Source organism: Paenibacillus sp. P22 (genome assembly GCF_000469945.2).
Taxonomy (GTDB): Bacteria; Bacillota; Bacilli; order Paenibacillales; family Paenibacillaceae; genus Paenibacillus_O; species Paenibacillus_O humicus.
Window position 1 is genome coordinate 1 of record NZ_CBRA020000029.1, and the last position, 43,269, is coordinate 43,269.

Sequence of the window (43,269 nt, forward strand, 5' to 3'; positions counted from 1 at the left end):
CCGCCGGCTTCCGCAGCGGCCTCGCCTTGCTTCGCGTCGGTTCCGTCGGCTTGATCGCTGCCGCGCTTGCCGGAGGAGCGGTCGCCGCGGCCGCGCCGATCGGCTGCCGGCGGACGGCTGTAGCTGTCCTCTTCGAATCGGCGCACGCCAGGCACGATCACAATGTCGTCCGGACCCGGCTCCTCCGGAGGGGCATCCGGATCGGCGCTGAGCGGCTCCTTCAGCTCCATGATGAAGTAAGCGCACCCGAAATTGCAATATTCATTGACATATTCCATGATAGCGGAAAAAGCCGTATCCCGGTTCGCTTTGGGGCTATCGTCCCGATAGAAGCCCTTGAGCCTGAGCTGGCTGTAGCCCCAGTCGCCGAGAATATAATCGTAGCGCTCCAGGATGTCGCTGTAGCGATCGCGGAACACCTCCGCATTCCAGGCGGCTTTGTGCTCATGGATAAGCTCGTACTTTCTCGTGCCGACGAATATCAAGTCCGTACCCTCCTCGCGGGCAGGCAGCTGCTGCTTAGACGCCTGCAGCCGCTCCAGTTGCGGATTTCACCTGTTCATGCGCATGGTAGGAGCTGCGCACCATAGGACCGGATTCCACGTGGCTGAAGCCGCGCGCCATTCCTTCTTCCTTGAGCTGCTTGAACTCGTCCGGATGGACGTAGCGCTCGACAGCCAAATGGTTCGGGGACGGCTGCAGATACTGGCCCAGTGTCAGAATATTGCAGTCCACGGCGCGCAGATCGTCCATTGAAGCCAGAATTTCTTCGTATTTCTCTCCGACGCCCAGCATGATGCTGGATTTGGTCGGAATGTCGGGATTCATTTCCTTGGCGCGCTTCAGAAGCTCCAGCGAGCGGGCATATTTGGCGCGGGCCCGGACTCGGTCGGACATGCGCTCGACCGTTTCGATGTTGTGGTTGAGGATGTCCGGCTTGGCGTCCATGACAATCTGCAGCGATTCCCGCTTCCCGAGAAAATCGGGAATGAGAACTTCGACGCTGCACAGCGGAAGCCGCTTGCGGATGGCTTTGATCGTCTCGGCGAAAATCATCGCGCCGCCGTCGGAGAGGTCGTCGCGTGCAACGGAGGTGACGACGCAGTGGCGCAGTCCCATCTGCTCCGCAGCTTCGGCCACGCGCTCGGGCTCCTGGAGATCGAGCTCCGTCGGCAGGCCCGTCTTGACCGCGCAGAAGCGGCAGGCCCGCGTGCAGATATCGCCCAGAATCATGAAGGTTGCCGTGCGGTTGGCCCAGCATTCGTAAATATTGGGGCAGCGAGCTTCCTCGCATACCGTATGCAGCGTCTTGGAACGCATCATATCTTTAAGCTCGGCATAGTTGCCGTCCGTCGACAGCTTGATCTTCAGCCATTCCGGCTTCGGGAGCTTCGGCTTGGGAGCTCTCGTGCTCATGAAATCCCCTGCTTTCCTGTAAATCGCTCATAAATCGCGTATAAGGTACGATAGCGTCAAACTGTCATCTATTATAACATGTTTCGGATAAAAACCAATCGCCATGCAGAACCTAGGGCAAAGCTTCATTTTGCCGTGGAGGTGGAATACCGTGTTGAAAAGAATGATGTTCGCGGCGGCCTCGATTTTGCTGCTGTCCGCAGGCTGCGGAGCCGCATCCGCCGCGGCCGTGCCGGAATCCGCCGGACAGGAGCAGGCTCTGGAAGCGTCGTCCAAGGAAGAGCGCAAGCCGGTATACGCCCGGATGGCGCTTCTTACCGGGCTGTCCTGGGAGCAGGTCGCCGCCCTCGACCAATACGAGCGGACCCTCGGCAAAGCCCGTCCCAAATCAAGGCCGAAACTCGGGAAATGGGCTGGCTTATATGTGACCCCGGAACAATGGACCGGCGCTCTCAACCCCGATGCCGACGACCGCAATCCCGATTCCATCCTCGTCTTCGGCGGGATAGGCAAGGACGGCGACGGTGACGGGAAGGCCGATCCGGCCAGCGACCTCGATCTGCTGTACTCCCAATCGGCCGCGGTCGCCAAATATGGAACGGCGCCGGACGATTTCGTCATCGGCGTGTGGGAATACTACCATAATATCCGGGCCGTCCAGCGGGTGAGCCAATTCGCCCAGCTGTACAAGACCTACGGACGGGTCGATCTGTCCGGAAGCGCGTTCCCCGTCCCCGTTGGAACCAACTACTCCTATCGCAGCACCTGGGGCACCGCGCGCGGCTGGGGAGGCCATCGGACGCACGAGGGAACGGATATTTTCGCGGACTACGGCCTTCCTGTGCGGAGCACCTGCTACGGCATCGTCGAGAACATGGGCTGGAACAACTACGGAGGGTGGAGAATCGGAATTCGCGACGCCGAGAACCGCTACCACTATTACGCCCATCTGTCCGGCTTCGACAAATCGCTGAAAACCGGACAAGCCGTCACGCCCGGCCAGACGCTCGGCTGGGTCGGCAGCTCCGGATACGGCAAGCCCGGCACATCGGGAAAATTCCCGCCCCATTTGCATTACGGCATTTATCGCGACCGGGGCATGGTGGAGTGGGCATTCGATCCTTATCCGCTGCTGAAGCAGTGGGAGCGGCAGGAGCTCAAAGCCAAGAAGGCGAAAGGGAAATGATTCCGCAAATAAAGCAGGCGGAAGGCTCGCGGCCTTCGCCTGCTTTATTGCTTGTCTGTTGATAAATCAAGGCTCGCCGCTCGCCTGAACCAGCGCATCGGAGTTATCCTGGAGGCTGTGTCCCCTCTCTCTCAATGCTGCCCGGAGCCGCCGCCGGCCGTTTCCGGAGTCGTCGGGACGGGAGGCAGGGCGAGAGCAGGCGCGCTGGCTTTCGCGTCGCCGACCGGATTGCCTTTGCCATCGTAATAATAGCTCGGAACATCGCCGACCACCATCAGATAAGAGACCGGTATTTCCGTCTCCAGCGACTGGGAGCTGGAATCGAAAGGAATGATGACGGCCAGCTCGGTTTTGATCCGGATATAGACCTCAACCAGAACCATGTTGATGCCGGCATCGCTTTTGCGCGTGCCCAGCTCCACCTGAGCGTCTCCGAGCGGCTCGAAGCGGACCGGAATGCGGGGACCGAAGGAAGACAGCAGCGCGCTTCCGAAAGCCTGGCCGATCGGAATGCCCTCCTTGAACTTGTCGCTGTCCTTCAGCGTGCTTTGCACCGTCTGGACCGTTTGCGCGGTTATTTTCATATGCTCGTTGTAATTCATCATGAAAGCGGCTATCTTGCCGTTGTCGCCTGTCTTCCAATCGATCAGGTTCTGCAGATCCGTCCCGGAAGCCACCTGTTCCGTAATCGCCTTGTTGATCGCTTCGGTCATGATCTGCTTCACCTTGATCTGCGCCACCCTCATCAAAGGGGGCTGAAGCTTTCTTTCGACGAACACGTATGCGTTCACCGTGCCGGCCAGAACGAGAAGGGCCAGAAACAGCAGCCACCACCGCTTGCGGATTTTCCGCGGGCGCGGAACGGATGGAGGCGTCCGCCCTTGAACTCGAACAGCGCTCATTCTTCGCGAGGCCGTTCGGGCCGACGGCCTCCACTGCGCGGGCGGCTTGGAAGCTCCGGGCCTCCAGCCTCCGGAAGCACGCGGCTTGGCCATGCGCATTCGTTTGGCCGGAGCAACCGGCAGCTTCCATCTGACTCGCCTTCCCCATCGGGCCACTGGCCATCCCTCCCGGCTTCAATCGCTTTTGCTACAGCCTATGCGTACAAGGCCGCAATCAGAAGGACAATGCCGGGATTTCAGCTATGACCCGCTCCTGCGAAAAAGCCCCTGCCTGCAAGCTGCAGACAGGGGCTTGCCGGAATCATCGCCGCCCGCGTGAGCAGTTGGCGTGCCATTTGCGGCTGCCGTACTCATTCATAGACAGCGAAGCGATGCACGGGACCCCCGTTAGCCGGGCTGGAAGCCGCATTTTCGTCGACGCCGGAAAGACGGGCTGCAAGCTCCTTGAACCAGTCCTCGTCCTTGGTCATCAGCGCCAGCTCGATCAGGCTTCTCAGTTCCGCATCGGCGGCAGGCTTATGGACATCCAGCTTGCGCACCTTCGATGTTCTCGCTCCGACCTTTTTGCCTACGATGCGTTCGCGGTCGCTCTGGGTAACGTGGATCCGGCAGGTGTCGGAGTCGACCGAATCGATAAAACCGATGAAGCGTTCATCCATGACTGTAGTCCCGCTGACCCAGTCCCCCATGCCGATAAGGTAATCTACTGAACTCATTTTCCCATGCCTCCCCAGAATCTATATTCAAAAAAGTGACAGTTAGCTCGTAAAACGTCTCCGCACCAACGCTCGGCAGCCTATCCGAGCGCTGCGGTCCGGGCGGACTTGATGCGCTCCAGCACGTCGCGGATCGTCATGCTTTCCAGATGCTGAAGCAGCTTCTCCTCGGTTTCCATGAAGATGACATCCATGACGTTCGCCATATTGCAGGCGACAAGACAATCTCCCTCTTCGGTACCGGAGCACCACGAAGGCTTCATCGTTCCGATGGAGGTCGCTCGGTAAATCTCGGCCAGCGTCACGCTCTCCGGGCTGCAATGAAGAATATAGCCCCCGCCCAGCCCTTCCTTGGTCACAACGTAATTCCGCTTTTTCAAGCAGCTCATCACTTTGCGGACTCGAGAGGGATGCGTATTCACGTTGTTCGCAATCGCTTCGCTCGTCGCCATCCGATCAGGGCGGTATGCCAAATAGACGAGGCTATGCACGGCAATCGTGAATTCACTGTTCATGATATCCTCTCCCCTCTGCAAGCTTACTGTTATTCTATCGGTAACAGTTGTCGAAGTCAACTGAACCTGGAATGACGATTGAACGGCCTACTCGCCACTGCCGGCGCTCACCGGAGCGTGCAAGCCGCGCCGTCATCCAATGCCTAACCGGCACAATGGAAGGAGTATGGGTGCCAGCACTCATTTACTCGAATATAGGCGGCTTTAAATTCTTTTAAATTAAACAAAATTAAATTGTTGCAAAAGTTTTATTCGAATCCTATACTATTGTTGAATTATGGAAACGCATTCATTTATTCTGAAGGAGGTGACCGTCGCTTATCGAATCGCCTTGAGGCGCAGTCGCCGGCTTCCTATGGAAAGCAGCTGCTGCCGATTTTGCTCCAAGCAGCATGAGTCGGCACCAAGGTAAGGCTTGGCCCATCAACCTTCAGGAGGTTTTGTAACGTGTCCATTTCCCGCCCCGCCTGGCTGTGCGCTATTGCGCTGATTCTGGTCTCGATTGCGCTCGGAGCCGTCCACTCCCCTTCCGCCGAGGCCGCAACGGTCAACCTGGCGCTAGGCAAGCCGGTAACGGTCTCCTCGGTCCAAAGCTCCGAATATGGCGGCTCCAACGCCGTCGACGGCAATACATCCACCCGCTGGTCGTCCAATACGAGCGATCAGCAGTATATCATCGTCGATCTGGGCGCAGCCCGCTCCATCTCCAGCGTTGTGCTGCGCTGGGAGGCCGCTTATGCCAAAGGCTTCCAGATTCAAACGTCGAACGACAATTCGACCTGGACAACCGTCTATTCCAATTACAGCGGCACAGGCGGCACCAACACGATCACCTTCACCGCCAGCGCCCGCTATGTGAAAATGTATGCCTTCACGCGCGCGACCGCCTACGGCTACTCCCTTTACGAATTCGAAATTTACGGCGACGATGGCGGCAGCTCTTCTACCGGAAATCTGGCTCTCGGCAAGCCTGTCACCGTCTCCTCCACCGAGGATTCCACGACTCCGGCATCTAATGCGGTCGACGGCAATGGTTCCACTCGCTGGAGCTCATCCTATGCCGACCAGCAGTTCATCTATGTCGATCTCGGGTCCCCGCAAAGCATCGCCAAGGTCGTGCTGAAATGGGAAGCGGCCTACGCCAAGCAGTTCCAGGTGCAGACCTCGACCGACAACAGCACCTGGACGACCGTTTATTCCAATTACAGCGGCACCGGCGGCACCACAACGATCACCTTCTCTCCCGCGTCAGCACGCTATGTCAAGGTATATCTGATCCAGCGCGCTACGAGCTACGGCTTCTCTCTCTATGAATTCGAGGTCTACAACAGCGCCGGGGGCGGAAGCGGCACCGGCGTCGCGGCCGTCAAGCAGCGCGTTCTGGATTACCTGAACGGAATTTCCGGCAACCATACGATCGTCGGCATCGAGAACAAAAACGCCGGTACGCCGACAAGCGACAGCAACACTGTCGCCTCCATCGCCGGACGCACGCCCTCCTTGTGGGGCGGCGACTTCGGCTTCGGCAGCGGAGCTGTCGACAAGCGCCAGACGATGATCAACGAAGCCAAAAACCAGTTCAACAAAGGCGCGCTCGTCACGCTGATGTATCATGCCTGCGCTCCGAACCGGGATGAATACTGCAGCTGGGACGATATCGGCGGAGCCAATCCGGCCAAGCTGACCGATGCCCAATTCACCCAGCTCACGACGCCGGGAACGAGCCTGTACAACGCTTGGATCGGCCGCCTCGACACGCTGTCGACGTATTTGCAGGACCTGGAGAACAACAATGTCGTCGTCCTGTTCCGCCCCTTCCACGAGATGAACCAATGCGTCTTCTGGTGGTCCTGCCACAAAGGGTCGAACGGAACCGCCAAGCTGTACCAGATCACGCATGATTATTTGACGAATGCAAAAGGACTGGAGAACATCATTTGGGTCTGGAACATCCAGGACTTCTCCAATCTCAGTACGGAAATCGACGCCTACAATCCGGGTGCTTCCTACTTCGATATCGCTTCGCTGGACGTCTATAACACGGGATACACCACGACGAATTACAATACGATGCAACGAGTGTCGGGCGGGAAGCCGATTGCGATCGGCGAATGCCAGTTCATGCCTTCCTCCTCGCTGCTCGCCAGCCAGAACAAATGGATTTACGCGATGCTTTGGCCGGACTTCATCGAGGACAATCGAAGCGCGCTCCCGGGCATTTACGCTGCCGCCAACGTGTTGACGCTCGATGAAATGCCGGGCTGGAAATAGTCAGGAGCATCGCCTTTCCAGCCATGGATCGACAAAAAACGTCCGGCACAGACTTCTCCTCGCCTTCAGGTCCGCATGATGCGGGCCTGTTCGGCTTGAACTTCATGTTCGCGTCAGCTTGACCCTGGCATGGTCCCGCTATATGGTTTAGTTATGAAAGAATGGATCGCAACGAAATCGCAGGAGGAATGCCCAATGTCAAAAGCAGCAGCCATTACCGGAGCCTCGTCCGGAATCGGCCTCGCATCGGCTCTGAAGCTTGCCTCGGAAGGCGTCCGGGTTTATGCCGGCACGCGTAATCTGGAGCGTGATTCCATGCGTCATGCCGGAACGGCCAATCTTACTTTTCTGGAAATGGAGGTTACCGATCCCGCTTCTCTGGAGCGCGCCTTTCGGACGATTGAAGAAGAGCAGGGCCGGCTCGATCTGCTGTTCTGCAACGCCGGATTCGGCTGCTTGCGAGCGCTCGGACAAGCGGAGATGGCCGATATCGAGCGTGTATTCGATACCAATGTGTATGGGGTGATGAATACGATCCGGGCCGCTCTTCCGCTGCTTCGGCGTTCCGGGCAAGGATATATCATGACGACTTCAAGCGTCGGCGGACTCGTCGGGCAGCCTTTCAATGAAATTTACTGCGCAAGCAAGTTCGCGGTGGAGGGACTGATGGAAAGTCTCGCTACCTATTACAAGCCTGCCTTCAACATCGATATCACGCTGCTGGAGCCGGGTGCGATCGCGACCGAATTCACCGGTACGGTCATGAATCATCTGCAGCAGACCGGCGGGATTCTGGAAGACGAGTACAAGCCGATCCTCACCCGGTATATGGACAATTTCGCTGCCCGCACCTCGGTGCCGCAAACCTCCGAATCCGTGGCCGAAGTCGTCTGGAGTCTCGTGCAGGCGGCGGACAAGCCGCTTCGCATCCGCACTTCGGAGGCAGCGGAAGCCTTTGCCCGATTCAAGACGGAGCAGGATCCGACCGGTCTTATCGGTCTGAAGAATACGCGCAGGCTTCATTTGAACATAGACGAGGAACAATAGAACATTCCCATCATACCAACTCCAAACAACCCGCGGCCAAGGGAACGCTGACGTTCACTTAACCGCGGGTTGTTTGTCTTGTTCGCGGGCTTTATTCCTTTATGACCCCGGTACCGGCGATAAAATCATGAATAGAGCGCTTGTCCTCTCGAACGCCGACCCTAATTGCGCTCGCAATGGCTCCAACGCCAAGTGTGATGGCGTAGACAAGGCCCGCTACCAACGTACGCAGCAGCATGGTGCCGACACCTGGCGGCTGTCCGTCGCTGACCTTCACGATTCGTATGCCGCATATCCGTTTCCCAACGGTGTACCCGTACCAAAAGACAGGCACAAGCAAGGAATACAGAAACATCAATAAATTCGAAATAAAATCATCCCCAAAATCCCTTCCGGTGAAAAGCATGAAGAGAAGGGAAATCGGCAGTGCAACAATAAGAGAGTCAAGAAGGCTCGCGCCCAGCCGAATCCAAAAGCCGGCATTTTCATTTCCGTTCGTTTCTGTCCCTCTTTCCGGTTGATCCTTTATGATATGGCTGTATATGTACTCAATACAAACCGAAGCTACAAACCATCCTCCACACGTCCAAACCCTTGCCGCTGGAGCCAAAGCCCGCAGACGGCGTGCCAGTTCGCGACATGGGGATCCTCATCCGCGAGGCCCATGCCGTGCCTTCCCTTCTCATAGACATGCAGGTCGAACGGTACGCCGGCGCGGCTGAGAGCGGCTGCAAGCATCAGGCTGTTCTCTACCGGGACGGCGCCGTCGTCCGATGTATGCCAGAGAAACACGGGCGGAGTGTCTGCGTTTACGTGAAGATTCGGACTCAGCCGTTCCACCAGCGCCGGATCGGGATCAAGGCCGAGCAGATTGATGCGGGACCCTTCATGGGTATAGGCGAGGTCCATCGAGATGACCGGGTAGCAGAGGATGGCCGCGTTCGGCCGGCTCGATATCCGGTCCTCCGGATCCTGGGCATCCGGCCGGCCGTCATCGTACAGCGTCGCCGCAGTCGCGGCGAGATGCCCGCCTGCAGAGAAGCCGAGCACGCCGATTCGATCCGGATCGAGGCCCCATTCCAGCGCATGATAGCGAACATGGCGTATGGCGCGCTGCACATCGTCCTGCGGGGACGGATACGTATAAGGCGCGACTCTATAACGCAGCACAAAAGCAGAAATTCCGAGGCCGTTCAACCACAGCGCGACCGGTTCTCCTTCATGCTCGGCCCGCATCCCATAACCGCCGCCAGGGCATACGACGACGGCGCTTACGGCGCCTTCAACCAGGTAAGCCTCCAGCGCCGGACGGTCCTCCTCTCCGTCGCCCGCTGCCAGAGGTGCGCCGGAAGGCCATAATTCGATCATTTGGCGATTGTCGCTCATGACATGCCATCTCCTTTTTCCATTTCGTTCCCCTGCAAGCCATGTCTCTGCTTAAGCGGAGACAATTGAAACCCGATCTTGCCTGAAGCTATTGCTTCGCGAATCCATCCCGCTACGCAAACCAACCCGGAAACTTCCGCTGCAAATAGGCCAGCTTGGCCTCGGTCTGCCTCGACCCGCCGCCCTCGTGGCCATTGAACGGATAAATGTTCATCTCCTTCTCCGTCCGGATCCGGTTATAGGTCGCGAAATACATCTGCGGCGGACAGACCTCATCCTTGAGGGCGACCGAAGCGAGCACCGGACAATGGATGCGGTCGGCCATGTTCATCGTGTCGAAGTAGCTCAGATTGTCCAAAACGAGATCCGTCTGCTCCGGATGCCGCTTCAAATATTCCGTGACGCCGCCGAAAGCGCCGTGGCAGCCCTCGACGCGGGCCTCGAGATTGCTGTTGCTCGGCACGTCGACCAGGACGGCGGCGGGACGGTCGTCCAGAGCCGAAACTGCCATCCCGAGCGCCCCGCCCTGGCTGACGCCTTCGATGACGATGCGGGTCGGATCGATCTCCGCCTGGGCGCAGGCGAAGTCGATCGCCTTGAGACAGTCCATATAGGCATACCGATAATAGTACTCCATCTTGTCATGAACGCCTTTGACGGCGACGTTCCCGACAAAGCCATGCGTGTAGGAAGCGCTGTTCCCGGTCGGTCCGCCCTGGTCGCGGCAGTCGACGGAGAGCACGGCAAGGCCCATCATCGCCCAATGCATATGATCCGACGGCTCGCCTCTGCTTCCCGAGAAGCCATGATAATGGATGAGGCAGGGATAGCTTTCCTTCTTCAAAAAATGCGGAACGATCAGCCATCCCCGGATGGAGGTCTCGTCCATTCCGTTATAAGCGATATCGTAGACGCCGACATGCCGGCTCGGATAGTCGATCTCCGTCCGCTGCGGCTGCAGAGGCACCTTCTTGGCCTGATTCAAAGTAAGCTCCCAAAAGGCCTCAAAATCCTCCTTTTTAGTCAGCCCGGGCAAATAACCGTAGAGATCCTTCGTTGCCTTCTCGATATATCCCATTCCCGCTTGATGCTCCCTTCTGATCGACTCGAAAAACCAATCCATGCTTTCAACATTCGACTATAACGCCTGTAGTCCTCCCTTGAGGCAATCTCCTTTTGCTTTCGGTCCGCTGTGCACGGCATTGTGCGCTCGTACAAAAAATCGCCTTCCCGGCCTCGTCTCGAGGGGAAAGGCGATTCTGGATTTCAAGCAAGCCGTCAAGCCAAATGACAGGCCACATAATGCTCTCCGCCCATATGGCGGAACTCTGGAACCTCCAGCCTGCAGCGCTCCACGGCCAGCGGGCAGCGCGTATGGAACTTGCAGCCGGATGGCGGGTTGGCGGGATTCGGGATATCCCCCCGCAGCACGATCCGCTCCCGCTTCAGCTTCGGAATCGGCACCGGCACCGCCGACAGCAGCGCCTTCGTATACGGATGGAGCGGCGTGAGGAACAGCTCGTCCCGCGTGCCCGTCTCCATCATGGACCCGAGGTACATGACCCCGATCCGGTTGCACAGATGCTCCACCACGCTGAGATCGTGAGAGATGAACAGATAGGAAAGATTCCGGGTCTCCTGCAGATTGCGGAACAGGTTGATGATCTGCGCCTGGATGGAAACGTCGAGCGCCGACACCGGCTCGTCCGCGATGATCAGATCCGGATTCAGCGCAAGCGCGCGGGCGATGCCGATCCGCTGGCGCTGTCCGCCGCTGAATTCATGGGGCAGACGGTCGATATGGTAAGCCGACAGCCCGCAGGAAGCCAGAACCTCCTGCACCCGCTCCCGGATCTCTTCCTTCGGTACCAGCCCGTGGTCCAGGAGCGCCTCGCCGATGGCATCGCCGATCCGCACGCGGGGATTGAGAGAGCTGTAAGGATCCTGGAAGATCAGCTGCAGCTCGGGACGCAGCTTGCGCAGTTCTTCGGAAGGAAGATGATACAGATCCTTTCCTTTGAAGCGGACTTCGCCTTCCGTTTTTTCCGTCAGCCGCACGATCGTTTTGCCGACGGTGCTCTTGCCGCTGCCGGACTCGCCGACAAGCCCGAACGTTTCGCCCGGACGAATCGTCAGGCTGATGTCGTCTACCGCTTTGACATGTCCGACGGTGCGGTTCAGCACCCCGGCCTTGATCGGAAAGTATTTCTTCAGATGCCGCACTTCCAGCAAAGCCTCAGACATGGGCCAGCGCCTCCTCTTCATACAGCCAGCAAGCCGTTTTCTGGCCTTGCCCGACATCCTTCAGCTTCGGCTCCCGGGTCCGGCAGATCTCCATGCAATGCTGACAGCGATCGTGGAAGTAGCAGGATTCCGTCAGCTCAAGCGGATTCGGCACTTGTCCGGGAATGGAATACAGCGTGTCCTTGCGCTGGTTGATGATCGGCTTGGACTTCAGCAGCCCTTGCGTATACGGATGCTTCGGATTGTTGAACAGCTCCACGACTTCGCCTTCCTCGACGACCTTGCCGGAATACATGACCACGACGTAGTCGGCCATCTCCGCGACGACGCCGAGATCATGCGTGATGAGCAGGATCGACATCCCGCCTTCATCCTTGAGGCTGCGCAGCAGGTCCAGAATCTGAGCCTGGATCGTGACGTCGAGAGCGGTCGTCGGCTCGTCGGCGATGAGCAGCTTCGGATTGCAGGACACCGCGATCGCGATCATGACGCGCTGCAGCATGCCGCCGCTCAGCTCATGCGGATACGAGTCCATGATCTGCTCCGGCCGCGAGATTCCGACGAGAGTAATCAGGTCGATCGCCCGCGCCCGCGCCTCCTTCCGGCTCAGCTTGCGATGCTCCATCAGCGGCTCGACGATCTGCTCGCCGATCTTGAGCACCGGATTCAGCGACGACATCGGCTCCTGAAAGATCATGGCAATGTCGTTGCCGCGCACGGTCCGCAGCTCGTTCGCCTTCATGGCAAGCAGATCGCGGCCGTCGAACTCGATGGCGCCTCCGACGACTTTGCCGGACGGGCCTTCCACCAGCCCCATGACCGACATCGCCGTAATGCTTTTGCCGCAGCCGGATTCCCCGACGATGCACACCGTTTCGCCGGCCCGCACATGCAGGCTCACTCCGTCGACGGCCCGCACCGTGCCGGCTTCCGTGCTGAAATGCGTTTTCAGTTGCTCAATATGCAGCAAGTCTTTCACGACCCGCACCTACCTTCCCTTTTTCGGGTCCAGAACGTCCCTCAGACCGTCGCCGAAAATATTGATGGCGACTACCGTCACGAAGATGGAGAGACCCGGCGGAATCCACAGCCAAGGACGCTTCTCGAAATCGATCATGTTGTTGGCCGCGTCGATCATGTTGCCCCAGGTCGGAGTCGGCGGCGTGACGCCGAGGCCGAAGAAGCTGAGTACGGACTCGCTGAGAATCGCGCCGCCGATATTCAGCGTGGCGATGACGATCAGCAGCGGCACCAGATTGGGAAACAGATGGTTGAACAGCTTGCGGCGGCTGCGCAGGCCGAGCACCGTCGTCGCCTGCATGAACTCGCGTTCCCGGAGGCTGAGAATCTGGCCCCGGACCATGCGGGCCAGTCCCGGCCAGCCGACGATCGCCAGCATGATCATGACGATGTACATCCGGTAGTCGGGAGGAACCTTCCATTCCGAGAGGAGCGCGCCTGCGATGAAGAGCAGGGGAAGGCTGGGAATGGTCAGCAGCAGATCCGCCACTCGCATGATGATCTGATCGGCTACGCCGCGGTAATAGCCGGCGATGATGCCGAGCAGGCCGCCCAGCAAGACGGACAGCACCATGGATGCCAGTCCTACCGTGAGCGAGATGCGGCCCGCCTGGAGCACGCGGGTCAGCACATCCCTGCCGAGCGCATCGTTGCCCAGCCAGTGCTTGGCGCTTGGGGCTTTGTTCATCAGCGCCATATTGATCTTGTTGTCCGCGTACGGAGAGAACAGGGGGCCGAGGAAGCAGACCGCAAACATGAAGACGACGACGGCAAAGCCGAATACGGCCAGCTTGTTCTTCAGCAGCCTGCGGAGAGAATCGCTCCAGAGCGAGGACTTCGCCGCCGCTTTCGCTTTCGCGCCGGCCTTGCCCGGTCCGGCGAGCTCGCCTTTTGCTAGTGACATGAATGACAGCCTCCTTCCTAGAGTTTGACGCGCGGATCCGCCACGCGGTACAGAATGTCGGACAGCAGCGTGCCGATGACGGTCAGAACGGCCAGGAACATTGTGAAGCCCATGAGCAGCGGATAATCGCGCAAGCCGAACGACTTCATGTACAGCTGGCCGATGCCCGGCCAGTTGAAGATGCTCTCGATGATAAGCGAGCCTCCGAACAGAGCCGGCAGCTCAAAGCCGACGAGCGTAATCGCCGGCAGCAGGGCGTTGCGCAGCGCGTGGGTGAACAGCACCTTGCGCTCGGTCAGCCCTTTGGCCCGCGCCGTGCGGATATAGTCCTGCTTGAGGACATCGATCATATTGCTGCGGAAGTATCTCGTCAGAGAGCCGAGGCCGAGCAGCGTCATGACGGCGACCGGCAGCGTCATATGGCGGATGACTTCAAGAGCATAAGCCCAGCCGGTCGCATTGCTGCCTGTCGTCGTCATGCCTCCCGGTGGAAGCCAGTGGAGATCGACCGCGAAAATCTTGATCAGGAACAGGCCGATGAAGAAAGAAGGAATCGACATCGCTCCGAATATGACCAGCATGACGATCGTATCGAACCAGGAATACTGCTTGTACGCCGCGATGACGCCGATGACGACGGCGATGAACCAGGTGAGGAAGGTAGACACGACGGCGAGCAGGAATGAATTCCAGATGTACTCGTTGAAAATCGTCAGCACCGGCTTCTGCTGCGCGAGCGAGTAGCCGAAGTCGCCGTGCAGGGCGTTGCCCATCCAGGTGAGGTACCGTTCCATCAGCGGCTTGCTGAGGCCGTAAATCTCGCGCAGCTCTGCCTTCCGCTCCGGCGTCAGCTTGATGTTCCCGCTGATGAAGTCGCCCGGCGTCAAGGCATACAGCGAGAAGATCAGGAAGGAGGCTGCCAGCAGGATCAGAATCATATAGCTCAGGCGGCGGATCAAATATGTGCTCATATCGGCTCCTTAACAGGTCATCCCCTGCCGCGCTCAGCCCGGCAGGGGATGGATTCTTTTATCGCAGCGAAACGATTACTGGACGTCCTTGAGCGACCATTGCGGCAGGCTCGCCGCCAGGCCGTAGAACGGGCTCACAGCCAGATTCTCGATCCTGGCGTTGTACGCGTACACGCTCTTCTTGTAGCTTGTGAAGATGACCGGAAGCTCGTCGTTCAGCAGCTGGTAGATTTCCTTGTAGATCGCTTTGCGCTGCTCGATGTCGGTCGTCTCCAGACCTTTTTTGTACAGCTCGGTGAATTTCGGGTTGCTGTAGCCTTTGACCTCTCCATCCACGAACTGCATCAGGCCGTCCGAAGGATCCGTAAGCATCGGAGTCGAGAAGGAGACGAGATCGTAATCCCCGCCTTCCACCTTGGAGACGAGAGAGTTGAAGTCGGCAAAGATTTCCGGCTGGAATTCCACGCCCAGCGCCTGATAGTTCTCTTTGGCTACGGCGATGAAGATATCCGTGTTCTTGCTCTTGGAGCCGAGATAGTGGATCGTCAGCTTCTTGCCGTCCTTCTCGCGGATGCCGCCAGCGCCTTCTTTCCAGCCGGCTTCGTCCAGCAGCGACTTCGCTTTGTCCAGGTCGTACTTGTACGGGTTGATGCCTTCTTCCGTGTACGCCCACGAGATCGGGGACGAAGGAATGTTGGCGATGCTGCCCGCTCCCTGCGCCGCATCCACGTAGATGCTTTGACGGTCGAGGCCGTAGGTCAGCGCCTGGCGCACCTTTTTGTCCTTGAGCGCTTCATGCTCCAGGTTCACCTGCAGGTAACCGTATGTGCTCGGCGTATACGGAACGATATTCACGAATCCGAGAGACTTCAGCTTGTCGATGTTTTCCTGGGTGGCGCTGAAGGAGGCGTAGTCGACCTCTCCGGTCTCCAGGTACTGCCAAGTGTCGCCTTCGGATGTTTTGTAGATGAAATTCGGCGTTTTCGGCTTGTCGCCATAATAGTTCTCGTTGGCTGCGAAGCGCACTTCCTGCCCAGGCGTGAACTTGACCAGCTTATAAGGCCCGGTGCCGACCGGAGTGGTGCTCAGCGACTTCATGTATCCCGTGTCGCCTTGTTTGTAGTCCTTGCCGTAGTACGCCTTGGACAGCACATCGCCGCCGAGCGTCGTCAGCGCGGCTGCATTGGCCTTCTCCAGCGTCACGCTGATCGTCTGCGGATCCGCGATCTTGATGCCTTCGATGGAAGCGGCCTTGCCTTCTTTATAAGCGTCGGAGCCTTTGATGCCGAGAGTGTTCACCTGCGAGTCGCCGTCATAGGACTTGTCGTTCAGAATCGTCCAGGTGAAGGCGACATCCTCGGCCGTAAGCGGCGAGCCGTCGCTGAACTTCAGTCCCTGGCGCAGATGGAACGTGTACGTCCGTCCATCCTCGGAGGCTTCCCATTTCTCGGCCAGACCCGGGATCGGCTCCGCCTTGTCGTTCACGAGAACGAGCGGGGTGTACAGAAGGGAGGATACGTTGCCGTCATAACCGCTTTGCTGGAAGTAAGGCGTAAAGGCGCCGCTCGGATCCGTCAGGCCGACGATGATCGTGTCGGTGCGCTGCTTGGCTGCCGCCGGAAGCTTGGATAGGTCGGCTGCCTGGATCGCTCCCGCAGCTCCGTCCGTCGAGGCGCCGCCTGCATTGTCCGCGCCTGCGTTCACGGCTGTGTTCGTGGATCCCGTTGCTCCGCCCGAATTGGCGGCGCTGTTTCCGTTGCCGCTGTTGTCCGAGCATGCGGACAGCAGCAGCGTTCCTGCCAGCAAGATGGAAATGGATGCAGAGACTGTCGTTCTTTTTTTCATAAGACCCTCCCGCTCAATCGAATAGTAGTGTATAATTCCGATTGATTAAGTATGAATTACTGAATTATCCCCATTATAGGAGCCTTGTTCGGTTCTGTAAAGAGAGAACTTTAAATATTTTCTCCTTACAAAGAATCTACGAGGCCACAAAAAGAACCATTCCAGTCGATCGTGACATCGAATCTAAAATGGTTGGGTTCGGCTCAGCCTTCGATATAGGCTTTCAAAGCCGCCTGCATCCTCTCCAGAGTCCCTTGCCGCAGGCTGTACACGGTCAGCGTCTCCCCTTCGAAATGGGCGTGGATGAGCCCGGCGCTCCGCAGCTTGCCGACATGGTCATGCGTAATCCCCTTGGACAGCTGCAGATGTCTGACGATCTCGATGAAGCTGCGCGGTCCTCCATGCAGGTAACGGAGAATTTTGAGCCGGCTCTTCTCGCCGAGGGTTCGGATGACGCGGAAATCATGGGCGGAGAGGAAGTCCTCCTCGCTCATATCGATTCTGGCGGAATAGTAGCAGATCGTAAGCCGGCGGAAATGGCTGATGATATTGACCGGCTGGAAATGCATCTGGGGGATAAGCACCAGATCCTCCAGTCCCGGCACCGTCTCGAACACGAGACCGTTGGTCGTCTCATCGACGAAAGCCTTCTCCTCCGACCGGGGCAGGACCGCGTTCCGCTCCTTCTCTACTTGCCTCAGCCTTTCCAGGACCGCCGGATCGGCCGAGTGGAAATATTGCTCCTGCCAGCGGGAGAAGACGGAAGCCGTCAGCTCCCTGAACGCCGCCATATCCTCCGGGAACTGGCTGCTGTAGGGCGCCATCATTTCGTACATGTCTCCTGCGCTCAGCCCGCGGAGCCAAGCGACGAAGCCCGCGGCGTCATCCGCGGGACACAGGTGGATCAGCAAAAAGGTGAACTTCCAGTTGGCGTCGATCGCCAGCTCGTCCAGCAGCGCGGCAAAATCCGGCGTGAGCCGATCTCTGACCTCCGCCGCCCATGAGGACGGAAGATCGAGCTTTTTATGGGACTTGCGGCATATATAAGCGTGCAGACTGCTCATCGCTTCATGCAGCGGCTTGAACATGATGTGGACTTGATAGGTCATAATGGCACGCCCTTTTTGCGCTATCCTTAAAGATACCAGTTTGGGCGTATTCTACACGAAAAACCGTTTGTTCTGCAAGCCAAAAATCAAGCCTCAGGCCAAGTAGCTTTCTTTGACCTGCTCATCGGCGATGAGCGAGGACGCCTTGCCCTGCATCGTAATTTCCCCGGTCTGGATGACATAGCCCCGATCCGCGATTTGCAGCGCGTGGTAGGCGTTCTGCTCCACGAGCAAAATCGTCATGCCGGACGCGTTGAGCTCCTGGATGATTTCGAAAATCTGATCGACAAGCACAGGCGCCAGCCCCATCGACGGCTCGTCGAGCAGCAGGATATCCGGCTTCATCATCAGTCCGCGGGCGATCGCCAGCATCTGCTGCTCCCCTCCGCTCATCGTGCCGCCCGCCTGCCGGTATCTTTCCTTGAGCCTGGGGAAATAAGCGAATGCCTGCTCGATTCTTTCCTTGACGAGAGCTTTGTCCTTGACGGAAAAAGCCCCCACCTCCAGATTCTCCTTGACCGTAAGCTTTGGAAAAATCCTTCTGCCTTCCGGGACGTGGGCGATGCCGGAGGCCGCGATCTGATGGGGCAGCCAGGAGGAGATCGCCTCCCCTTTGAAGCGGATTTCTCCCGAGGTTTTGACCTGTCCGCATATCGACTTGAGCGTGGTGGACTTGCCGGCTCCGTTGGATCCGATCAAGGTGACGATCTCGCCTTCGCCGACGGTCAGCGATATTCCCTTCAGCGCTTCGATTCCTCCGTAATAAGCCTGCACCCGGTTCAGCTCCAGCAAGCTCATGCCATCACCCCCTCTTCCACGGCGTTTTTGCCCAAATAGGCTTCAATGACCTTCGGATTGTTGCGGATGGCGGCCGGGCCTCCTTCCGCGATCTTCTCCCCATGATCGAGCACGAGGATATGCTCGGCCAGCTGCATGACCAGCTTCATGTCGTGCTCGATCAGGATGATCGTCAGCTCGAGCTCCCGCTGCATCCTGCGGATCAGCGCAGTCAGCTCGGCCGTCTCGCGCGGATTCATCCCCGCCGCCGGCTCGTCCAGCAGCAGCACCTTCGGCTGGACGGCAAGAGCCCGGGCGACCTCCAGCTTCCTTTGCGCGCCGTAGGGCAAGCTGGACGCCTCCTCGTTGAAGTGCCTTTCAAGGCCTACATACTGGAGCAGCCGGTAAGCCTCCCGCCTCGCTTCCTGCTCCTCGTGGCGCACTTTGCCCCATCCAAGAATAGTGCCGGGCGTCCCCGACTTGAGATGGATATGCATGCCGACCATGACGTTTTCCAGGACGCTCATGCTTCCGAACAGACGGATGTTCTGGAACGTCCGCGCGATGCCGAGCTTTGCGATCACATGCGGCTTGACCCGTACCAAGGATTTCCCGTCCAGCTCGATGCGGCCCCCGTCCGGAACATAGATGCCGGTGATCAGATTGAAAAAGGTCGTTTTCCCTGCCCCGTTTGGACCGATGACCGCAGATATTTCTCCACTGGGGAAGCTGTAATCAACTCCATGGACGGCAACGAGGCCGCCGAAGCGCTTTTTGAGACTTGCAACCGTCAGTATCGCCATGAGGCACCTCCCCTATCGAACTCTTCATTTGCGGATGGCCGTCCTGCCGGCAGGCGCCGGATAGACGCCGCTTCCCGCGACGGATTCCAGACTGACTTTGCGGTTGCGCGCCCGGATCAGGCCGTTCGGCCGGAATATCGCGAACAGGATCAGGATCAGCCCGAAAATCAGCCGCTGCATTTTGGAAGGAGACAACGCCGTAGGGATCCCGATGTAGCCGTTGTTGGATAGGGCGTTCAGCGCGCTCGTCAGTTCGGTCAGCACCTGCAGATTCAGGATCGTAACGAGGCTCGCTCCCAATATCACCCCCGGCACGCTGCCCATTCCGCCCAGCACGACCATGACGAGAATGGTCGTGGATTCCACGAGCGTGAAGCTCGTCGGATCGATGAAGGTCTGCTTGGCTGCGAATACGACGCCCATCATGCCGGAGAAGGACGCTCCGATCGCGAAGGCGGTCAGCTTGGTCCGAATCAAAGGGATGCCCATCGACTGCGCGGCGATCTCGTTCTCGCGGACCGCCTTCCACGATCGACCGAGCCGGGAATGCTCCAACCTGCGCACCGCGAAGATGACAACGGCAAGAATCCCGATCACGATAAAGTAAAATTGATGGGGAAACGTGAACTTGAAGCCGAACAAATCCGGCGGCTGGATGGAGGAGAGGCCCATGGCGCCGTTGGTGATATTGATCGGCTTCTCCATATTGTTGAAGATGATCCGGATGATTTCCCCGAATCCAAGCGTGACGATGGCCAGATAGTCGCCTTTGACGCGAAGCACGGGCAGACCGAGCAGAATGCCGAAGATGCCGGCCATGAAGCCGCCCAGCAGGATGAAGATCCAGAAGCTGCCGCCCGGGAGCGGGAACAGGCTGCCGGGAATGAAATTGTTCGCCTGCGCTGTGGCGAAGATGCCGTACGTGTACGCTCCGACCGCGAAAAAGGCGACGAAGCCCATATCCAGAAGGCCGGCAAAGCCGACGACGATGTTGAGGCCGAGCGCCATGGCGACATAAATGCCGCATTGAGCCGCGACTTCCATATAAGCCTCGTGCGACGATCCCCCGGAGGCCGCGAAGGGAATGACCAGCAGCAGCAGGATGCCGGCAGACGCCCACTTGATGCCGTTTGAAAAGCCGGTGTAATACAGCAGCAGCAGCGAGCCGAGCAGCAGCAGGAAGGCGAGGACGGACTTGTCCATCAGATAGACGGCACCGGATGTCACGACGACAAAAGCGGCCAGAAGCCCGGCCTGCAGGGACTTGCTGCCGGCAAGCCTCTCGCGGGTTGAATTGATTTCCATATCCGCCACCTACACTTTCTCTTTGACGGCTCTGCCGAACAAGCCCTCGGGTTTGAAGATCAGGACGATGATGAGAATGGAGAAGGCGAAGACGTCCTTGTATTCGGCTCCGAAGCTGCCGCCGGTCAGCGTCCCGAGGTTCGAGGAGGCGAACATCTCCAGAATGCCGATGACGAAGCCGCCGAACATCGCGCCGCGGATGTTGCCGATACCTCCCAGAACGGCTGCCGTGAACGCTTTCATGCCGAGAATGAAGCCGATATAGGGATCGATTGTTCCGTACTGCTGGGCGAACAGCACGCCGGTAGCTCCGCCGAGCGCAGAGCCGATGAAGAACGTCAGGACGATGACCTTGTTCACATTGATCGACATGAGGGATGCCGTCTCGCGGTCTTGGGCAACGGCTCTCATCGCAACTCCCCATTTGCTCCGGTTGACGAACCGGTCCAGGGCGACCATGAGCAGCAGGGCCGCGCCGAGAATAATGAGGGTGTTGGTTTTGACGGTCGCATCGCCGAATAGGCTGCTGATGGAGGAGGCGGGCAGGCTCATCCGCTCCCCGTAAAGGGAGCTGCTGCTCACGATATAATTGCCTGTCCGCAGCTCTGCGATGAAGCGGACGACGTCCTGGAGAACGAAGGAGACGCCGAAAGCGGCAATGAGAGAGATCAGCTTCGGAGCCTTGCGCAGCGGGCGGTAAGCCACCCGCTCGATGCCCACCCCGAGCGCGCCGGTGAACATCATCGCGATCAGCATGATGAGCAGATAGAACAGCCACGGCGGCAGGCTGGCGGCGAGTCCCGTTCCTTGGGCAGCGAGCAGCACAGCCGTGCCGACGAAAGCGCCCGTCATGAAAATTTCTCCGTGCGCAAAATTGATCAGCTCAAGAATTCCATATACCATCGTGTAGCCCAGCGCTACAACCGCGTAAATGGCTCCTAGCGCCAAGCCGTCGATCAGCACCTGGGGAAGCGTATGCAGGATGTCGTTCATCTTATGGGCTCCTCTCCGATTCAAAAAGCAGGCGCGGAACGGTTCCATGCGGGAATCGCGCACGCCTGCACGGCTTGTCCGGCTGCTACTGGCTGACTTCCGAAATCATGCTGCCCGGATAGGAAGCTCCTTCGAATTTGTAGATGAACACCTTGGCATACTTATTGTCGCCTTTGTCGTCGAAGCTCACTTTGGTCGCTACGCCTTCAAAGTCCTTCGTCGCCCGCACCGCATCCCGGATCTTCTCGCGGGCAGGCAGCTTGCCCCCGTTGTCCTCGATGCTCTTCTTGACGGCGGCAAGCATGACCGACATCGAATCATAGGCATAAACCGAGTAGCCTTCCGGTCCTTTGCTGAATTTCGCCTGGTAGCTGTCCGCCCACTCTTTGTTGGACTTCGTTATGTCCCCTGCGACGGAGCTGTACAAGGTGCCGGCGACATCCGGTCCGGCGATGTCCGCCATGCCGGAGGAATCCAGCGCGTCGCCGCCCATGAGCGGGGCCGTGATCCCTTTGTCCTTCGCCTGTTTCACAAGCAGGGCGCCTTCGGCGTACATTCCTCCGAAGAAGATGAGATCCGGCTTCTTGCTCTGGACGGTCGTCAGCACGCCGTTGAAATCCTTCTCACCGACCGTTATGCCCTCATACCCGACGATGGATGCTCCCGCTTCCTTGGCCGCATCCCGGAAAGCTTCGGCCAGTCCCTGGCCGTAAGCCGTCTTGTCCTGAATGACGAAGATGTTTTTGGCATTCAGCGTCTTCACCGCGTATTGGGCTCCGGCAGGGCCCTGGAAGTCGTCGCGCGCGACGACGCGGTTGGCCACCTTGAGCTTGCGGTCGGTGAACTCCGTCGCCGTGCTGGCGGGCGAGATCATCGGCAGATTGTATTTTTCATAGACGACAGAGGAGGGAATGGAAACGCCGGAATTCAGATGGCCGATGACGCCCACGACGGCCTGGTCGGCGCCGATCTGCTCGGCGTTGGCGACACCCTTTTTGGCATCGCTCTGGTCGTCATACGGGACCAGCTCAAGCGTAAAGCCCAGCTTGGAGAACTCGTCCTTGTGGTCGTCGAGCGACAGCTGGGCTCCGAGCTTGATCGCCTCTCCCTGAATCGAGCTTCCGCCCGACAGCGGAGACTGCGAAGCGATCTTGATGACCTGTCCGCCGCTTTTGGCCCCGCTCTCTTGATTCGATGACGAATTGCCGTTTCCGGAGCCGCATCCGGCTGCCAATGCCATCACCAGAACAATCGCGGCAAGCCCTTTTCCTTTTCCAATCCCCTTTGATTTCATTCATTGCCCTCCCGTTTCGTGTAATATTACTTGACGCATATGTGACGAACGCAAGGTTAGTATACCTACGAAAATGACGTTCAGCAATCCGGTGTAACCTATCCTTTTACAGTTTGTAAAAATATAATTCCCATAAATAGGGAACGGGATATTAACAGGAAGAGTTATCCCTCTCATTTATGGAATGAAATTTCAAATTATTATTGAAACGAAGATTATTTATATCATTAATCCGATTTTGCCAACAAATTCTGCTGGGCCATGGAATGGTTTCAACGCAAATAAAGACCCTCGCCGTCTTCCGACTCAATCGGGGACGATGAAGGTCTTTCGTTGTCGAAGGCTGTTTAGGAACTAAACCGTTTCGGTGATGGACGATTGGCCATCCGCTGCAGCAGGAGGCTTCATTCCGGCTGCAAAGCCTGCGCTCCCCTGCACGCCGACCAGCTTGTACACTCTGGACTCGTAAGGTTTCAGCGCGATTTCGGCGATATTCTCTTCGGCATCCGTCAGGTAATTGGCAAGCAGCAGCTCGGAAGGGCGGAAGGCATATTCCTCAGGAAGCTGTGCGGTCGCCTCGACAGGGAACAGATTGCAGAGAACGAGCAGCTTCTCGTCTCCATAGGTTCTCGTATAGGCGTATATTTGCGGATGGTCGGCCAGAATCAGGTCGTAAGTCCCGTATACGGCGGCGAGATTTTCCGCACGCAGCCGAATCAGGCGCTTGTAATGATGGTAGATGGAATCCGGATCCTCCATCGCCTGCTCGACGTTGATCTCCGAATAATTCGGATTGACCTTGAGCCATGGCGTTCCGTCCGTGAAGCCGCCGTTCTCTTCCCGGCTCCACTGCATCGGCGTGCGGGAGTTGTCGCGTCCGGTTTTCCAGATGATCCGCATGATTTCGTCATGGCTCATGCCGTTTTCCGTTTCGAACCGGTACAGGTTCTTGATGGCTACGTCATTGTAATCATCGATGGAAGGGAACTGGACATTCGTCATGCCGATCTCCTGGCCCTGATAGATGAACGGCGTTCCCTGCATCAGGAAATACATCGTCGCCAGAGACTTGGACGATTCCTTCCAATAGACGCTGTCGTCGCCCCAGGTGGATACGGAACGCGGCTGGTCGTGGTTTTCCAGGAACAAAGCGTTCCATCCCATTCCTTCCAGCCCTTTTTGCCAGCGGGTAAGCGTGGACTTCAGCTGCGCCAGATCGATGCCTCCGGCAACGCTTTTGTTCCATAGGCCCAGATGCTCGAATTGAAAAATCATGTTGAAAGCGCCGTTGTCCTCGCCCACCCATACCTCGGCATCCTGAACCTTGACGCCGTTGGCTTCGCCGACGGTGACGATATCGTATTTCGCGAACGTCTCTTGCTTCAGCTCTTTCAGAAACTCATGGATTCCCTCGCGGTTCATGTGCCCGTCGAAGGAAGGGACATACTTCAGATTGTCGGGATTCGGCATATCCGTAAGTCCCGGAATCTTCTTGATATGCGAGATGGCGTCCACACGGAAGCCGTCGATGCCCTTGTCCAGCCACCAGTTGACCATTCCGTACAGCTCTTTGCGGACCTCGGGATTTTCCCAGTTCAAATCCGGCTGGCGGCGGGAGAAGATATGCATGAAATATTGTCCGCTCTTCTCGTCGAATTCCCATGCCGGGCCGCTGAAGATGCTCTCCCAGTTGTTCGGCTCGCTGCCGTCTGCCGCAGGATCACGCCAAATGTAGTAGTCCCGCTTCGGATTCTCCTTGCCGGAGCGCGACTCGATAAACCATGGATGCTCGTCGGAGGTGTGGTTGATGACCAGGTCGAGAATAAGCTTCATCCCTCTGGCATGCACTTCTTCCAGCAGGAGATCGAAATCCTCCATCGTGCCGAACTCGGCCATGATATCCTGATAGTCGGAAATATCGTAGCCGTTGTCGTCATTCGGGGATTTGAAGACGGGGCAGATCCAAATGATGCCGATGCCCAGCCCCTTGAGATAATCGAGCTTGGAGATGATGCCTTGCAGATCTCCAATTCCGTCTCCGTTGCTGTCCATGAAGGAACGCGGGTAAATCTGATAGGCCACGGCTTCTTTCCACCATTGAATGGATGCGGTTTGCATGGTGCTTGTCTCCTCTTATATAGACCGGAATTTTCTTTGTACAAACGTTTGCATAAAAGCAATTATAGCATAATTCAAAGGAGTGGAAAAAGCCTCATTTTCATGATTGACGCCGGTCGCGCCGCCTATTCCTGCATGCGCTTCTTCAGCAGTCTGCGAAGCCTTCCCGCCAGCAGGCGGACCGCTTGGGACGGCTTGCGGTCGCGCGGCCTGACCAGCCATAGGCTTAGATCCGAGTCCGTCTGGATCGACAGCGGCACCGCGATGATATCCGAACCGGCTTCTTCCTGGATGCCGCGGAAGGAGTAATCCGTCCCGAGGGTGGCGGCCATATTCCTTCGCACGGCCAGCAGGAGCGCATCGCGGTTGTTTGTGCGGAACAGCACCTTGGCCGCCGGTCCCAATGCGGCAATGATCGCTTCAAGATGTTTGTCCGGATAGATGACCAGGGGCAGCTGCTCCAAATCCTTCATGGTTACGGAAGCACGCGACACCAGGGGATGCTCCCTGCCGACTCCAAGCGCCATCTGGCCGTCGGCGATTTTCTCCAGCCTTATATCCGGGTATTTCGCATCGGCTTCGGACACGATGAGGCCGATATCCGCCTTGCCTTGACGAATATCCTCAATGACCTCCTGAGTGCCCTTTTCCCCGATCTCCAGCTCCAGCGAAGGAATATCCTCTCTAAGCTCAAGCAAAGCATGGACGAGCAGCCAGGTAGGAGCCGGGACAGTGGAAATGCGCACTTTCGCATTGACCAGCTTTTGGCATCTCCCCGCCTCGGCAAGCAGCTCTTCCGCCTCGCCCAGAATCCGCTCCGCCAGTCTGACGATCCGGCGCCCTTCCTCCGTTATGGCGGCTCCCGTGCGCGAGTGCACGAACAGCTGCACGCCCAGCTCCTGCTCCAGCCTCGTAATGGCGCGGCTGATGGCGGCTGCGCTGAGATGAAGCTGAGCGGCAGCCTCCGACACCGTTCCCGTTCTCGCAACTTCAGTTATCATTTCCAGCTGATCGAAATTCATGTTGAAACCCCTTCGTTAACCCCATGTTAAGGCAGCTTGACCAATAGGAAGTATACGCTTTCCGGAGACAGAGATACAATGGAGCAGAAATGGAACGGCATCGATTCAGAACAAACAGGAGGCTGTTATCATGTCCAAACGCACAGCGGTTATTACAGGCGGAGCCAGCGGCATCGGCAGGGCGGCCGCGCTCAAATTCGCATCCAAGGGTGATCAGGTCATCGTGGCGGACTTCAACGAAGCCGGCGGCAGCGAAACGGTCGAGCTCATCCGCGACGGCGGCGGCGAAGCGGCTTTTGTCCAGGTCGATGTTTCCTCTCAGGAAAGCGTGAAAAATCTGGTGGAAACAGCTGTCGTCACTTACGGCAGCCTGGAAGTCATGTTCAACAACGCCGGCATCGGCGGCGCAGGTCCGGTTTTGGAGCAGAACATGGACCTTTATCATAAAACGATTGCCGTCAACCAGCACGGCGTCGCCTACGGCATCATCGAGGCCGGCCGCAAGATGAAGGAGCTGGGCGTCAAAGGCGCCATCATCAATACGGCATCCGTATTCGGCTTCCTCGCTTCCCCCGGAACCTTCGCCTACCACGCCACGAAAGGCGCGGTCATCATGATGAGCAAATCGGCCGCTCTCGAGCTTGCCCCGCACGGAATCCGCGTCATCGCCGTCGCTCCCGGAGCCGTCGACACGCCGATTATCCAAGGCTACAAAAGATCCGGCCTGCTCGACAGCATGAAAGCCAAGGTCATGGGAGGCGAGCTGACCAAGCCGGAGAGCGTCGCAAGCTCGGTGTACCTGCTGTCGCTTGAGGAAGCTGACGCCATCAATGGCAGTGTCGTCATGGTCGATCAAGGATACGCATCGTTCAAATAAACGCATAAGCGTTAAAAGGTCAGAAAAGCCCGCATTCCGGCAATCGCCAGTTTGCGGGCTTTCCTTTTCGCGTGCACCAGCTGCTGGAGTACAGCGTTGTCATCGCTTGCCTATTATTGTTCCGCTCTGTTAAAGCTTCGCGAACAGGATGTAATCGACTGGGACAGGCTCTGCCGATTCGATTCGAAGTGCCCGGTTGATCTGTCCCCGATGATATTGCCCGTGCAGGAGAACCTGCAGCAGGATGTCCCGGACGGATGCCCGGTATGAAACCCCGCTCTGGTTCGCATAGTCGATCACCCCGTCCAACTCGGATTCCTTAAGCTCATCGATATAGACGCGGTATTGCACGGCGTTTTCTTGGAACATCGTCCGAATGGCCGACAGGTTTTCCTCAACCTCCCACAACGTATAGTGCGCGATGCCCTTGCCTTGCAGCCGGGACAGCCAGACTTGTTCCGCGACCGCGATGTGCCGAACCAGCTTCAGAAGGTCCTTGTTGTTCGTCCCGCTCTCCTCGAGCGCGTCCAGGATTCGTCCGTCCGCCCAGTACAGATGGTCCATCATGCTCTTAATCGTCTTCATTCGGGTTCCCCCTCGTCTTTGATTCCTTGAATGGCGTAGGTTTCAAGCGTCCCATATTTGAATTTATTTGAATTTATTTGACTAATGAGAACTCTGTCCATTCATTCGAGTCATAGAAGATGAAAAAAGTCCTGATAAATCAAGAGATTCTTGATCATCAGGACTGACAAAAGGTGCCCGGCTCGCCTTGCAAATCGACATTATGACAAGCCCCAAGCTGGTGTCAAACGAATTGCAGCTTGCACACCAACGATGGCTACTTGCCGGCTGCATGCTCCCGCTGGCGCAGCGCCTCATACAGCACCACGGTCGCCGCCATCGCGACGTTGAGCGATTCGCTTCGGCCCTTCATCGGGATAATGATGCCGAGATCAAGCTGGTTCAACGTCTGCGGGGACAGGCCTTCGGCTTCATTGCCGAAGAGCAGCCATACCGGCCCGGTGAAGTCGCATTCATAACAGCTTCTTGCCGCCTGCAGGCTCGTTCCGGCCAGCAGCATGCCCCGCTCCCGAGCCTTCGGCAGCGCCTCGGCGAGATCCATCTCCAGCACCGGAAGATGGAACAGGCTGCCCATCGTCGAGCGGACGGTCTTGGGGTTGTAGAGATCGACGCAGCCGCGGCCGAGAATGACGGCATCGGCTCCGGCCGCATCCGCGCTGCGAATGATTGTGCCCGCATTGCCGGGATCGCGGACGGCATCGAGCACGACGACAAGCGCGTCCGGCTTGTGCAGCGCCGCTTCGTCGTGGGACGGCTTGTCGACGACGGCGAACACCGGCGGCGGCGAATCCGTTCCGGTGCATTTGGCCATGACCGCTGCCGAAGCAGGGACAAGCTCCGCCGGCGAATCGCGAAGCAGGGGCTCCAGCTCGGCAGGCATGCCTCGCCCGGCATCGTATACGATCGTGCCGACAGAGGCTCCGCATAGAAGCGCTTCTTTGACCATATGGACGCCTTCAGCCAGGAATTGGCCGCTGCGCTTGCGGCCCTTGGCATCCAGCAAGGCCGTCCATGCTTTTACGCGGGAATTGGAGGTTGAGGTCAACGGTTCGCTAATCACTTCCGGTTCAATTCCTCCTCGACGGAATAAGCGACCTCGAGGCCGGTCAGATCGCGGTTCGCTCCGACGACGACAAGCACTTCATCCGCTTCGATGACATGATCCGGCATCGGGGATATATCCAGCTTTCCATGCGTTTTGATGGCCATGACGTTGCAGCGATGCCTGGCCCGTATATCCAGCTGCTTGAGCGTGCGCCCGACCATGGCTGGGGGAGCCTGGATCTCGATGATGCCGTAATCCGGGGACAGCTCGATGAAGTCCAGCACATTGGGCGAGATGAGGTGATGCGCCACGCGCAGGCCCATGTCCCTCTCCGGGAAGACGACACGGTCCGCTCCGATTTTGCTGAGCACTTTGCCGTGCAGCTCGTTTTGGGCTTTGACAATCAAATAGGGGACTCCCAGATCCTTCAGAATCAGCGTGGTCAGAATGCTGGCCTGAATGTCCTCTCCGATGGCGACGACGACGACGTCGAAGTTGCGGACGCCGAGTGCGCGCAGAGCTTCTTCATCCGTCGTGTCCGCCGTGACCGCATGGGTGACGACGGGAGAGATCTCCTGGATCCGCTGCTCGTCGCTGTCGATGGCAAGCACTTCGAATCCCATCTCGGACAGGGACTGGGCTACGCTGGAGCCGAAACGGCCCATGCCGATCACGGTATATTGTTTTTTGCGCATGAATAGTTCTCCGCCTTTCTTAAGGGCTGCATACCGTTCAGTATACCATATCCAGCTCCTTTCTTTCCCTCATGCGGACCGCATTCTTTACATGAACGAATCCGATGGGGGCATGCTATGGAGGAAATGACTCAAGGGGGAAATGCGTCCATGAATGAGTTCGACCTTCGCCAAGCCATCGCCCAGATTGTCAAGGACAAGTCGGAGAATGAGCTCGGCGATATCATCCGTGAATCCATCGACGGCGACGAAAAAGCTCTTCCCGGTCTCGGCGTCTTGTTCGAGATGATCTGGAAAGACAGCGGCGGCCAGGAACAGCAGCAATTGATCGGCAAGCTGTACGGGCATCTCCATTCATCGTAAAGGAACAGCCCCTGCCGCATTTTCGCGGCAGGGGCTGTTTTCATTCCGTGGTTATGGAGCCGTCTCCAGAAATTTGGAGGTCGGATTCTTGTCGACAGCGGTGCGCATCGCATACTCGTTCTCGAACAAGGCGACGTAATTGTCCTTTTTGTCCTTGACGAGCGTCGAGTTGATCCGGAACTTGGTCGGATCGATCTTGTCGTCCACGATCCAGCGCGCGAACTGGAAAGGCATCCTTTGGAGGATGACGTCCACCCCGTATTCAGCCTTCATCCGATATTCGAAAACCTCGAACTGCAGCTGGCCGACGACGCCTAGAATCGTATCCTCGAAGCCGCTGGCGGACTGGAACACCTGGATAGTGCCTTCCTCCGTCAGCTGGTCGATTCCTTTTTCGTATTGCTTTTTCTTCAAGGCGTTCTTGATCGAGACCTTGGCGAAAATTTCCGGCGAGAACGTCGGCAGCTCGTCGAACACGATCGAGCTGCCCTGCGAGAGAGAATCGCCGATGCGGAAAATCCCCGGATCGAACAGCCCGATAATATCTCCCGGATAGGCCGCTTCGACGATGTCCCGGTCCTGCGCGAGGAACTGCTGCGGCTGGGCCAGCTTGATGTCCTTCCCGATCCGCACATGCTTGACGCTCATGCCGCGCTCGAACCGCCCGGAGCAAATGCGCAGAAAAGCGATGCGGTCTCGGTGGGCCGGGTTCATATTCGCTTGGATCTTGAACACGTATCCGGAGAACTTCTCGCTCGTCGGCTCGACCGGGCCTTCCGTGCTGTTCCGGGGCTCGGGCTTAGGAGCGAGCTGCAGGAAGTTTTCGAGGAAGGTCTGCACGCCGAAGTTGTTGACGGCGCTGCCGAAGAACACCGGAGTCAGCTCGCCAGCGCGTACCTTCTCGAAGTCGAACTGGTCGCCGGCTACATCCAGCAGCTCCAGATCCTGCTCGAGCTGATCGGCGAGATAATCGCCTGCCATCTCCCGAATGACGGGGTCCTTGTAATCTCCGACCTTGCGCACCTCGATGGTGGAATGGTCATTGCCCTGGAACAGCTCGACCTGATTCTTCATCCGGTCGTAGACGCCGCACAGCTCCCGTCCCATGCCGATCGGCCAGTTCATCGGAACGGAACGGATGCCGAGCACCCGCTCCAGCTCCTCCATCAGATCGAACGGGCTTTGGCCCTCGCGGTCCAGCTTGTTGATGAACGTGAAGATCGGGATGCCGCGTCTTCGGCAAACCTGGAACAGCTTGATCGTCTGGGCTTCGACGCCTTTGGCCACGTCGATCAGCATGACGGCGCTGTCGGCCGCGGTCAGCGTCCGATACGTATCCTCGCTGAAGTCCTGGTGACCAGGCGTATCCAGGATATTGACGCGGTGTCCCTTATAGTCGAACTGCATGACGGAAGAGGTTACCGAGATTCCACGCTGCTTCTCGATCTCCATCCAGTCGGAGGTGGCGTGCTTGTTGGCTTTGCGGGCTTTGACCGAGCCGGCCTCGCGGATGGCGCCGCCGAACAGCAGCAGCTTTTCCGTCAGCGTCGTTTTCCCCGCATCCGGGTGAGAAATGATGGCGAATGTACGCCGTTTGTCTACTTCTTGCTTGATTTCGTCGAGCAGTTTAGTCATGGTATTCCCCTTATATCGCGCTTTATTATTCATGAATCAGGCTAGCGGGCCGCATATCCATTCGCTGCCTGCAGGATCAAATCGGTTGCATGCTGTCGCTCCTACGGCCTGCCGATGAGGATCGCCCGGGCCGGCGACGCCTCGACTCCGCTCAGCTTGAGCGGGGCTACGACCATGAAGTAGGTTCCGGCCGACACATCCGCCAGCCTCAGTCCCTCCACGATAACGATATTATTGCGGAAGAGCGGGCGATGGGTCGGATAGTCAGGCTGCGAACGCTCGATTCCGAGACCGTCCGTACCGATGCCGCGAACCCCTACTTCAATTAAATACCGTGCGCCGTCTTCGCGCAAGTAAATAAAATCATCCTCGAACCGGCTGCTGAACGAATTGGCCGTCTTGAAAAGGACCCAATCGCCTCGCACAAGCCCAAGAGGCTCCAAGTCCGCCCTCGTAATGGAATCGGATACATGGGTAAGATCGACGACGCGGGCCGTTCCCGCCAGCTCTTCCAGCCCGATTGTCTCGATTCCCGCTCCATCCTCGAGCATATGCATCGGCGCATCCACATGCGTGCCGGTATGCAGATTCATCCGCAGCTCCGATTCATACACGCCTCCCTGGGCGAATGGCGCAATATTGCGGATCTCCGGCTTTTTGGCCTCGAGATTGGCCCATACCGCCATATCTGAATGAATGGGCATGGAAATATCGTAGATTTTGAACATGCTTCATTCCGTCCTCTCGTCAAATAACGCTTCAATCCTGTCCGTAGCCGGACAGGATTGATGTTGAAGCTTATAGGTCCCATACTTAGTTAATTTTCCAGGCGGTTAAGTCGACGCTCGAGTGGCGCATGCATCGGCACGCCCTCAAGAGGCGGAAGCTTGATCGCAATCCTCCTCGGAGAGAAGCAGATTTGATCGAGTCCGCCTCTGAGAGAAGCAAGCATTGATCGCATTCCCCTCTGAGAGAAGCAAGCATTGATTGCATCCGCCTCTCTGGCAGACCGCCCCCTTACTGCGCTCCGCCGCTGATCCAGATGACGTTGTCCTCCGCTTGGCCGTTGACCGGCCACCAGAAGAAGCCTTCTTTGTGAAGGAGCTCATCCGTAGCTTCCGGTCCCCAGGATCCCGCTGGATAGGAAAGCAGATCCTCTCCGGATTCTCTCCAGGCAGCCGCTATGCGGTCCACGAACGTCCACGCTGCCGCAACCTCGTCCCAGCGGGTGAAGTACGTCGAATCTCCGCGCGCCGCATCGTAGATCAGCAGCTCATAAGCTTCCGGCGTGTTGATGCCGACCTGGCAGCTTTGGCAGAACTCCATGGCGACAGGCTGAACCTCGTTGTCCGCTCCCGGCTTCTTGGCGTTGATCTTCAGGTAGATGCCCTCCGTCGGATTGACGCGGATGACGAGCAGGTTCGGACCCAGCTTATGCCGCTTGGCGAACAGGACGTTGTCCGGAACGTTTTTGAACTCGATGACGATCTCGGTCGTCTTGACCGGCAGCCGCTTGCCCGTGCGGATGAAGAACGGAACTCCGGCCCAGCGGAAGTTGTCCACAAGCACTTTGGCGGCAAAATACGTCTCCGTCTTGGATTCCGGATTCACGCTGTCTTCCTGGCGGTAGCCCGGAAGCTCCTTGCCTTTGGATTGGCCGGAGGAGTACTGCGCCCGCACGACATTATCGCGGACTTCCTCGCTTGACGCATATTGGCGAAGGGAGCGCAGAACCTTGACCTTCTCGTCGCGGAGACTTTCCGGATGCAGCCGTCCCGGGGGCTCCATGGCAATCATCGTAATCATCTGCAGAATATGGTTCTGCCCCATATCCCGAAGCGCGCCGGAATTGTCGTAATAACCGCCCCGCTCCTCTACGCCGACCGTTTCGGACAGCGTAATCTGGACGTTGGCGATATGATCCTTGTTCCAGAGCGGTTCGAACAGCTGGTTGGCAAAACGCAGAACCTGGATGTTCTGGACCATTTCCTTGCCGAGGTAGTGATCGATCCGGTAGACCTCTTCTTCCTTGAACACTTGGCTGATCTGTCCGTTCAGCTCGCGGGCCGATTCCAAATCATAGCCGAACGGCTTCTCGATGACGAGCTTGTGCCATCCCTTGGATTCCAGCAGGCCTCCGTCGCGAAGGTTGAACGACACCGGACCGAACAGCTCCGGAGCGAGAGCAAGATAGAAAAGCCGGTTGCCTTCGATGCCGAACTTCTCGTCGAGCTCCGAGGAGAGCTGGTTCAGCTCCCGGAAGCCGTCGACGTTATGGATATCGAGCGGCTTGTAGACGAAGTGGTCGGCAAACTTCTGCCATACCTCGACATCGGTCGGCTTGTACCGGCAAAACTCCATGATGGACTCGTATACGTCCTGGCGGAACTGCTCATTGTCCCGCGGACGGCGGGCGAGTCCGACAACCGCGAAATTCTCTGCCAGCTTGCCTTCTTTATATAAGGAGAACAGCGCCGGGAACAGCTTCCTCCGCGCCAGATCGCCCGTGGCTCCGAACAGATAATAGACCGCGCCTTCAGCGGCCGATGATTCCTGTTTGCTAGAGTAGTTCATGTTCCCTCATTCTTTCGTCATAAATTTTGGATGCATCAGCTTGATATGGTATGTAGTGTATCATAACGTTGCGGGAATCGCCATTCATGGCGGCCAATCTTCATGGGGCCTTCACGTTCCCTCTGCCCCGCTCTCCGAGAGGTCTCCCGTAATGAGCGGAATGCCGACCGTGATCTCCGCCGCGAAGTCCGCATCGCCTCCGCCATGCTCCGCCAGCTGGATATTGGCGGACCGGCTCCCTTCCTTGCCTTCTCCAAGCCGCATGGCTCCTGCAACTGCAGTGGAGCTGTACGTCCGGACAATCGTTCGGGAATCCTTATACTCATCCAGAACGACTCCTGCCGCCTTTTGCGCGATGCGGCCAGCGGCGCCGACCCGAATAGCCTTGCCGTAAAGCTTGATGCTCATCATCCGCTTGCCGCCCGTGCCCGTCTCGGTCAGAGCGGCATTGACCTCGATCATTTCATTCAAGATAGCTTGAAGCTCCGCTGCAGGCGGAGCGTGGTAGGTCATGACGGCTTGCCGCGCCGCATCCCTGTTCTTCTGAACCGTGCCGAGCAGCTGCATTTTAAGCGTGCCGTTCGCAGTGGTACGCACCGCTTCCCATAGGATGCCCCCGCTGGTTTTGTTTTCATCCTTCCCGCCGGCAAGGTCTTTCGCGTCAGCGGTCATGCCTAGCGCTTCCGCGGTCTTGGCCGCTTGATCCGACGTCACTCCTTCCACGCTCCAGCGCAAATGCCAGGAGGCCGCCCTGGAGCCGCCTCCCAGCTCGCCGTCGGCCCAGTTCCACAGCTTCTCCATATCCTCGCCGGTTGCGGAAGACATCTGAACGTCCGGCTTTTTCGATGCCGGCACGCTCCAGCCGATGGAGCCTTTGCCCCCGGCTGTATAAATTGTAACGAGAACGGCCAGCGCAAGGAAGGCCAGCATAACGCCTGCGCTTTGTTTGGATCGCGGATTGCTCATCATAGTCCCTCCATTCCCTTGGCCCGTTGACTGGGTATTTGACCATACGCATCAGCCCGTAGGTGAATATAATGCATCATTCCATCCATCAAGGAAAACCAGAAAGGATGAACAACAGAAAATGGAACCTATTCGGCCCTTGCACGAAGAACATGTCCAGCGTTTCTGCGGAATGCCGGTGTGCGCCATTCTCAAGGACGGTACACGCCATATGGGTATTCTCACCGCTTGCCATGGCGGGCGGATTTATCTGAACGGCGGCGAAGAGCATCATAAGCGCCAGCAGCAAGGAATCGGGATTTTAGGGAAGCCGGCAAAGGGCAAAGCGAAAAAATCCAAAGCATCCAAACCCGTGCAGGAGCAAGTTATGGAGCAGGAAGCCCATACTCAGGCTTATCCATACGGCCCCGGAGCAGGTCCTTACGGCCCTGGGTTCTATGGCGGCAGAGGTCCATATGGATACGGGTACGGCGCTGCGGTCGGCGTTGACCTCGCTTTCCTCGCCTTTCTGCTGCTGCTGATCTGACCATCCGTCGATAGTTGAACAGCCCGCCGACGTTTCCGGGACAGGAAGCTTCGGCAGGCTGTTTCTCTATGCACCTTATAGGGGTAATGGATTTCAATTCCAGCCTGAGGGAGGCTTCCTGATGATAGGTCCTTTGCGTCGAATGAACCGCATCTTCCATGTGGAAAAAGTAGCGCCGACCGTCCCCGTTGCCCCAGCCGCTCGAGAGCGGGTAGATTCCGGCCTGCCCGACTATGGCATGGATGGCATGACAACCCGGTTCGTCTCCGACTTTCGCCTGACTGCATCCTGGCTCCAGGCTGCGAGCCGGCTGCGTCCGCTTATCCAGGACATGCGCCGCCGGCGCCAGCAGCTGCTGAGCGACGGAACGGCAGGTATTGATCTCTCGGGACTGGCCGATACCGTATACGAGCTCGCAGAACGATGGAACGATCTGGAGCTGCTTTATTTCCGCTGCAGACCTGGCCTCAATCCTTCCATCGAGACCGACCTGCGCTCCATGCGATCCCATCCTGCCGCACGTCAAGCCGGATTGGACATGAACAGGCAAGGGGAATGGAGGGTCAACCCCGTCGCCCTCAACCAGCAGCTTGAGAACCGCCCCGATGCGGTGCTTCGAGCCTTGTTCTCGTCGGAAGGACTGCTTCCTTACGCCGATCAGCTGCTCGCCTCATTCGAAGCGCAGCCTGCGGCATCCCTTATCGATCATGCCCATCTGCCTTCGGCGGGAACCTATAACGAGGACGGGGTTCTCGATGATATGATTCATCGTCAGGTGTCTTCATTCAGCTGCTTTGGCTTGAATCTCTTCCGTGCTTCGCGCTGAATTCTCAATCCACGGCCAAATCATGCTTGTGCGCATATATAGCCGCCTGCGTGCGGTCCTCTACGCCGAGCTTGTTGAGCACATTGGTCACATGGAATTTGACCGTCTTGATGCTGATGAACAGCTTGTCGGCAATATCCTGGTTGGACAAGCCCTGCGCGACCAGCATGAGCACGTCCATTTCCCGCTCGGTAAGATCTTCATGAGGCGGTTTCTGGACCGGCTGCTTGGGTTGACGGAGCCTGCTCATCATTTTGGCTGCCACCTGGGATTCCAGCACGGATTGTCCTCTTGCCGCAGCGCGAATCGCTTCGGCGATTTCGCTTGCCCGGGAAGTTTTGAGCAGGTAGCTGAACGCTCCCGCTTCAATGACGGGGTACATCTTGCTGTCATCGAGATAGCTTGTAAGCACGATGACCTTGCATTCCGGCATGATCTCCATCAGCCTCCGGGTCGTTTCGACTCCGTCCATTTCTTCCATGACCAGATCCATCAGCACGACATCCGGGGCATAGGCGGTAGCCAGCCTGATTCCTTCGGCACCGTTGCCGGCCTCTCCCACAACCTCGATGCCTTCCTCCGTATCGAGAACCGCTGCAAGACCGATCCGAACCATCTCATGGTCGTCTACAAGCAGCACCTTGATGGGCCTTGCCATTCCGCTGTCGCGCTCCATTCGTTCCGGCATGCTCATGGTTAGAATCCGCCCTTTCCGTCTTCCAGGGGAAGCCACATTTCAATGGCCGTTCCTTCGCCCGGAGCCGTATGAATTTGTATGTTGCCGCCAAGCTCATGAATCCGTTCTTCCATCGTCAGCAAACCATAGGAGGCCTGTTTCTTTTCTTCCAGATCGAAGCCGACGCCATTATCGGCAAAGCTCAGCTTGGCTTTGGCTCCATCCCGCTCCAGCCTCATGACCATCTTGCTGGCCTTGGCATGGCGCAGGGCGTTGGACAACGCCTCTTGCGCAATCCGGAACAAATGGTCCTCGGCGCTGGGGCGGAACAGAATGGTCGAATCCACATCAACCGTGATGTCCATCGGGACTTTCGCTTTCAGCTCTCCAACCAGCCGTTCGAGCGCCTGGGCCAAGTTTTTGCCATCCAAATGAACGGGACGCAAATGCAGCAGAAGCGCTCTCATTTCGGACTGGGCCACGGCCGCCATCTCCTCGATCAGCTGCACCTGCCTGCGTGCGCGCTCCCAATCCTTCTCGATCGTCCGGCTTACCGCCGTTGCGGTCATGGATATGGCGAACAGCTGCTGGCTCACGGCGTCATGGAGTTCGCGAGCCAGGCGCTGCCGCTCTTCGATGACAGCGGTGAACTTGACCTGCTCCCGCCACTCCTCCTGCTCCTCGGTTTCTTCCGGGCGTGCTCCCTCTCCTTCGGGAGAATGCGGAATCGTAATCGATTTGCGCCTGCTCTGCTGCTGGTTCAGCTTGCGGAGAGCTTCTCTAAGCTTGGACGTCTGGAGGTAGCTGTTCAGCACAGCCCCGGCGAGCGCAGCCGCGATGACCGCCAGCCCGTATAAGGCCCCTTTTCCTTGTATGGCAAAGAATTCGACATATCCGGTTCCTTGCAGCACGATGAGCAGCAGTCCAAGAATGATAAGCAGCCACAGTACCGTTTCAAGAACGTTTTTCTTTGTAGGTCCCTGACCCTTTCCTGGAGGCTTTTTGGCAGCCACAGCGATACTCCCCCTTCTTTCTCTCTCTACTTTACCTTTCCGGCGTCAACGGTTCAAGCGTTCCTCCGCCGCAAGCAAACAAGCCTCGGAACCCGGCGGCTGCGCCGCCATGTCCGAGGCTTGCGAAAGCAAAGCTTAATTAATTCGCTGCGTCTTCTTGTGCAGCAGCTGCCTGAGGAGGATTCAGCTTGTTTTTGAGCTGCTGCAGCTGTTCTTCTACCTTCAGCTGATTCTCCGGACGGATGGATGCAGCTCCCTCCGCTTTATAGCCGCTTCCGTAAGGTCTGCGGAGAACATCGGCTTCGGCTTCCATCTGCATGATTTTCTCTTCCATGCGGCCGAATCCACGGGATGCAGTGCCTGTATCAAGGGAGCCGACATTGGCGGAAGCCTGAGACATCTGCTTTTTCGCCTTGGCCATTTGAGCACGGGCGGCCAGCTCGTTGCGTTTGTTGCGGAGCTGGTAATACTCGTCCTTCATGCCGTACAGCTGCTGCTTCAGCTCGTCGGCTTGGCTCTTCGCTTCCAGATGAAGCTGGCTGTATTCTTGCACCTTCTCCTCGAAATACAGCTTCTCTTCCAAAAGCTTGCGGGCAAGATCCTCTTGGCCGGAACGAAGCGCCGTTTCCGCTTTGCTGTCACGATCCGAGGCGCTTCTTGCCGCTTCGTCAAAGCGCTGCTGCATGCGGCGCTCGTTGGCCATTTGCTTGGCTACCGTAACCTCGGCCTGGTGGATTTCCTGCTCCATGTCGCGGAGGTACTGGTTCAGCATAACGACCGGATCTTCCATTTTATCCAGCGCCTCGTGCATTGAAGCTTTTGTAATATCTTTCAGGCGTTTGAAAATACCCATGTTGTTATTCTCCCTTCTCATACTTCGAAAGTTTGGCTTTCAGTTCTTCCAGCTCGTTGCGCAGAGCTTTCTTCTCCAGGTCATCCATCATCTTGTCCAAGTCTGCCTGGCGGTTGCTGTCGGACTGCCATCCTGCCGTTGTCGGACCTTCCTGGTATTGCGGAGGGTTGCGGTAAGGGCCGCCATGCTGGCCGCCTCCTGCGCCTTGGCCGAATCCGGGGCGGCCCGGATCGTTGTTTCCTCCGTAGAAGTCGCCGCCCCGTCCATTCTGATAAGACCCGAAGTTTCCTGGAGGAAACTGGTTATAGTCATGCTCCTTCGGAATGACCAGCGCCGCCAGGATATAGATGACAATGGCTGCGCCGCTAGTGCAGACGGCAAGGATGATCGTCAGAATACGAAGCAGATTGGCATCTACATTGAAGTAATCCGACAGCCCGCCGCATAATCCGAACAGAACTTTTTTGCGTCTGGAGCGATATAATTGCTTCATGATGTTAGGTTCCTCCTTGTCCCAGCTTTCTCTTCAGCTGTTCCAATTCCATTTCTACCGCCGATTGGTAGGAAGAGTTTCCACCATGACCTGCGGTACCTTCGCTGCGAAGATCCCTGAGGCTGCGGGCTTCGTGCTCCATATCCGTGATCCGGTCGTCAAGCCTGCGGAACATGCCGTCAGGTTTGCCGCCGGGCTGGCCGGATACGGCTCCTGTGTAACGGGCGTTCATACGCTGCTGCAGCTTCAAGGATTCCATACGGGCCGAATAGTACTCTCGCTTGTCATACACGATCTGGTACTCGCTTCTCATCTCCTGAAGATTTCTTTCCAGGTTTTCCACGCTCTGGCGGCCTTGCTCGTACAGATCGCGATACTGCCGGGCGCGTTCCTCTGCGGATGCTTTCTCATGAAGGGCTATGCGGGCCAGCTGCTCTTCACCGGCTTTGAGTGCGGTAACGGCTTGCTGCTCCCGCTTTTCCTTCTGCTGCTCAGCGGTGAGCCATTGCATTTTCAATTGCTGGTTATGGGAAGAATACTGCTGATACAGACGCTCCGATTGAATGATCTCTTCCCGTGTCGACCACAGGAACTGATCGATCAGCCGTACCGGATCTTCCGCTTTCTCCAGGTGCTCGTTCAGCGTTGCGATCGTTATGTCTCTGACCCTGCGGATAATACTCATATTTGTCCTCCTCTAGCCGGTTGCTCTTCTTTCTTTCGTTTTTCTTTCGTTTCGTTTTTCTTTCTTTCGTTAATGAAGCCTTTTTCCTTTAAAGAGGGAGACTCCCCATACGATCAGTCCCACTGCGAACAGCAGCATGATCAGAGGCGTTAATTTTCCAAGCAGCCAGATGGCTCCTACGAAGAGAAGAACTCCGCCTACGATCCGGTTGCCGTTCCTCCAGCCGATGACTCCAAGTCCCAGAACAATAAGAGGGAAGATCAAGGATACGGCCCAGCTGATCAAATGACCTAAACCGAGAAATTTCATGGCCAGCAATGCGCCCGCCACAACCAAAATGATGCCTACCGTTGAATTGCGTTTCATCTCTGATTGCCACCGCCTTTCGATTCGCGAATATGCTCTCTTGCTTATGTCCTTATTTTAGGCCATCCCGGCAAAGTTCAAAACGGACTTGCGAACGTTTCTGTACCTGGACTCAGGTCGGGGAGGGTCTCCGTCCTGGAATTGGGAAGGATTGCGACCTGCTTAAGACAAGCCTGAAACGGTCGAATTCAGAGGTCCATATTTGAGGGATACAGGTATATACTAGTAATGAAGAAGGGCTATATCCAGGCAAGGGGTGCAGCTATGGAGTCCACCGTCGAGCATGATTCCTATTTCATTGATTCCGCAACAAAACCCAAACGGCTCCATGTAATGGAATGGCGCCCGTCCGGGACAGCTAGAGGCATCATTCAATTAAGCCATGGCATGGCCGAACACGTCGGAAGGTATGACTCTTTTGCAAGGGAGATGGCCCATGACGGATACATCCTTATCGGCCATGACCACATCGGACATGGTCGGTCTGCAGCAGCAGGCGGGTTAGGCCATATGCCGGCCTCGGGAGGATGGCAGGAGGCATCCATGGACCTTCAGCGAATAGCGCTTCATGCGAAGGATCGGTTTCCGGAACTGCCACTCCTATTATTCGGTCATAGCATGGGCTCTTTTCTTGCGAGAACCTGCCTGATCGATGCTCCGGACTTATGGCAGGCTTGCATTTTGAGCGGGACAGCCTGGAATCCTGCCTTTGCGTTGGCGGCAGGCCAAACCTTGATTCGGCTTGAGATGATGCTGAGAGGTGAGCATGCCCGTTCCGAGCTGTTGAACAAAATCATTTTCGGTTCCTACAACAAGAAATTCAAGCCCAATCGAACCCGTCATGACTGGCTTTCGGTAGATGAAGGCAATGTTGACCGTTATATGGCGGACCCGTATTGCGGATTCATCCCTTCCGTCGGGTTTTTCAGCAGCTTGATTGCAACCGGAATTCCCTACATCCAAAATCAAATGCATCTGGCTAAAATGAACAAAACGATGCCTGTATACTTCTTTTCCGGCGCCGATGATCCGGTCGGCCAGTATGGCAAAGGTGTTGAACGTACGTTCCAAGCTTTTTTGGATGCCGGGATGAGAAACGTCACGATGAAGCTTTACCCCGATGTCCGTCATGAGGCTATACAAGAATGGAATCGGAAAGAAATTCGGGAAGATCTCCGGCTTTGGCTGAGTTCCAACCTTTAATGCTTCTTTTCATGGATGCGAAAGAAAAAGGCTTGCAGAACCGCATAAGCGATTCTACAAGCCTTTTGGAATGCTGGTGAAGGGACTCGAACCCCCACTCCGTCTCCGGAAGCGGATTTTGAGTCCGCCGCGTCTGCCATTCCGCCACACCAGCACATATAAAATTTCCTCTTCACTCTATATATTCAAGAGGCAGAGGAATCAAACTTCATTTTAAATGGAGATAAAATGGCGTGCCCTAAGAGATTCGAACTCCTGACCTTTTGATTCGTAGTCAAATGCTCTATCCAGCTGAGCTAAGGGCACACGTTAGATAAGATGGAGGCGCCACCCAGACTCGAACTGGGGGTAGAGCTTTTGCAGAGCTCTGCCTTACCACTTGGCTATGGCGCCACAAAATTGGAGCGGAAGACGGGAATCGAACCCGCGACCCTCGCCTTGGCAAGGCGATGCTCTACCGCTGAGCCACTTCCGCAAATAAATGGCTGGGGATTCAGGGATCGAACCTGAGAATGACGGAGTCAAAGTCCGTTGCCTTACCGCTTGGCTAATCCCCAACAAAACATGGGGCGATCGAGGGGAATTGAACCCCCGAATGCCGGAACCACAATCCGGTGCGTTAACCACTTCGCCACGATCGCCATACTGGCAGGGGCAGCAGGAATTGAACCCACACTAACGGTTTTGGAGACCGCTGTTCTACCTTTAAACTATGCCCCTAAAAACTGGTGGAGGATGATGGATTCGAACCACCGAACTCGTCAGAGAACAGATTTACAGTCTGCTGCGTTTGGCCACTTCGCTAATCCTCCAAAAAAATGGTGCCGCCGAGAGGACTTGAACCCCCAACCTACTGATTACAAGTCAGTTGCTCTACCAGTTGAGCTACAGCGGCATATTCAATTATCAAAAAACATGGTGGCTCGGGACGGAATCGAACCGCCGACACAAGGATTTTCAGTCCTTTGCTCTACCAACTGAGCTACCGAGCCCGAATGCTTATTGAAAATAAAATGGCGGAGCTGACGGGATTCGAACCCGCGGTCTCCTGCGTGACAGGCAGGCATGTTAGGCCTCTACACCACAGCTCCATATTGGTTGCGGGGACAGGATTTGAACCTGTGACCTTCGGGTTATGAGCCCGACGAGCTACCGGACTGCTCCACCCCGCGGTAGTTGAATGGTGGAAGCTGAGGGGATCGAACCCCCGACCCTCTGCTTGTAAGGCAGATGCTCTCCCAGCTGAGCTAAGCTTCCATGATGGTGACCCGTAGGGGATTCGAACCCCTGTTACCTCCGTGAAAGGGAGGTGTCTTAACCCCTTGACCAACGGGCCTTGATTGAAAAGAACGGAGAGAGAGGGATTCGAACCCTCGCACCACTTACGCAGTCTAACCCCTTAGCAGAGGGTCCCCTTGAGCCACTTGGGTATCTCTCCAAACGAAAAGTCTTGCTACGGAGAAGGAGGGATTCGAACCCTCGATACGCGATTAACGTATACACGATTTCCAATCGTGCTCCTTCGACCACTCGGACACTTCTCCATATGGCTCCCCGAACAGGACTCGAACCTGTGACAACTCGATTAACAGTCGAGTGCTCTACCAACTGAGCTATCAGGGAAAATACTTGGTGGAGCCAAGGAGGATCGAACTCCTGACCTCCTGCTTGCAAGGCAGGCGCTCTCCCAGCTGAGCTATGGCCCCATGTTCTATGTATTGAATCATCGAACACCAGGTATAAACAGGCTTTCAAGCTTGCGCCTTGAAAACTGGATCGAATCAATATGTTGGATGCTGAGTCCATTCGTGCTTCTTACATGGCTAGCGAATCGTACGGAGATTCATCTCGCCATGTCTCGCCAACGTTCATCGTCTTGCGACGATATCCCGTAGGCTTGATCCATAGGATAAGCCCTCGACCGATTAGTATTCGTCAGCTGCACGCATTGCTGCGCTTCCACCCCGAACCTATCAACCTGGTCGTCTACCAGGGGTCTTACATACTGGGAAATCTCATGCTTGAGGGGGCTTCGCGCTTAGAT

At 57.1% G+C, this 43,269-nt stretch carries 42 protein-coding genes, 18 tRNA genes and 1 rRNA gene; 8 read left to right on the top strand and 53 right to left on the bottom strand.

What is annotated here, in order from left to right; translation table 11 throughout:
* Positions 1–485, bottom strand: a 485-nt coding sequence (locus tag BN871_RS27510; protein ID WP_157060223.1) for a YutD family protein, incomplete at its 3' end; no start/stop codon positions are given.
* A gap of 34 nt (positions 486–519) precedes the next feature.
* Entirely contained in the window at positions 520–1,416 is an 897-nt protein-coding gene (gene lipA, locus BN871_RS06305) for a lipoyl synthase (protein ID WP_048745058.1), read from the bottom strand.
* Between the two features lie 163 nt (positions 1,417–1,579).
* On the opposite strand from lipA, the gene BN871_RS06310 reads away from it, so the two are divergent.
* The gene (locus BN871_RS06310; protein ID WP_373864550.1) at positions 1,580–2,602 is read left to right on the top strand and encodes a M23 family metallopeptidase; all 1,023 of its coding nucleotides are present in this window, start codon (positions 1,580–1,582) and stop codon (positions 2,600–2,602) included.
* A gap of 131 nt (positions 2,603–2,733) precedes the next feature.
* Here BN871_RS06310 and yunB read toward each other — a convergent pair whose 3' ends face one another.
* The 3 genes from yunB to BN871_RS06325 form a co-directional block, all read right to left on the bottom strand.
* On the bottom strand, positions 2,734–3,660 hold the full coding sequence (gene yunB, locus BN871_RS06315; RefSeq protein WP_021879411.1) for a sporulation protein YunB: 927 nt from the start codon (positions 3,658–3,660) through the stop codon (positions 2,734–2,736).
* A gap of 194 nt (positions 3,661–3,854) precedes the next feature.
* On the bottom strand, positions 3,855–4,220 hold the full coding sequence (locus tag BN871_RS06320; protein ID WP_048745060.1) for a hypothetical protein: 366 nt from the start codon (positions 4,218–4,220) through the stop codon (positions 3,855–3,857).
* 80 nt (positions 4,221–4,300) lie between these two features.
* Positions 4,301–4,735, bottom strand: coding sequence for an Rrf2 family transcriptional regulator (locus BN871_RS06325; RefSeq protein WP_048745061.1), 435 nt, complete (start codon positions 4,733–4,735; stop codon positions 4,301–4,303).
* 447 nt (positions 4,736–5,182) lie between these two features.
* On the opposite strand from BN871_RS06325, the gene BN871_RS26130 reads away from it, so the two are divergent.
* Together BN871_RS26130 and BN871_RS06335 are read left to right on the top strand one after the other, a co-directional pair.
* Positions 5,183–7,006, top strand: coding sequence for a discoidin domain-containing protein (locus BN871_RS26130; RefSeq protein ID WP_053086946.1), 1,824 nt, complete (start codon positions 5,183–5,185; stop codon positions 7,004–7,006).
* Between the two features lie 195 nt (positions 7,007–7,201).
* Positions 7,202–8,053 carry an SDR family oxidoreductase gene (locus BN871_RS06335; RefSeq protein ID WP_048745062.1) on the top strand — a complete coding sequence of 284 codons (852 nt, stop codon included), beginning with the start codon at positions 7,202–7,204 and terminating at the stop codon, positions 8,051–8,053.
* Between the two features lie 91 nt (positions 8,054–8,144).
* On the opposite strand, the gene BN871_RS06340 is transcribed toward BN871_RS06335, so the two are convergent.
* The 16 genes from BN871_RS06340 to BN871_RS06415 all read right to left on the bottom strand — a co-directional run bounded on the left by BN871_RS06340 (position 8,145) and on the right by BN871_RS06415 (position 25,844).
* Complete coding sequence (locus tag BN871_RS06340) at positions 8,145–8,582, bottom strand: RDD family protein (protein WP_048745082.1); 438 nt, start codon at positions 8,580–8,582, stop codon at positions 8,145–8,147.
* A 35-nt stretch (positions 8,583–8,617) separates the two neighbouring features.
* A complete protein-coding gene (locus BN871_RS06345) occupies positions 8,618–9,439 on the bottom strand; it encodes an alpha/beta hydrolase (RefSeq protein ID WP_021879416.1) in 822 nt (273 codons plus the stop codon).
* Between the two features lie 112 nt (positions 9,440–9,551).
* The gene (locus tag BN871_RS06350; RefSeq protein ID WP_048745084.1) at positions 9,552–10,517 is read right to left on the bottom strand and encodes an acetylxylan esterase; all 966 of its coding nucleotides are present in this window, start codon (positions 10,515–10,517) and stop codon (positions 9,552–9,554) included.
* 200 nt (positions 10,518–10,717) lie between these two features.
* A complete protein-coding gene (locus tag BN871_RS06355) occupies positions 10,718–11,683 on the bottom strand; it encodes an ABC transporter ATP-binding protein (protein ID WP_048745063.1) in 966 nt (321 codons plus the stop codon).
* Positions 11,676–12,662, bottom strand: coding sequence for an ABC transporter ATP-binding protein (locus BN871_RS06360; RefSeq protein WP_048745085.1), 987 nt, complete (start codon positions 12,660–12,662; stop codon positions 11,676–11,678). Before BN871_RS06360 ends, BN871_RS06355 begins: the two co-directional genes overlap by 8 nt.
* Before the next feature lie 9 nt (positions 12,663–12,671).
* The gene (opp4C, locus tag BN871_RS06365) at positions 12,672–13,607 is read right to left on the bottom strand and encodes an oligopeptide ABC transporter permease (protein ID WP_048745064.1); all 936 of its coding nucleotides are present in this window, start codon (positions 13,605–13,607) and stop codon (positions 12,672–12,674) included.
* Between the two features lie 17 nt (positions 13,608–13,624).
* A complete protein-coding gene (locus BN871_RS06370; RefSeq protein ID WP_021879421.1) occupies positions 13,625–14,578 on the bottom strand; it encodes an ABC transporter permease in 954 nt (317 codons plus the stop codon).
* Positions 14,579–14,653: 75 nt separating this feature from the next.
* Positions 14,654–16,423, bottom strand: a complete 1,770-nt coding sequence (locus BN871_RS06375) for an ABC transporter substrate-binding protein (RefSeq protein ID WP_048745065.1) — start codon at positions 16,421–16,423, stop codon at positions 14,654–14,656.
* A gap of 203 nt (positions 16,424–16,626) precedes the next feature.
* Complete coding sequence (locus BN871_RS06380; protein WP_048745066.1) at positions 16,627–17,532, bottom strand: helix-turn-helix transcriptional regulator; 906 nt, start codon at positions 17,530–17,532, stop codon at positions 16,627–16,629.
* 93 nt (positions 17,533–17,625) lie between these two features.
* On the bottom strand, positions 17,626–18,330 hold the full coding sequence (locus tag BN871_RS06385; protein ID WP_021879424.1) for an ABC transporter ATP-binding protein: 705 nt from the start codon (positions 18,328–18,330) through the stop codon (positions 17,626–17,628).
* Positions 18,327–19,112, bottom strand: coding sequence for an ABC transporter ATP-binding protein (locus BN871_RS06390; RefSeq protein WP_021879425.1), 786 nt, complete (start codon positions 19,110–19,112; stop codon positions 18,327–18,329). The genes BN871_RS06385 and BN871_RS06390 overlap by 4 nt, the downstream gene beginning before the upstream one ends.
* 24 nt (positions 19,113–19,136) lie before the next feature.
* Complete coding sequence (locus tag BN871_RS06395) at positions 19,137–20,417, bottom strand: branched-chain amino acid ABC transporter permease (protein ID WP_048745086.1); 1,281 nt, start codon at positions 20,415–20,417, stop codon at positions 19,137–19,139.
* 9 nt (positions 20,418–20,426) lie between these two features.
* Positions 20,427–21,410, bottom strand: a complete 984-nt coding sequence (locus tag BN871_RS06400; RefSeq protein WP_048745067.1) for a branched-chain amino acid ABC transporter permease — start codon at positions 21,408–21,410, stop codon at positions 20,427–20,429.
* An 85-nt stretch (positions 21,411–21,495) separates the two neighbouring features.
* A complete protein-coding gene (locus BN871_RS06405; RefSeq protein WP_048745068.1) occupies positions 21,496–22,704 on the bottom strand; it encodes a branched-chain amino acid ABC transporter substrate-binding protein in 1,209 nt (402 codons plus the stop codon).
* 354 nt (positions 22,705–23,058) lie between these two features.
* Positions 23,059–24,822: an alpha-glucosidase gene (locus BN871_RS06410; RefSeq protein ID WP_021879175.1), complete on the bottom strand. Its 1,764-nt coding sequence runs from the start codon at positions 24,820–24,822 to the stop codon at positions 23,059–23,061.
* A 125-nt stretch (positions 24,823–24,947) separates the two neighbouring features.
* Positions 24,948–25,844 (bottom strand): LysR family transcriptional regulator, encoded by an 897-nt coding sequence (locus BN871_RS06415; RefSeq protein WP_021879176.1) that lies wholly within the window; start codon positions 25,842–25,844, stop codon positions 24,948–24,950.
* Between the two features lie 130 nt (positions 25,845–25,974).
* Here BN871_RS06415 and BN871_RS06420 point away from each other — a divergent pair, with 130 nt between their 5' ends.
* Positions 25,975–26,721: an SDR family NAD(P)-dependent oxidoreductase gene (locus BN871_RS06420; RefSeq protein ID WP_048745069.1), complete on the top strand. Its 747-nt coding sequence runs from the start codon at positions 25,975–25,977 to the stop codon at positions 26,719–26,721.
* Positions 26,722–26,850: 129 nt separating this feature from the next.
* Here BN871_RS06420 and BN871_RS06425 read toward each other — a convergent pair whose 3' ends face one another.
* The 3 genes from BN871_RS06425 to BN871_RS06435 form a co-directional block, all read right to left on the bottom strand.
* Positions 26,851–27,306, bottom strand: a complete 456-nt coding sequence (locus BN871_RS06425; RefSeq protein ID WP_021879178.1) for a DinB family protein — start codon at positions 27,304–27,306, stop codon at positions 26,851–26,853.
* A 256-nt stretch (positions 27,307–27,562) separates the two neighbouring features.
* Positions 27,563–28,366: an RNA methyltransferase gene (locus BN871_RS06430; protein ID WP_232312861.1), complete on the bottom strand. Its 804-nt coding sequence runs from the start codon at positions 28,364–28,366 to the stop codon at positions 27,563–27,565.
* Complete coding sequence (locus BN871_RS06435) at positions 28,363–29,046, bottom strand: TrkA family potassium uptake protein (protein WP_048745071.1); 684 nt, start codon at positions 29,044–29,046, stop codon at positions 28,363–28,365. Before BN871_RS06435 ends, BN871_RS06430 begins: the two co-directional genes overlap by 4 nt.
* 150 nt (positions 29,047–29,196) lie before the next feature.
* On the opposite strand from BN871_RS06435, the gene sspI reads away from it, so the two are divergent.
* The gene (gene sspI / locus BN871_RS06440) at positions 29,197–29,409 is read left to right on the top strand and encodes a small acid-soluble spore protein SspI (RefSeq protein ID WP_021879181.1); all 213 of its coding nucleotides are present in this window, start codon (positions 29,197–29,199) and stop codon (positions 29,407–29,409) included.
* Positions 29,410–29,460: 51 nt separating this feature from the next.
* On the opposite strand, the gene BN871_RS06445 is transcribed toward sspI, so the two are convergent.
* From BN871_RS06445 to BN871_RS06460, 4 genes are all read right to left on the bottom strand, one after another.
* The gene (locus tag BN871_RS06445; protein ID WP_048745072.1) at positions 29,461–31,044 is read right to left on the bottom strand and encodes a peptide chain release factor 3; all 1,584 of its coding nucleotides are present in this window, start codon (positions 31,042–31,044) and stop codon (positions 29,461–29,463) included.
* Positions 31,045–31,145: 101 nt separating this feature from the next.
* The gene (locus BN871_RS06450) at positions 31,146–31,772 is read right to left on the bottom strand and encodes a cyclase family protein (protein ID WP_021879183.1); all 627 of its coding nucleotides are present in this window, start codon (positions 31,770–31,772) and stop codon (positions 31,146–31,148) included.
* A gap of 289 nt (positions 31,773–32,061) precedes the next feature.
* Positions 32,062–33,618 (bottom strand): glucose-6-phosphate dehydrogenase, encoded by a 1,557-nt coding sequence (gene zwf, locus BN871_RS06455; RefSeq protein WP_021879184.1) that lies wholly within the window; start codon positions 33,616–33,618, stop codon positions 32,062–32,064.
* A 111-nt stretch (positions 33,619–33,729) separates the two neighbouring features.
* Entirely contained in the window at positions 33,730–34,584 is an 855-nt protein-coding gene (locus BN871_RS06460) for a hypothetical protein (protein ID WP_048745073.1), read from the bottom strand.
* On the opposite strand from BN871_RS06460, the gene BN871_RS27515 reads away from it, so the two are divergent.
* A complete protein-coding gene (locus tag BN871_RS27515) occupies positions 34,577–35,110 on the top strand; it encodes a hypothetical protein (protein ID WP_157060225.1) in 534 nt (177 codons plus the stop codon). The genes BN871_RS06460 and BN871_RS27515 overlap by 8 nt on opposite strands.
* Positions 35,111–35,231: 121 nt before the next feature.
* On the top strand, positions 35,232–35,936 hold the full coding sequence (locus tag BN871_RS06470) for a hypothetical protein (RefSeq protein WP_157060226.1): 705 nt from the start codon (positions 35,232–35,234) through the stop codon (positions 35,934–35,936).
* A gap of 4 nt (positions 35,937–35,940) precedes the next feature.
* Here the strand turns inward: BN871_RS06470 and BN871_RS06475 are convergent, their stop codons facing one another.
* From BN871_RS06475 to BN871_RS06500, 6 genes are all read right to left on the bottom strand, one after another.
* Positions 35,941–36,594 (bottom strand): response regulator, encoded by a 654-nt coding sequence (locus BN871_RS06475; protein WP_373864551.1) that lies wholly within the window; start codon positions 36,592–36,594, stop codon positions 35,941–35,943.
* A gap of 38 nt (positions 36,595–36,632) precedes the next feature.
* Positions 36,633–37,625, bottom strand: a complete 993-nt coding sequence (locus tag BN871_RS06480) for a sensor histidine kinase (protein WP_048745075.1) — start codon at positions 37,623–37,625, stop codon at positions 36,633–36,635.
* A gap of 139 nt (positions 37,626–37,764) precedes the next feature.
* Entirely contained in the window at positions 37,765–38,478 is a 714-nt protein-coding gene (locus BN871_RS06485; RefSeq protein WP_048745076.1) for a PspA/IM30 family protein, read from the bottom strand.
* A gap of 4 nt (positions 38,479–38,482) precedes the next feature.
* Positions 38,483–38,971, bottom strand: a complete 489-nt coding sequence (locus BN871_RS06490) for a PspC domain-containing protein (RefSeq protein WP_021879191.1) — start codon at positions 38,969–38,971, stop codon at positions 38,483–38,485.
* 4 nt (positions 38,972–38,975) lie between these two features.
* Positions 38,976–39,656: a PspA/IM30 family protein gene (locus BN871_RS06495; RefSeq protein ID WP_048745077.1), complete on the bottom strand. Its 681-nt coding sequence runs from the start codon at positions 39,654–39,656 to the stop codon at positions 38,976–38,978.
* Positions 39,657–39,725: 69 nt separating this feature from the next.
* Positions 39,726–40,022, bottom strand: coding sequence for a LiaF transmembrane domain-containing protein (locus BN871_RS06500; protein ID WP_021879193.1), 297 nt, complete (start codon positions 40,020–40,022; stop codon positions 39,726–39,728).
* Between the two features lie 228 nt (positions 40,023–40,250).
* Between BN871_RS06500 and BN871_RS06505 the strand changes: the two genes are divergently transcribed.
* Positions 40,251–41,225, top strand: a complete 975-nt coding sequence (locus BN871_RS06505) for an alpha/beta fold hydrolase (protein WP_048745078.1) — start codon at positions 40,251–40,253, stop codon at positions 41,223–41,225.
* 71 nt (positions 41,226–41,296) lie between these two features.
* Here the strand turns inward: BN871_RS06505 and BN871_RS06510 are convergent.
* The 19 genes from BN871_RS06510 to BN871_RS06600 form a co-directional block, all read right to left on the bottom strand.
* Positions 41,297–41,379 (bottom strand) — tRNA-Leu (locus tag BN871_RS06510).
* Positions 41,380–41,454: 75 nt separating this feature from the next.
* Positions 41,455–41,531: transfer RNA gene (locus tag BN871_RS06515), tRNA-Arg, on the bottom strand.
* 13 nt (positions 41,532–41,544) lie between these two features.
* A tRNA-Cys gene (locus BN871_RS06520) sits at positions 41,545–41,618 on the bottom strand.
* Positions 41,619–41,625: 7 nt separating this feature from the next.
* Positions 41,626–41,700 (bottom strand) — tRNA-Gly (locus tag BN871_RS06525).
* 7 nt (positions 41,701–41,707) lie between these two features.
* Positions 41,708–41,782: transfer RNA gene (locus BN871_RS06530), tRNA-Gln, on the bottom strand.
* An 8-nt stretch (positions 41,783–41,790) separates the two neighbouring features.
* Positions 41,791–41,866, bottom strand: a tRNA-His gene (locus BN871_RS06535).
* Positions 41,867–41,871: 5 nt separating this feature from the next.
* Positions 41,872–41,945, bottom strand: a tRNA-Trp gene (locus tag BN871_RS06540).
* A gap of 6 nt (positions 41,946–41,951) precedes the next feature.
* A tRNA-Tyr gene (locus BN871_RS06545) sits at positions 41,952–42,037 on the bottom strand.
* Between the two features lie 7 nt (positions 42,038–42,044).
* A tRNA-Thr gene (locus BN871_RS06550) sits at positions 42,045–42,120 on the bottom strand.
* 21 nt (positions 42,121–42,141) lie between these two features.
* Positions 42,142–42,217, bottom strand: a tRNA-Phe gene (locus BN871_RS06555).
* 22 nt (positions 42,218–42,239) lie between these two features.
* A tRNA-Asp gene (locus BN871_RS06560) sits at positions 42,240–42,316 on the bottom strand.
* 4 nt (positions 42,317–42,320) lie between these two features.
* Positions 42,321–42,397: transfer RNA gene (locus BN871_RS06565), tRNA-Met, on the bottom strand.
* 9 nt (positions 42,398–42,406) lie between these two features.
* Positions 42,407–42,482, bottom strand: a tRNA-Val gene (locus BN871_RS06570).
* Positions 42,483–42,486: 4 nt separating this feature from the next.
* Positions 42,487–42,561: transfer RNA gene (locus BN871_RS06575), tRNA-Glu, on the bottom strand.
* A 14-nt stretch (positions 42,562–42,575) separates the two neighbouring features.
* Positions 42,576–42,663 (bottom strand) — tRNA-Ser (locus tag BN871_RS06580).
* 18 nt (positions 42,664–42,681) lie between these two features.
* Positions 42,682–42,769: transfer RNA gene (locus BN871_RS06585), tRNA-Ser, on the bottom strand.
* A gap of 3 nt (positions 42,770–42,772) precedes the next feature.
* Positions 42,773–42,848 (bottom strand) — tRNA-Asn (locus tag BN871_RS06590).
* A gap of 7 nt (positions 42,849–42,855) precedes the next feature.
* A tRNA-Ala gene (locus BN871_RS06595) sits at positions 42,856–42,931 on the bottom strand.
* Between the two features lie 199 nt (positions 42,932–43,130).
* Positions 43,131–43,269 (bottom strand): 23S ribosomal RNA (locus BN871_RS06600); the annotation flags it as partial.

Excerpts from the sequence above, each read along its gene's own strand:
- BN871_RS06370 (WP_021879421.1), bottom strand. The coding sequence starts at position 14,578 with ATGAGCACATATTTGATCCGCCGCCTGAGCTATATGATTCTGATCCTG.
- BN871_RS06490 (WP_021879191.1), bottom strand. The coding sequence starts at position 38,971 with ATGAAGCAATTATATCGCTCCAGACGCAAAAAAGTTCTGTTCGGATTA.
- BN871_RS06390 (WP_021879425.1), bottom strand. The coding sequence starts at position 19,112 with ATGGCGATACTGACGGTTGCAAGTCTCAAAAAGCGCTTCGGCGGCCTC.
- opp4C (WP_048745064.1), bottom strand. The coding sequence starts at position 13,607 with ATGTCACTAGCAAAAGGCGAGCTCGCCGGACCGGGCAAGGCCGGCGCG.
- BN871_RS06475 (WP_373864551.1), bottom strand. The coding sequence starts at position 36,594 with ATGGCAAGGCCCATCAAGGTGCTGCTTGTAGACGACCATGAGATGGTT.
- BN871_RS06355 (WP_048745063.1), bottom strand. The coding sequence starts at position 11,683 with ATGTCTGAGGCTTTGCTGGAAGTGCGGCATCTGAAGAAATACTTTCCG.
- BN871_RS06410 (WP_021879175.1), bottom strand. The coding sequence starts at position 24,822 with ATGCAAACCGCATCCATTCAATGGTGGAAAGAAGCCGTGGCCTATCAG.
- BN871_RS06485 (WP_048745076.1), bottom strand. The coding sequence starts at position 38,478 with ATGGGTATTTTCAAACGCCTGAAAGATATTACAAAAGCTTCAATGCAC.
- BN871_RS06380 (WP_048745066.1), bottom strand. The coding sequence starts at position 17,532 with ATGACCTATCAAGTCCACATCATGTTCAAGCCGCTGCATGAAGCGATG.
- BN871_RS06335 (WP_048745062.1), top strand. The coding sequence starts at position 7,202 with ATGTCAAAAGCAGCAGCCATTACCGGAGCCTCGTCCGGAATCGGCCTC.
- BN871_RS06310 (WP_373864550.1), top strand. The coding sequence starts at position 1,580 with ATGATGTTCGCGGCGGCCTCGATTTTGCTGCTGTCCGCAGGCTGCGGA.
- BN871_RS06395 (WP_048745086.1), bottom strand. The coding sequence starts at position 20,417 with ATGGAAATCAATTCAACCCGCGAGAGGCTTGCCGGCAGCAAGTCCCTG.
- BN871_RS06420 (WP_048745069.1), top strand. The coding sequence starts at position 25,975 with ATGTCCAAACGCACAGCGGTTATTACAGGCGGAGCCAGCGGCATCGGC.
- BN871_RS06450 (WP_021879183.1), bottom strand. The coding sequence starts at position 31,772 with ATGTTCAAAATCTACGATATTTCCATGCCCATTCATTCAGATATGGCG.
- BN871_RS06425 (WP_021879178.1), bottom strand. The coding sequence starts at position 27,306 with ATGAAGACGATTAAGAGCATGATGGACCATCTGTACTGGGCGGACGGA.
- BN871_RS06405 (WP_048745068.1), bottom strand. The coding sequence starts at position 22,704 with ATGAAATCAAAGGGGATTGGAAAAGGAAAAGGGCTTGCCGCGATTGTT.
- BN871_RS06470 (WP_157060226.1), top strand. The coding sequence starts at position 35,232 with ATGATAGGTCCTTTGCGTCGAATGAACCGCATCTTCCATGTGGAAAAA.
- sspI (WP_021879181.1), top strand. The coding sequence starts at position 29,197 with ATGAATGAGTTCGACCTTCGCCAAGCCATCGCCCAGATTGTCAAGGAC.
- BN871_RS06400 (WP_048745067.1), bottom strand. The coding sequence starts at position 21,410 with ATGAACGACATCCTGCATACGCTTCCCCAGGTGCTGATCGACGGCTTG.
- BN871_RS06385 (WP_021879424.1), bottom strand. The coding sequence starts at position 18,330 with ATGAGCTTGCTGGAGCTGAACCGGGTGCAGGCTTATTACGGAGGAATC.
- BN871_RS06415 (WP_021879176.1), bottom strand. The coding sequence starts at position 25,844 with ATGAATTTCGATCAGCTGGAAATGATAACTGAAGTTGCGAGAACGGGA.
- BN871_RS06445 (WP_048745072.1), bottom strand. The coding sequence starts at position 31,044 with ATGACTAAACTGCTCGACGAAATCAAGCAAGAAGTAGACAAACGGCGT.
- BN871_RS06375 (WP_048745065.1), bottom strand. The coding sequence starts at position 16,423 with ATGAAAAAAAGAACGACAGTCTCTGCATCCATTTCCATCTTGCTGGCA.
- BN871_RS06345 (WP_021879416.1), bottom strand. The coding sequence starts at position 9,439 with ATGAGCGACAATCGCCAAATGATCGAATTATGGCCTTCCGGCGCACCT.
- BN871_RS06460 (WP_048745073.1), bottom strand. The coding sequence starts at position 34,584 with ATGAGCAATCCGCGATCCAAACAAAGCGCAGGCGTTATGCTGGCCTTC.
- BN871_RS06495 (WP_048745077.1), bottom strand. The coding sequence starts at position 39,656 with ATGAGTATTATCCGCAGGGTCAGAGACATAACGATCGCAACGCTGAAC.
- BN871_RS06325 (WP_048745061.1), bottom strand. The coding sequence starts at position 4,735 with ATGAACAGTGAATTCACGATTGCCGTGCATAGCCTCGTCTATTTGGCA.
- zwf (WP_021879184.1), bottom strand. The coding sequence starts at position 33,618 with ATGAACTACTCTAGCAAACAGGAATCATCGGCCGCTGAAGGCGCGGTC.
- BN871_RS06505 (WP_048745078.1), top strand. The coding sequence starts at position 40,251 with ATGAAGAAGGGCTATATCCAGGCAAGGGGTGCAGCTATGGAGTCCACC.
- BN871_RS06350 (WP_048745084.1), bottom strand. The coding sequence starts at position 10,517 with ATGGGATATATCGAGAAGGCAACGAAGGATCTCTACGGTTATTTGCCC.
- BN871_RS06435 (WP_048745071.1), bottom strand. The coding sequence starts at position 29,046 with ATGCGCAAAAAACAATATACCGTGATCGGCATGGGCCGTTTCGGCTCC.
- BN871_RS06320 (WP_048745060.1), bottom strand. The coding sequence starts at position 4,220 with ATGAGTTCAGTAGATTACCTTATCGGCATGGGGGACTGGGTCAGCGGG.
- lipA (WP_048745058.1), bottom strand. The coding sequence starts at position 1,416 with ATGAGCACGAGAGCTCCCAAGCCGAAGCTCCCGAAGCCGGAATGGCTG.
- BN871_RS06500 (WP_021879193.1), bottom strand. The coding sequence starts at position 40,022 with ATGAAACGCAATTCAACGGTAGGCATCATTTTGGTTGTGGCGGGCGCA.